This window comes from Enterobacter cloacae complex sp. SHL021 (assembly GCF_049237765.1).
Classification (GTDB): domain Bacteria; phylum Pseudomonadota; class Gammaproteobacteria; order Enterobacterales; family Enterobacteriaceae; genus Enterobacter; species Enterobacter cloacae.
This window is the reverse complement of record NZ_JBMKJG010000025.1, coordinates 1-56929: the sequence shown is the minus strand read 5'-3', so window position 1 is coordinate 56929 and position 56929 is coordinate 1. Positions and strand designations below refer to the sequence as shown.

The 56929-nt window shown below is 55.2% G+C and carries 55 protein-coding genes and 4 tRNA genes (1 of these 59 cut by a window edge); 27 read left to right on the top strand and 32 right to left on the bottom strand.

Translation table 11 applies throughout. The features are described from left to right. Together ulaG and ulaR are read left to right on the top strand one after the other, a co-directional pair. Positions 1–975: the 3' portion of an L-ascorbate 6-phosphate lactonase gene (ulaG, locus tag ACOTZF_RS21115; RefSeq protein WP_129252832.1), read on the top strand. 90 nt of this gene lie to the left of the window's left edge; 975 of the gene's 1065 nt are visible here — the last part of the coding sequence; its start codon lies off the left edge, out of view; its stop codon occupies positions 973–975. A gap of 110 nt (positions 976–1085) precedes the next feature. Further along, the gene (gene ulaR, locus ACOTZF_RS21110) at positions 1086–1841 is read left to right on the top strand and encodes an HTH-type transcriptional regulator UlaR (RefSeq protein ID WP_129252830.1); all 756 of its coding nucleotides are present in this window, start codon (positions 1086–1088) and stop codon (positions 1839–1841) included. Here ulaR and yjfP read toward each other — a convergent pair. Continuing rightward, positions 1838–2560 (bottom strand): esterase, encoded by a 723-nt coding sequence (gene yjfP, locus ACOTZF_RS21105; RefSeq protein ID WP_129252828.1) that lies wholly within the window; start codon positions 2558–2560, stop codon positions 1838–1840. The two genes, ulaR and yjfP, sit on opposite strands and share 4 nt — an antisense overlap. Positions 2561–2697: 137 nt before the next feature. On the opposite strand from yjfP, the gene bsmA reads away from it, so the two are divergent. From bsmA to ACOTZF_RS21090, 3 genes are all read left to right on the top strand, one after another. After that, positions 2698–3027 carry a biofilm peroxide resistance protein BsmA gene (bsmA, locus tag ACOTZF_RS21100; protein WP_071830088.1) on the top strand — a complete coding sequence of 110 codons (330 nt, stop codon included), beginning with the start codon at positions 2698–2700 and terminating at the stop codon, positions 3025–3027. 136 nt (positions 3028–3163) lie between these two features. Then, positions 3164–3451, top strand: coding sequence for a DUF1471 family protease activator YjfN (gene yjfN, locus ACOTZF_RS21095; protein ID WP_013095298.1), 288 nt, complete (start codon positions 3164–3166; stop codon positions 3449–3451). Positions 3452–3621: 170 nt separating this feature from the next. Continuing rightward, positions 3622–5553: a methyl-accepting chemotaxis protein gene (locus ACOTZF_RS21090; RefSeq protein ID WP_029882398.1), complete on the top strand. Its 1932-nt coding sequence runs from the start codon at positions 3622–3624 to the stop codon at positions 5551–5553. Here the strand turns inward: ACOTZF_RS21090 and ACOTZF_RS21085 are convergent. Beyond that, positions 5550–7172 (bottom strand): isovaleryl-CoA dehydrogenase, encoded by a 1623-nt coding sequence (locus ACOTZF_RS21085; protein ID WP_013095296.1) that lies wholly within the window; start codon positions 7170–7172, stop codon positions 5550–5552. The two genes, ACOTZF_RS21090 and ACOTZF_RS21085, sit on opposite strands and share 4 nt — an antisense overlap. 193 nt (positions 7173–7365) lie before the next feature. On the opposite strand from ACOTZF_RS21085, the gene ACOTZF_RS21080 reads away from it, so the two are divergent. Further along, entirely contained in the window at positions 7366–8640 is a 1275-nt protein-coding gene (locus ACOTZF_RS21080; protein WP_038984063.1) for an MFS transporter, read from the top strand. Positions 8641–8718: 78 nt separating this feature from the next. Here ACOTZF_RS21080 and rlmB read toward each other — a convergent pair whose 3' ends face one another. The 14 genes from rlmB to nnr all read right to left on the bottom strand — a co-directional run bounded on the left by rlmB (position 8719) and on the right by nnr (position 24495). Continuing rightward, on the bottom strand, positions 8719–9453 hold the full coding sequence (rlmB, locus tag ACOTZF_RS21075; RefSeq protein ID WP_129318068.1) for a 23S rRNA (guanosine(2251)-2'-O)-methyltransferase RlmB: 735 nt from the start codon (positions 9451–9453) through the stop codon (positions 8719–8721). 67 nt (positions 9454–9520) lie between these two features. Continuing rightward, positions 9521–11962 (bottom strand): ribonuclease R, encoded by a 2442-nt coding sequence (gene rnr / locus ACOTZF_RS21070; protein ID WP_129252826.1) that lies wholly within the window; start codon positions 11960–11962, stop codon positions 9521–9523. 38 nt (positions 11963–12000) lie between these two features. Continuing rightward, complete coding sequence (gene nsrR, locus ACOTZF_RS21065) at positions 12001–12426, bottom strand: nitric oxide-sensing transcriptional repressor NsrR (protein ID WP_014830384.1); 426 nt, start codon at positions 12424–12426, stop codon at positions 12001–12003. Between the two features lie 193 nt (positions 12427–12619). Next, entirely contained in the window at positions 12620–13918 is a 1299-nt protein-coding gene (locus tag ACOTZF_RS21060) for an adenylosuccinate synthase (RefSeq protein WP_006178975.1), read from the bottom strand. Positions 13919–14022: 104 nt separating this feature from the next. After that, positions 14023–14220 (bottom strand): DUF2065 domain-containing protein, encoded by a 198-nt coding sequence (locus tag ACOTZF_RS21055; RefSeq protein WP_013095291.1) that lies wholly within the window; start codon positions 14218–14220, stop codon positions 14023–14025. Between the two features lie 71 nt (positions 14221–14291). Next, complete coding sequence (gene hflC, locus ACOTZF_RS21050; protein WP_013095290.1) at positions 14292–15296, bottom strand: protease modulator HflC; 1005 nt, start codon at positions 15294–15296, stop codon at positions 14292–14294. Between the two features lie 2 nt (positions 15297–15298). Then, the gene (gene hflK, locus ACOTZF_RS21045; RefSeq protein ID WP_013095289.1) at positions 15299–16558 is read right to left on the bottom strand and encodes an FtsH protease activity modulator HflK; all 1260 of its coding nucleotides are present in this window, start codon (positions 16556–16558) and stop codon (positions 15299–15301) included. A 56-nt stretch (positions 16559–16614) separates the two neighbouring features. Continuing rightward, complete coding sequence (gene hflX / locus ACOTZF_RS21040) at positions 16615–17895, bottom strand: ribosome rescue GTPase HflX (protein WP_013095288.1); 1281 nt, start codon at positions 17893–17895, stop codon at positions 16615–16617. A 74-nt stretch (positions 17896–17969) separates the two neighbouring features. After that, positions 17970–18281, bottom strand: coding sequence for an RNA chaperone Hfq (gene hfq, locus ACOTZF_RS21035; protein WP_013095287.1), 312 nt, complete (start codon positions 18279–18281; stop codon positions 17970–17972). An 85-nt stretch (positions 18282–18366) separates the two neighbouring features. Beyond that, entirely contained in the window at positions 18367–19317 is a 951-nt protein-coding gene (gene miaA, locus ACOTZF_RS21030; RefSeq protein WP_020688973.1) for a tRNA (adenosine(37)-N6)-dimethylallyltransferase MiaA, read from the bottom strand. Continuing rightward, on the bottom strand, positions 19310–21154 hold the full coding sequence (gene mutL, locus ACOTZF_RS21025; RefSeq protein WP_013095285.1) for a DNA mismatch repair endonuclease MutL: 1845 nt from the start codon (positions 21152–21154) through the stop codon (positions 19310–19312). The genes miaA and mutL overlap by 8 nt, the downstream gene beginning before the upstream one ends. 9 nt (positions 21155–21163) lie before the next feature. Beyond that, on the bottom strand, positions 21164–22501 hold the full coding sequence (gene amiB / locus ACOTZF_RS21020; RefSeq protein ID WP_038984057.1) for an N-acetylmuramoyl-L-alanine amidase AmiB: 1338 nt from the start codon (positions 22499–22501) through the stop codon (positions 21164–21166). Between the two features lie 16 nt (positions 22502–22517). Beyond that, on the bottom strand, positions 22518–22979 hold the full coding sequence (tsaE, locus tag ACOTZF_RS21015) for a tRNA (adenosine(37)-N6)-threonylcarbamoyltransferase complex ATPase subunit type 1 TsaE (protein ID WP_013095283.1): 462 nt from the start codon (positions 22977–22979) through the stop codon (positions 22518–22520). After that, positions 22972–24495, bottom strand: coding sequence for a bifunctional ADP-dependent NAD(P)H-hydrate dehydratase/NAD(P)H-hydrate epimerase (gene nnr / locus ACOTZF_RS21010; protein WP_038984055.1), 1524 nt, complete (start codon positions 24493–24495; stop codon positions 22972–22974). The genes tsaE and nnr overlap by 8 nt, the downstream gene beginning before the upstream one ends. Here nnr and queG point away from each other — a divergent pair. Then, a complete protein-coding gene (queG, locus tag ACOTZF_RS21005) occupies positions 24494–25633 on the top strand; it encodes a tRNA epoxyqueuosine(34) reductase QueG (RefSeq protein WP_013095281.1) in 1140 nt (379 codons plus the stop codon). The genes nnr and queG overlap by 2 nt on opposite strands. Positions 25634–25903: 270 nt before the next feature. Here queG and ACOTZF_RS21000 read toward each other — a convergent pair. The 4 genes from ACOTZF_RS21000 to orn all read right to left on the bottom strand — a co-directional run bounded on the left by ACOTZF_RS21000 (position 25904) and on the right by orn (position 26963). Next, positions 25904–25979, bottom strand: a tRNA-Gly gene (locus ACOTZF_RS21000). A 45-nt stretch (positions 25980–26024) separates the two neighbouring features. After that, positions 26025–26100: transfer RNA gene (locus tag ACOTZF_RS20995), tRNA-Gly, on the bottom strand. A 45-nt stretch (positions 26101–26145) separates the two neighbouring features. Continuing rightward, positions 26146–26221: transfer RNA gene (locus ACOTZF_RS20990), tRNA-Gly, on the bottom strand. Positions 26222–26417: 196 nt separating this feature from the next. Beyond that, the gene (gene orn, locus ACOTZF_RS20985) at positions 26418–26963 is read right to left on the bottom strand and encodes an oligoribonuclease (RefSeq protein ID WP_013095280.1); all 546 of its coding nucleotides are present in this window, start codon (positions 26961–26963) and stop codon (positions 26418–26420) included. 107 nt (positions 26964–27070) lie between these two features. On the opposite strand from orn, the gene rsgA reads away from it, so the two are divergent. The 3 genes from rsgA (at position 27071) to mscM (ending at position 32531) form a co-directional block, all read left to right on the top strand. Further along, on the top strand, positions 27071–28123 hold the full coding sequence (rsgA, locus tag ACOTZF_RS20980) for a small ribosomal subunit biogenesis GTPase RsgA (protein ID WP_348563246.1): 1053 nt from the start codon (positions 27071–27073) through the stop codon (positions 28121–28123). 96 nt (positions 28124–28219) lie between these two features. Then, positions 28220–29188, top strand: coding sequence for an archaetidylserine decarboxylase (asd, locus tag ACOTZF_RS20975; RefSeq protein WP_013095278.1), 969 nt, complete (start codon positions 28220–28222; stop codon positions 29186–29188). Between the two features lie 19 nt (positions 29189–29207). Then, the gene (gene mscM, locus ACOTZF_RS20970; RefSeq protein ID WP_029883866.1) at positions 29208–32531 is read left to right on the top strand and encodes a miniconductance mechanosensitive channel MscM; all 3324 of its coding nucleotides are present in this window, start codon (positions 29208–29210) and stop codon (positions 32529–32531) included. 43 nt (positions 32532–32574) lie between these two features. On the opposite strand, the gene epmA is transcribed toward mscM, so the two are convergent. Next, positions 32575–33552, bottom strand: coding sequence for an elongation factor P--(R)-beta-lysine ligase (gene epmA, locus ACOTZF_RS20965; protein WP_014830371.1), 978 nt, complete (start codon positions 33550–33552; stop codon positions 32575–32577). 309 nt (positions 33553–33861) lie between these two features. Here epmA and frdA point away from each other — a divergent pair, with 309 nt between their 5' ends. Genes frdA through frdD form a run of 4 tightly spaced genes read left to right on the top strand, consistent with a single transcriptional unit; the run spans position 33862 to position 37155 of the window. Further along, positions 33862–35652, top strand: a complete 1791-nt coding sequence (gene frdA, locus ACOTZF_RS20960; protein ID WP_013095275.1) for a fumarate reductase (quinol) flavoprotein subunit — start codon at positions 33862–33864, stop codon at positions 35650–35652. After that, positions 35645–36379, top strand: coding sequence for a fumarate reductase iron-sulfur protein (gene frdB / locus ACOTZF_RS20955; protein WP_013095274.1), 735 nt, complete (start codon positions 35645–35647; stop codon positions 36377–36379). The genes frdA and frdB overlap by 8 nt, the downstream gene beginning before the upstream one ends. 10 nt (positions 36380–36389) lie before the next feature. Continuing rightward, on the top strand, positions 36390–36785 hold the full coding sequence (frdC, locus tag ACOTZF_RS20950) for a fumarate reductase subunit FrdC (protein WP_013095273.1): 396 nt from the start codon (positions 36390–36392) through the stop codon (positions 36783–36785). A gap of 10 nt (positions 36786–36795) precedes the next feature. After that, positions 36796–37155 (top strand): fumarate reductase subunit FrdD, encoded by a 360-nt coding sequence (frdD, locus tag ACOTZF_RS20945; protein ID WP_013095272.1) that lies wholly within the window; start codon positions 36796–36798, stop codon positions 37153–37155. Between the two features lie 29 nt (positions 37156–37184). Here the strand turns inward: frdD and ampR are convergent, their stop codons facing one another. Further along, positions 37185–38060, bottom strand: a complete 876-nt coding sequence (gene ampR, locus ACOTZF_RS20940; RefSeq protein WP_038984048.1) for a LysR family transcriptional regulator AmpR — start codon at positions 38058–38060, stop codon at positions 37185–37187. Positions 38061–38192: 132 nt separating this feature from the next. On the opposite strand from ampR, the gene ACOTZF_RS20935 reads away from it, so the two are divergent. Together ACOTZF_RS20935 and ACOTZF_RS20930 are read left to right on the top strand one after the other, a co-directional pair. Beyond that, complete coding sequence (locus ACOTZF_RS20935) at positions 38193–39338, top strand: class C beta-lactamase CMH-3 (RefSeq protein WP_045295573.1); 1146 nt, start codon at positions 38193–38195, stop codon at positions 39336–39338. 107 nt (positions 39339–39445) lie between these two features. Further along, a complete protein-coding gene (locus ACOTZF_RS20930) occupies positions 39446–39976 on the top strand; it encodes a lipocalin family protein (RefSeq protein ID WP_013095269.1) in 531 nt (176 codons plus the stop codon). On the opposite strand, the gene sugE is transcribed toward ACOTZF_RS20930, so the two are convergent. Continuing rightward, positions 39973–40290, bottom strand: coding sequence for a quaternary ammonium compound efflux SMR transporter SugE (sugE, locus tag ACOTZF_RS20925; RefSeq protein WP_013095268.1), 318 nt, complete (start codon positions 40288–40290; stop codon positions 39973–39975). The genes ACOTZF_RS20930 and sugE overlap by 4 nt on opposite strands. A 262-nt stretch (positions 40291–40552) precedes the next feature. Between sugE and ACOTZF_RS20920 the strand changes: the two genes are divergently transcribed. Continuing rightward, on the top strand, positions 40553–41152 hold the full coding sequence (locus ACOTZF_RS20920) for a response regulator transcription factor (RefSeq protein ID WP_045295574.1): 600 nt from the start codon (positions 40553–40555) through the stop codon (positions 41150–41152). A gap of 37 nt (positions 41153–41189) precedes the next feature. On the opposite strand, the gene ecnB is transcribed toward ACOTZF_RS20920, so the two are convergent. From ecnB to efp, 3 genes are all read right to left on the bottom strand, one after another. Beyond that, positions 41190–41336, bottom strand: a complete 147-nt coding sequence (gene ecnB, locus ACOTZF_RS20915) for a lipoprotein toxin entericidin B (RefSeq protein WP_003025482.1) — start codon at positions 41334–41336, stop codon at positions 41190–41192. 108 nt (positions 41337–41444) lie between these two features. Beyond that, on the bottom strand, positions 41445–41576 hold the full coding sequence (locus ACOTZF_RS20910; RefSeq protein ID WP_013095266.1) for an entericidin A/B family lipoprotein: 132 nt from the start codon (positions 41574–41576) through the stop codon (positions 41445–41447). 47 nt (positions 41577–41623) lie between these two features. Beyond that, the gene (gene efp, locus ACOTZF_RS20905; protein WP_014830362.1) at positions 41624–42190 is read right to left on the bottom strand and encodes an elongation factor P; all 567 of its coding nucleotides are present in this window, start codon (positions 42188–42190) and stop codon (positions 41624–41626) included. Positions 42191–42230: 40 nt separating this feature from the next. Here efp and epmB point away from each other — a divergent pair, with 40 nt between their 5' ends. Beyond that, a complete protein-coding gene (gene epmB / locus ACOTZF_RS20900) occupies positions 42231–43259 on the top strand; it encodes an EF-P beta-lysylation protein EpmB (RefSeq protein ID WP_020688987.1) in 1029 nt (342 codons plus the stop codon). Between the two features lie 47 nt (positions 43260–43306). Here the strand turns inward: epmB and ACOTZF_RS20895 are convergent, their stop codons facing one another. Continuing rightward, the gene (locus ACOTZF_RS20895; protein WP_013095263.1) at positions 43307–43660 is read right to left on the bottom strand and encodes a DUF4156 domain-containing protein; all 354 of its coding nucleotides are present in this window, start codon (positions 43658–43660) and stop codon (positions 43307–43309) included. Between the two features lie 254 nt (positions 43661–43914). Here ACOTZF_RS20895 and ACOTZF_RS20890 point away from each other — a divergent pair, with 254 nt between their 5' ends. After that, positions 43915–44592, top strand: coding sequence for a nucleoside recognition domain-containing protein (locus ACOTZF_RS20890; protein WP_013095262.1), 678 nt, complete (start codon positions 43915–43917; stop codon positions 44590–44592). Then, a complete protein-coding gene (locus ACOTZF_RS20885) occupies positions 44573–45034 on the top strand; it encodes a YjiG family protein (protein WP_129252819.1) in 462 nt (153 codons plus the stop codon). The genes ACOTZF_RS20890 and ACOTZF_RS20885 overlap by 20 nt, the downstream gene beginning before the upstream one ends. 86 nt (positions 45035–45120) lie before the next feature. On the opposite strand, the gene groL is transcribed toward ACOTZF_RS20885, so the two are convergent. Further along, positions 45121–46767: a chaperonin GroEL gene (groL, locus tag ACOTZF_RS20880; protein WP_013095260.1), complete on the bottom strand. Its 1647-nt coding sequence runs from the start codon at positions 46765–46767 to the stop codon at positions 45121–45123. Between the two features lie 39 nt (positions 46768–46806). Continuing rightward, a complete protein-coding gene (locus ACOTZF_RS20875; protein WP_003855929.1) occupies positions 46807–47100 on the bottom strand; it encodes a co-chaperone GroES in 294 nt (97 codons plus the stop codon). A gap of 178 nt (positions 47101–47278) precedes the next feature. Between ACOTZF_RS20875 and yjeH the strand changes: the two genes are divergently transcribed. Then, a complete protein-coding gene (yjeH, locus tag ACOTZF_RS20870; RefSeq protein WP_129252817.1) occupies positions 47279–48499 on the top strand; it encodes an L-methionine/branched-chain amino acid transporter in 1221 nt (406 codons plus the stop codon). Positions 48500–48536: 37 nt separating this feature from the next. Here the strand turns inward: yjeH and ACOTZF_RS20865 are convergent, their stop codons facing one another. Next, on the bottom strand, positions 48537–49001 hold the full coding sequence (locus ACOTZF_RS20865; protein ID WP_164987677.1) for an FxsA family protein: 465 nt from the start codon (positions 48999–49001) through the stop codon (positions 48537–48539). A gap of 335 nt (positions 49002–49336) precedes the next feature. Here ACOTZF_RS20865 and aspA point away from each other — a divergent pair, with 335 nt between their 5' ends. The 5 genes from aspA to ACOTZF_RS20840 all read left to right on the top strand — a co-directional run bounded on the left by aspA (position 49337) and on the right by ACOTZF_RS20840 (position 54928). Next, a complete protein-coding gene (gene aspA / locus ACOTZF_RS20860; protein ID WP_003855923.1) occupies positions 49337–50773 on the top strand; it encodes an aspartate ammonia-lyase in 1437 nt (478 codons plus the stop codon). A gap of 116 nt (positions 50774–50889) precedes the next feature. Beyond that, a complete protein-coding gene (locus ACOTZF_RS20855; RefSeq protein ID WP_057071264.1) occupies positions 50890–52191 on the top strand; it encodes an anaerobic C4-dicarboxylate transporter in 1302 nt (433 codons plus the stop codon). A 113-nt stretch (positions 52192–52304) separates the two neighbouring features. Continuing rightward, complete coding sequence (cutA, locus tag ACOTZF_RS20850; protein ID WP_013095256.1) at positions 52305–52628, top strand: divalent cation tolerance protein CutA; 324 nt, start codon at positions 52305–52307, stop codon at positions 52626–52628. Continuing rightward, on the top strand, positions 52604–54304 hold the full coding sequence (locus tag ACOTZF_RS20845) for a protein-disulfide reductase DsbD (protein WP_047352264.1): 1701 nt from the start codon (positions 52604–52606) through the stop codon (positions 54302–54304). The genes cutA and ACOTZF_RS20845 overlap by 25 nt, the downstream gene beginning before the upstream one ends. Before the next feature lie 48 nt (positions 54305–54352). Beyond that, a complete protein-coding gene (locus ACOTZF_RS20840; protein WP_013095254.1) occupies positions 54353–54928 on the top strand; it encodes a transcriptional regulator in 576 nt (191 codons plus the stop codon). On the opposite strand, the gene ACOTZF_RS20835 is transcribed toward ACOTZF_RS20840, so the two are convergent. Both ACOTZF_RS20835 and ACOTZF_RS20830 read right to left on the bottom strand, forming a co-directional pair. After that, a complete protein-coding gene (locus ACOTZF_RS20835) occupies positions 54925–55515 on the bottom strand; it encodes a LysE family translocator (protein ID WP_129252812.1) in 591 nt (196 codons plus the stop codon). The two genes, ACOTZF_RS20840 and ACOTZF_RS20835, sit on opposite strands and share 4 nt — an antisense overlap. A gap of 36 nt (positions 55516–55551) precedes the next feature. Beyond that, a complete protein-coding gene (locus tag ACOTZF_RS20830) occupies positions 55552–56397 on the bottom strand; it encodes an AraC family transcriptional regulator (RefSeq protein ID WP_038985608.1) in 846 nt (281 codons plus the stop codon). Positions 56398–56566: 169 nt separating this feature from the next. On the opposite strand from ACOTZF_RS20830, the gene ACOTZF_RS20825 reads away from it, so the two are divergent. Further along, a tRNA-Phe gene (locus ACOTZF_RS20825) sits at positions 56567–56642 on the top strand. Positions 56643–56929 lie beyond the last annotated feature (287 nt).

The following is a 56929-nucleotide window of genomic DNA, read 5'->3' as shown; positions in this document are numbered from 1 at the left end:
GAACAGGTTGCTCCTGGTACGTTTGCAATGTGGTGGCTGGGTTGCACCGGCATCTGGCTGAAATCCGAGGGTGGCGCCAATATTTGCGTTGATTTCTGGTGCGGTACCGGCAAACAGAGCCACGGCAATCCACTGATGAAAAAAGGTCATCAGATGCAGCGCATGGCAGGTGTAGAAAAATTGCAGCCGAACCTGCGTACCACGCCGTTTGTTCTTGATCCTTTTGCCATTCGCCAGATCGACGCCATCCTTTCCACCCACGATCATAACGATCACATCGATGTAAACGTGGCGGCAGCGGTGATGCAAAACTGCGCGGACGACGTGCCGTTTATCGGGCCGCAGACCTGCGTGGATCTCTGGATTGGCTGGGGCGTGCCGAAAGAGCGCTGCATCGTCATGAAGCCAGGCGACGTGGTGAAAATTAAAGACATTGAAATCCATGCGCTGGACGCCTTTGACCGCACCGCGCTGATCACCCTGCCAGCTGACCAGAAAGCCGCAGGCGTCCTGCCAGACGGCATGGATGAGCGAGCAGTGAACTATCTGTTTAAAACCCCTGGCGGTTCCCTGTATCACAGCGGTGATTCTCACTACTCCAACTACTATGCGAAGCATGGTAACGAGCATCAGATTGACGTGGCGCTGGGCTCCTACGGCGAGAACCCACGCGGCATCACCGACAAAATGACCAGCGCCGATATGCTGCGCATGGCGGAAGCACTGAACACCAAAGTAGTGATTCCTTTCCACCACGATATCTGGTCAAACTTCCAGGCCGATCCGCAGGAAATCCGCGTATTGTGGGAGATGAAAAAAGACCGTCTGAAGTATGGCTTCAAGCCATTTATCTGGCAGGTAGGCGGCAAGTTCACCTGGCCGCTGGACAAAGACAATCTCGAGTATCACTACCCACGCGGTTTCGATGATTGCTTCACCATTGAGCCAGACCTGCCGTTCAAGTCATTCCTCTGATTGTGAACCCCCATCGCCAGACCTTGCGTCTGGCGATTTCATATTTATTTTAGTAATTTCACGCTATTTCAAATATCATCTTTTCAAATCAATTCTTATCGGAATAGCTCATGACGGAAGCGCAACGGCATCAAATATTACTGGAACTCCTGGCGCACACAGGGTTTATCACCGTCGAGAAAGTGATCGAACGTTTAGGGATTTCCCCCGCGACGGCACGACGAGATATCAACAAGCTGGATGAGAGCGGTAAGCTGAAAAAAGTCCGTAACGGCGCGGAAGCCATCAGCCAGCAGCGCCCGCGCTGGACGCCGATGAACATCCATCAGGCGCAAAACCACGATGAAAAAGTGCGCATTGCCAGAGCCGCATCACAGCTGGTCAACCCGGGTGAGAGCGTGGTGATCAACTGCGGCTCCACGGCATTTCTGCTGGGCCGCGAGATGTGCGGTAAACCGGTGCAAATCATCACCAACTATCTGCCGCTGGCTAACTATCTTATCGATCAGGAACATGAAAGCGTGGTGATCATGGGCGGCCAGTATAATAAGAGCCAGTCCATTACCCTCAGTCCCCAGGATAGCGAAAACAGCCTCTATGCCGGGCACTGGATGTTTACCAGCGGCAAAGGCCTGACAGCAGACGGGCTCTACAAAACCGACATGTTAACCGCGATGGCAGAGCAAAATATGCTTAACGTCGTGGGCAAGCTCGTCGTACTGGTCGACAGCAGCAAAGTCGGCGAGCGAGCTGGCATGTTGTTCAGCCGCGCCGAACAGATTGACATGGTGATCACCGGCAAACATGCCAATCCAGAGATCCTGCAGAAGCTGGAAGATCAGGGCGTCAAAATTCTGCGCGTTTAAAGATTCTGGCGGAAAAAGTCCACCGTCGCGTCCAGCGCCGCTGGCGTGATACGGTGGCGAACCCCCGCTTCCCACAGGCAGGTCAGGTTGCCGTCCAACCCTTCGCGCTGTAGTGCCTGCTGGAGACGGAAGGTTTCGCCAGGGGGCACCACATCATCCGCGTCACCATGCCACAACAGCAACGGGCGATCGGCCAGACGCGGTAACGCCCGGGTCACTTCCCATTCGGCCAGCAACGCATCAATCTCCGTCGCGTCTTGCGGTGGAAACAGCGTTTTTGACAATGACGTAAAATAGCCCGAGCCCATCAGGCACGCCACGGAGCTCACCTCAGGGTGGCGGGCCATGATCCCGAGCGCCGTCATTCCCCCCATCGATGCGCCGGCCACCGACAGCCGTTCATCCGCCACCAGCCCCGCCTGGTAAAGCGCATCGCGCAGCCCGGCAAATTCGCTCAGGCTACCGTGCAAAATCTGCCAGAACTGCCCCAGTCGCACCTGTGCATCACCGGTAAAACGTGCACCGTGATCGGGCGCATCCGGCATCACTACCCGAAAACCGGCCTGCGCCAGCGCCACCGCAAAGTAGCTGTACACCAGCTTCGATGAAGTAAAGCCATGATAAAAAACCACAACAGGCAGCGGGTGTGCACTTTTTCCCGCAGGGATAGCGTGTAATATTTCATGATTGCCGAGGCGGCGAGTTTCAATTTCAATCATTGTCGACCCTGTGCTGATGAATGATTCATAATGTTGAGAACTGGATTACGCTTTCACGATATTTTCATTCGAAATATACGTACCAGATAACACTTCGGGAACATTCCCCCAAAACTAAATTCGCAGACAACTACACTATGGCTATCAGGAAACGAGATATGGTTATGCGCAGGTTTGCTACTTTATTGTTGCTGGTTCTGCTCAGTGGCTGTAGTGCACTACAGGGGACACCGCAACCCGCTCCCCCGGTCGCCGACCATCCGCAGGAGATTCGTCGTAATCAGACGGAAGGATTACAACGAATGGGTACCGTCTCCGCGCTGGTTCGCGGATCCCCGGATGACGCAGAGGAGTCAATAAAGGCGCAAGCTGCCGCCGCCAAAGCAGATTATTACGTCATCATTATGATCGATGAAACCATCATTACGGGACAGTGGTATTCACAGGCTATTTTGTACCGTAAATAACGATCTTCATTTGAACGACATTTACACTGCTTTGCGTCCATAGACATTTTCCTGTCCACAATAAACTCCATGCCCGCGACAATGGAAGTGAGTTTATTTGCGAAGGAGTGCCCGGCGGATACCGGAGAAATGTGAAATGGAGCTGACAATGAAACGAACTCTTGCTTTGACCTCTCTGTTGCTCTCAGTAGGCCTTGTGAGCACGACTGCACAGTCAGCAGAATTCGCCAGTGCTGATTGCGTCACTGGCCTTAATGAAATTGGCCAGATCTCCGTCAATAACATTTCGGGGAGCCCGCAAGATGTTGAACGTGTCGTGGCACTAAAAGCCGATGAACAGGGCGCTTCCTGGTATCGAATTATTCAGATGCAGGAAGATAACCGCAGCGATCATTGGCGCGTACAGGCTATTCTCTACGTCTAATCACCTCCGATAAAAGCCACTTATTTTTAGTGGCTTTTCGTTTTTGCAAATTTTTTATCTTCTTTCAACCCCATTAAAAACAATTTGATAACATTTGGTTACATTATTTAAGTAAATGTTAGCTCTGTCCTGCCGTTGAAAAGCCATACCTTTTCAATAATGAGCAATTTATGATCACTTTTTTTCGCCGTGCGGGTCTGGGCGCAAAGCTATCGCTTCTTACCGGCGTGAGTGTCGCCACGCTGTTTCTGCTTTTCACTTTTCTGCTCAGCCATAAAGCCAGCCAGCAGCTTGAAGCCCTTGCGGTAGAAGACCTGCATAACCAGTCCACCGGTATGGTTGATATGGTACAGATGTTTAACACCAGTCTGAGCGAAGAGGTCGAGAGCTATACCCGGCTGTTCACCACCTTTTTACCGCAACCTTTGAGCGTCGACAGCAGTCAACTCCAGACCATTAACGGGCTTAGCGTTCCCCTTCTGAAAGGGGGTGAAACAGGCCTGCATGAAAACAATGCACTTTCTGACGACTTCCTGACGCGTACAGGGGCAATCTCGACCCTGTTTGTGCGTAGCGGTAATGACTTTGTCCGTGTCGCCACCTCCCTGCGCAAAGAGAACGGCGATCGGGCAATGGGTACCGTTCTGGACACAGCCAGCCCGGCCTATGCGGCCGTCACTAAAGGCGAGGTCTATCGAGGTCTGGCGTTGCTGTTCGGCAAGCGCTATATCACACAGTATCAGCCGTTCAAAAACGCAGAAGGCCAGGTCATTGGGATCATTTTTGTTGGTGTGGATATCACCCACTCCTGGAACGTGATGCGCGAAAAAATCCTCAATCGTCGTTTAGGTGACAGCGGACACTTCTTCGTGCTGGATCGCAGCAACGGTAAAACGCGCGGACAGTTCCTTTTCCACTCGAACCGGGAAGGCCAGCTTCCTGAGTGGGACAGCGCCACCCAGCAGCAGTTGCTGAGCAATACCCCGGGCACGCTGGAACGCACAAGTGAGGATGGTCGCATACTGAAAATGGCCTACACGCCGCTGCCAGGCTGGAACTGGACCATAGTGGGGGAAGTGGATAAATCGGTGCTGCTCTCAAGCGTCACCACGATGCGGGATCGCTTCCTGCTGGCAGGCGTGGCGCTGTCAGTCCTGTTTGCCGCGCTGTTTGTCATCATCATTCGTCGCATGCTGACGCGTCCGCTGCGTAACGTCATTCACCTTGCCCGACAATATGCGGCAGGCGATCTGCGTGCCACCCTGTCCGTTACCCGCCAGGATGAGGTTGGCCAGCTTATCGACGCCATCAACGGGATCGGCGGCGGTCTGCAAAAGATTGTCCTGCAGGTACGCGAGGCCGCAGGCGAGATCCATCTGGGCACTAACGCCCTGGCCTCTGATACCGGTGAGATCTCAGAGCAGATCAACAAACAGGCCAGTAGCGTTGAAGAGACCTCCGCGAGTATGGAACAACTCGCCGCAACCGTGCAGCAAAACGCGGCCAATATGGAACAGACGCAGCAGCTGGTGGGGGAAACCTCACGCGCGGTGCATCAGGGGGGCGAGACGGTGACGAACGCAGTCTCCACCATGGACGATATTCGCGACGCCTCAAAGCGCATCGAGGACATCACGCGCGTGATTGAGTCGATTGCTTTCCAGACTAACATTCTGGCGCTTAATGCAGCGGTTGAAGCAGCACGCGCCGGCGAACACGGAAAAGGGTTTGCTGTGGTCGCGCAGGAAGTGCGCGCCCTGGCGGCACGCAGCGCTAATGCGGTGAAAGAGATTGAGCAGTTGATTGGCGACACGCTGAACAAGGTGAGTGAAGGCCATGCGCTCTCAGAGCAGACGCGTCTGGCGATGGATGCCATCATCGCGCACATCGATAACATCAACCAACTGGTGACCGAGATTAACCATGCATCCCGCGAACAGTCGGCGGGGATCCGTCAGGTGAATCTGGCCATGACCCATATTGGTGAAGCCTCCCACATCAACGCCGATCGCGTCTCGCGCAGCGAGCAAACCGCACAATCGCTGCGCGAGAAAGGGTCGCACCTCACTCAACTGGTGAGCCTGTTCCAGCTTAAAAACTAGCCCACCCTGCCCGTGGCGCGCAGCAGAAGATCGCTTTGAACCTGCTCTGTCATCAGCGTGCCGCCACGGGTATCCAGCATCATGCGGCACCACGCCTGCGCGACGGGCGGAGAGGCGTGCCGCAGCATCTGGCTTCCGGCGCCCAGCAGGAATAGCTGATGCGCAATCTCCCGCCCCTGCGCCTCCTGCGGTTTACGCAGTTTTTGCTGCAGCTGCCGCCAGCTGCGATCGAAGTGTCTGTCCTGACCTTTCACCTGCGCAAAATCCTCTGCCAGCAGATCGAACATACCCGGCTGTTTCGCCAGAACGCGCAGAACATCCAGACACATGATGTTCCCTGAGCCTTCCCAGATGCTGTTCACCGGCATCTCGCGATACAGACGGGGGAGTTCACTCTCCTCGCAGTACCCGATGCCGCCCAACACCTCCATCGCCTCTGCCACGAACGGGATACCCGCTTTGCAGACGCTGAATTTCGCGGCTGGTGTGAAAAGCCGCGCCCAGGCCGCCTCCTGCGGATCGGCGCGTTTATCCCACGCCCGGGCAAGACGAAACAGCAGCGCCGTTTGCCCCTCCAGCACCAGCGCCATGCGGCTCAGGACGTCGCGCATCAGCGGCTGATCGATGAGGTTTTTCCCGAACGTCTGCCGCTGATGGGCGTGGTACAGCGCCACGGATAATGCCCGACGCATCAACCCATGGCTGCCCAGAGCGCAGTCAAAACGCGTTAACCCGCCCATGCGGAGGATCTGTCGTACCCCTTCCCCCTCTTCCCCTAACAGCCAGCCGGACGCATCCAGAAACTCCGCTTCACTGCTGGCGTTAGAGCGGTTGCCGAGCTTGTCTTTCAGCCGCTCCAGGCGCACGGCGTTGCGCTGCCCGTCAGGCAAAAAGCGAGGAACAAAAAAGCAGGACAACCCGCCTTTCGCCTGCGCCAGCACCAGATGCGCATCGCTTTGTGGCACGGAGAAAAACCACTTGTGTCCCACCAACCGGTAGCTGCCGTCGCTGCACTTTTCCGCTTTAGTGGTGTTGCTGAGCACGTCCGAGCCGCCCTGTTTTTCCGTCATCCCCATGCCGATCAGCAGGCCGCGCTTTTGGGCTCCAGGGGCAAGGTGAGGATCATAACGATCGCTCAGTAGCGGCGTGAGCCAGTTCTGGAAAGGCTCAGGGAGCGCCTGTTGCAGCAGCGGCGTGGCGGCAAACGTCATGGTCACGGGGCACAGCGTTCCGGCCTCAACCTGAGCATGCAACACGAAGCGCGCGGCGCGAGCGACAAAGGAGCCTTTACGCGCCTCCTCTTCCCACGCCAGGTTATGCACCCGGTTAGCGCACAGCCCCTGCATCAGAAGATGCCAGGCGGGGTGAAAACGAACATCATCCAGCCGCTCACCGGTGGGGTCATAGCGAAGTAACTCCGGCGGATTGACGTTCGCCAGCCTGCCAAGCTCCAGCGACTCCGCCGTACCTAACTGCTGGCCGATACTGGCCAGCAGCTCGCTATCCCACTCCGCGCCTTCGCGGGCCACCGCGTCACGCAGGGCACAATCAGAGAGAAAAAGGTTGCTGTTCGAAAGCGGTGCGGGTTGGTTAAAAACGGTATGTGTTTGCCAGTGCATGCTGTCTCCCTCCTTCAGTGGCAATGAAGATAAGTATGGACAGACCCTGTGCACGCTGCATGGGAGTAAGGTCACACGGTAGTGATCCCGCTGATATCATTCGTGAAATAGCTCACAGAACATAAGAATAAACTATTTCATCACTTCACTTTTATTGAATAATTTATTCTTACCCCTTTCAGTGAGGAAAGTTATGCAACCGAATGCGCATAAGCGTGCGTTAATTGCAGGCTCCATTGGTAATTTCATCGAGTGGTATGAGTTTGCGGTCTACGGCTTTCTGGCCACCGTGATTGCGAAAAACTTCTTCCAGCTTGAAGGCGAGTCAGGGCTGACCAGCCTGATCCTCACCTATGCCTCATTTGCCATCGCTTTCTTCTTCCGTCCGCTGGGGGCGGTGGTGTTTGGCCGCATCGGCGACCGGATTGGCCGAAAACCGACGCTGATTATTGTGCTGGTGCTGATGACGCTCGCCACCGCCGCCATCGGTGTTGTGCCAGTCTATGCCAGCATCGGTATCGCTGCGCCGCTGATCGTTACGTTGCTGCGCATCCTGCAGGGATTGTTCGCGGGGGGTGAGTACGGTGGTGCGGTTTCCTTGATGACGGAATTTGCACCACGCGGTAAACGTGGTCTGTATGGCGCATGGCAATCGTTCACGGTGGCGCTGGGGCTATTAGCGGGCGCGGGTATTGTCGCCTTGCTTTCTGCCTTACTGACACCGGAAGCCCTGCATGACTGGGGCTGGCGTATCCCATTTTTCCTGGCCCTGCCTATGGGGGTGGTGGCGCTCTGGTTGCGGGTGAGTATGGAAGAGACGCCGAGCTTCGTGCAGCAGCAGGAAAAACCGCTGATCGCGCAGGCCAGTACCGTCGCCACAATTAAAGCGATCGTGATGGGAATTGGCCGGGTGATGGTCTGGTCGGCGGCGGGATATACCTATCTGGTGATTATGCCGACCTATCTGCAATCGGCACTGCACACCGGATTTAACCAGGCACTGTTGATAGCCGTGATTTCGAATGTCGGCTTTGCGCTCACCATTATTCCGTCGGGGATCCTGAGCGACAGGATTGGCCGCCGCACGGTGATGATTATCGCCACCACGTTACTGCTGATCCTCGCCCTGCCGCTGCTGAAAATTCTGCAGGCGGAGTCCAGTACCCTCGCGGTAAAAGCGATCGTGGTATTGATAGCTGGCGGTCTGGTGGGCATGCTGGCAGGTCCAGGGCCGGCAATGCTCTCAGAGATGTTCCCGACGCGTGTACGCTATACCGGGCTTGGTCTGGCGTATTCCTTGTCGAATGCCATTTTCTCGGGGTGTGCGGGGCTTATTATTACCGGGTTGATTAAGGAGACGGGAAACCTCGACATTCCGGCATATTACGTCATGGCGACGGCGGTGGTGAGTATTGTGGCGCTGATGACGCTCAGGAAGGATGACCATTTGCGGGCGTTGGAGAAGTAAGGTTGTCACCGTCTGGTGCCCTCACCCACCGGAAGAGAGATAAAACACAAAAGGCCGTCCACAGGACGGCCTTGCTGTTTATTCGCCGCGCTGACGTACCGCTTCAAACAGGCAAATACCCGTTGCAACAGAAACGTTCAGAGACGACACGCTGCCCGCCATCGGGATGCTTATCAGCTCGTCGCAGTGCTCACGCGTCAGGCGACGCATGCCTTCACCTTCCGCACCCATCACCAGCGCCAGACGGCCGGTCATTTTGCTCTGATACAGAGTATGATCCGCTTCACCGGCGGTACCGACGATCCAGATATTCTCTTCCTGCAGCATACGCATGGTGCGCGCCAGGTTGGTGACGCGGATCAGCGGAACGTTTTCCGCTGCACCGCAGGCCACTTTCTTCGCCGTTGCGTTCAGTTGTGCAGAACGATCTTTCGGTACGATCACCGCGTGCACGCCCGCCGCATCGGCGCTGCGCAGGCACGCGCCGAGGTTGTGCGGATCGGTCACGCCATCAAGGATCAGGAAGAACGGGTTATCCAGTGCAGCGATCAAATCCGGCAGATCGTTTTCCTGATACTGACGGCCTGGCTTCACGCGGGCAATAATCCCCTGGTGAACCGCGCCTTCACTTTTCTCATCCAGGAACTGGCGGTTGGCCAGCTGGATCACCACGCCCTGCGCTTCCAGTGCGTGGATCTGCGGCATCAGACGTTTGTCTTCACGCCCTTTCAGAATGAACACTTCCTGAAAACGCTCCGGTGCGCGCTCCAGCAGGGCCTGCACCGCGTGGATGCCGTAAATCATTTCACTCATTGATGATTCTCATAAAAGGTATTTCCCCCTCTCCCCAGTGGGGAGAGGGTCAGGGTGAGGGGAGAATTTACTCCGCCTGCTGTTTCTTCGCTGCGCGCTTCGCTTTGGTCGCAGCAGCAATTTTCTGTGTTTTCGCGGACGGCTTTTTCGCCTTGCGAGCCTCTTTCTTCGCCGCTTTTGGCTTCTGCTTTTTCTCACCGCGGAAGGCGCTGTCTGGCTCGAAGTTCACTTTCTTACCCGCCTGACGACGTTTGCCGCTCGCGTTGCCGTTACCGCCTTTTTTCGCCTTCTCACGCGCGGTTTTACCTACGTTGCGCGGCGCGCGCTCGCTGGAGATCAGACTGAAGTCAATCTTACGCTCGTCCATGTTGACGGCTTCGACTTTGACTTCCACCCGGTCGCCAAGGCGATAGGTCTGTCCACCCGATTCACCAATCAGGCGCTGTCCAACCTGGTCGAAACGATAATAGTCGTTATCGAGGCTGGAGACATGCACCAGACCGTCGATAAACAGCTCGTCAAGGCGAACAAAGAAACCAAACCCGGTCACGCTGGCGATAACACCTTTGAAAATGTTACCGACCTGATCCAGCATAAAGTCGCATTTCAGCCAGTCAGAGACTTCGCGCGTCGCTTCATCGGCACGGCGTTCGGTCATGGAACAGTGCTGGCCAAGCTGCAGCATCTCTTCCATTGAATAGTGGTACCCGCCGGTTTCAGTCGTGTTCCCTTTATGGCCCTGCTCCTGCGCCAGCAGATACTTGATCGCACGGTGCAAAGACAGGTCCGGATAACGGCGGATCGGCGATGTAAAGTGCGCGTAAGACTGCAGCGCCAGACCGAAGTGACCACGGTTTTCCGGGTCGTAAATCGCCTGCTTCATGGAGCGCAGCAGCATAGTCTGCAGCATTTCTGCATCCGGACGATCGCCAATGGATTCCAGCAGCTCAGCATAATCGCGCGGCTCTGGCTTGTTACCGCCAGGCAGCTCCAGACCGAGTTCAGCCAGTACGGAGCGGAACGCGGTAATGGCTTCCGTCGACGGTTTATCGTGGATACGGAACAGCGCCGGCTCTTTAGCTTTCTCGACAAAACGGGCCGCCGAGATGTTCGCCAGGATCATACACTCTTCGATCAGCTTATGCGCATCGTTACGCTGGGTCTGTTCAATACGCTCAATGCGGCGTTCAGCGTTGAAAATGAACTTCGCCTCTTCGCTCTCAAACGAGATCCCGCCACGCTCTTCGCGCGCCTGATCCAGCGTTTTGTAGAGGTTATGCAACTCTTCGATGTGCTTCACCAGCGGCGCATACTGTTCACGCAGGTCCTGATCGCCCTGCAGCATATGCCAGACCTTGGTGTAGGTCAGACGCGCATGGGAGCTCATTACCGCTTCGTAGAATTTATAACCGGTTAAGCGACCTTTACTGGAGATGGTCATCTCGCAAACCATACACAGGCGATCAACCTGCGGGTTCAGGGAACAGAGGCCGTTGGAAAGCACTTCCGGCAGCATCGGTATCACCTGAGACGGGAAGTAAACCGACGTACCACGGCTGCGCGCTTCGCTATCGAGCGGCGTATGGGGACGAACGTAATAGCTCACGTCGGCGATAGCAACCCACAGACGCCAGCCGCCGCCACGTTTTTTCTCGCAGTATACGGCGTCATCGAAGTCGCGGGCATCTTCACCATCAATGGTGACCAGCGGCAAACTGCGGAGATCCACGCGTCCCGCTTTGGACTCTTCCGGCACCTCTTCCTTCAGACCCACAATCTGCTCTTCAACCGCTTTTGGCCAGATGTAAGGGATCTCATGCGTACGCAGGGCCATATCAACAGCCATGCCGGTACCCATGTTATCGCCCAGCACCTCGACGATTTTACCTACCGCTTTGGTGCGACGCGTTGGACGCTGAATAAGCTCCACTACTACCACAAAGCCCATGCGCGCGCCCATCACCTCTTCAGGCGGGATCAGGATATCGAAGCTCAGACGGCTGTCATCCGGTACCACAAAGCCTACACCGGCATCGGTAAAGTAGCGGCCAACGATCTGGCTGGTTTTTGGCACCAGCACGCGAACCACGCGTGCTTCGCGACGGCCTTTACGATCGGCACCCAGCGGCTGCGCCAGGATCTGGTCGCCGTGAATACACATCTTCATCTGTTCGGATGAGAGGTAGAGGTCGTCTTTGCGGCCCTCTACGCGCAAAAAACCGTAACCGTCGCGGTGACCAATGACGGTCCCTTTCAACAGGTCGAGGCGTTCTGGCAGCGCATAGCACTGGCGGCGGGTAAAGACCAGTTGCCCGTCGCGCTCCATGGCGCGCAGGCGGCGGCGAAGGGCTTCAGTTTGCTCTTCACCTTCAATGTTTAATTCAACAGCAAGTTCTTCACGATTGGCGGGTTTTTCGCGTTTTGTTAAGTGTTCAATGATGAACTCGCGGCTGGGGATAGGATTCGCGTATTTTTCAGCTTCGCGTTCCTGGAAAGGATCATGTGACATATCGGTTCCTCCGTTGTCAGCTCCGGTGGAAATTTTCTTCATTCCACCAGCAATAATTTATAAAGCGGTTGATTCTCTTCAACCAAATCGGCCAGCGTGTAGTTATCCAGTTCCTTAAGAAAACTTTGCACGGCCAGAGAAAGCGCCTGTTTCAGGCGACAAGCGGGTGTAATGTGGCAGAACTCACTGCTGCAGTTCACCAGAGACAAAGGCTCCAGTTCACGCACCACATCCCCAATACGAATACTTTGCGCCGGTTTACCGAGACGGATCCCACCATTTTTCCCGCGGACGGCAGCAACGTATCCGGCACGACTAAGTTGATTGATTATTTTGACCATATGATTACGGGACACGCCGTAGACCTCTGTCACTTCAGAGATACTGGTCATTTTCCCATCGGGTAACGACGCCATGTAGATTAGCGCGCGTAAGCCGTAATCGGTGAAACTTGTTAACTGCACATCAACCTCAGGAAAAAAGGGAAAACGCGGTAAAACCGCAGAGATATTCATTAATGATGATAAACCAGCCAGATAGTTAGGGGCTAATTTATTTGACAGACGGGGCGAAAAAGCGGATATCCAGGAGCGGTCGCCGGATGGCGCTACGCTTATCCGGCCTACGGGTTTCCCCGCAGGCCAGCAGTCACGAAGATTATGCGTCGAACGGGTCGCGCAGGATCATCGTTTCAGTACGATCCGGGCCGGTAGAGATAATGTCGATCGGCACTTCGGTCAGTTCTTCAATGCGCTTGATGTAATCCAGCGCTGCCTGTGGCAGGCCGCTACGCTCTTTCACACCGAAAGTGGTCTCAGACCAGCCTGGCATGGTTTCGTAGATTGGCTCGATACCTTCCCAGTCGTCAGCAGCCAGCGGAGTGGTGGTCACTTCACGGCCATCTGGCATGCGGTAGCCGACGCAGATTTTCACCTCTTTCAGGCCGTCCAGGACGTCCAGTTTGGTCAGGCAGAAGCCAGACAGGGAGTTGATCTGCACTGCACGACGCACAGCCACTGCATCCAGCCAGCCGGTACGACGACGACGACCGGTGGTCGCGCCAAACTCGTTACCTTGCTTGCACAGGAACTCGCCGGTTTCATCAAACAGCTCGGTCGGGAATGGACCCGCACCTACGCGAGTGGAGTACGCTTTGATGATGCCCAGAACGTAATCCACATAACGTGGACCCAGGCCAGAGCCGGTCGCCACGCCACCTGCGGTGGTGTTAGAGGAGGTTACGTACGGATAGGTACCGTGGTCGATATCCAGCAGCGTACCCTGCGCACCTTCGAACATGACGAAATCGCCACGCTTGCGCGCCTGGTCCAGCAGATCGGACACATCAACTACCATGCCGGTCAGAATGTCAGCAATCGCCATGACGTCATCCAGCACTTTCTGGTAGTCAACAGCGTCTGCTTTGTAGAAGTTCACCAGCTGGAAGTTGTGATATTCCATCACTTCTTTCAGTTTTTCAGCGAAGGTGGCTTTATCGAACAGGTCGCCCACGCGCAGACCGCGACGAGCCACTTTGTCTTCATAAGCCGGGCCGATACCACGACCGGTGGTGCCGATCGCTTTCGCGCCACGCGCTTTTTCACGCGCAACGTCCAGCGCCACGTGATAATCAAGGATCAGCGGGCAGGCTTCGGAGAGCAGCAGACGCTCGCGAACCGGGATACCACGGTCTTCCAGACCTTTCATCTCTTTCATCAGCGCAGCCGGAGACAGCACTACGCCGTTACCGATGATGCTGGTGACGTTTTCGCGGAGAATGCCTGATGGAATAAGATGGAGGACGGTTTTTTCACCGTTGATTACGAGAGTATGGCCTGCGTTGTGACCGCCCTGGTAGCGTACAACATATTTAGCCCGTTCAGTCAGAAGATCAACAATCTTCCCTTTACCTTCGTCACCCCATTGGGTGCCCAGTACGACGACGTTGTTACCCATTTTTTTCAAAATCACCGTTTGCTTAAAAATGGATTCTACCATCGCTTTTTCAGATATACAGCACTTTTTGACCCCAAAATATGCCAAAACCGATCACTTTTTGATCAGCCAATCGTTTTCCTCAACATGTAGTAGATAACAATGCCAGCAACCACAAGACCGCCGCCGAATCGGCGCAAAATATTATCCGGCAACTGGCTCAGGGTGGCGATCATGCGACGCCAGGCGCGCGGATAGAGCATCGGGCCCAGGCCTTCCAGGACTAAAACCAGCGCCAGTGCCAGCCAGATCGTTGAATTCATTTTTAATCCTTATAAAAGAAAACCACCGCTCCGTTAAGAGCGGTGGTTTGAATACTCAAACGAGACTAAGTTTATCGCGTTGCGTTAGTCGGCGTCTTCATATAACGGAAGAAATCGCTGTCCGGGCTGAGCACCATCACATCCTGGTTGCTCTGGAAGCTATTCTCGTAAGCACGCAGGCTACGGATAAAGGCGTAGAAGTCTGGATCCTGGCTAAACGCATCGGCGAACAGTTTCGCGGCTTCCGCATCACCTTCACCACGCAGGATACGGCCCTGACGCTCAGATTCCGCCAGCGTCTTGGTCACTTCGTAGTCCGCGGCTGCACGCAGTTTTTCCGCTTCTTCCTGACCCTGTGAACGGTGACGACGGGCTACCGCTTCACGCTCGGCGCGCATACGGTTGTAAATCGCCTCAGACACTTCCGCCGGCAGGTTGATCTGCTTAATACGCACATCCACCACTTCGATACCCAGCGCAGCCATACTGTTCGGGTTGATTACAGGCACTTTACCATTGGTTTCAGCCTGAACACGTTCCGCCGCTTTAGCAATTGCATCGTCCGCTGCTGGCGTTTCAACTTCGTCTTCCGTACCGGCGGTGCCGGAGTTCAGCGCATCGCGCACTTCCAGCGTCAGACGACCACGAGAGTCGGTCACGATGTCTTTCACATCCAGACGACCAATTTCAGAACGCAGACGGTCAGAGAATTTACGTTTCAACAGCACTTCCGCCTGAGAAACATCACCGCCGCCCGTTGCCAGGAAGTAACGGCTGAAATCACTGATACGCCACTTGATATAGGAGTCAACGATCAGGTCTTTCTTCTCTTTGGTCACGAAACGGTCGGCCTGGTTATCCATGGTCTGGATACGCGCATCAAGCGTCTTCACTGACTGGATAAAAGGAACCTTGAAGTGCAGACCCGGCTCATAAATCACCGGACGCTTGTCACTGTCACGGACGACGCTGCTGAACTGGAACTTAATCCCGCGCTCGCCCTCTTTCACCACAAAGATAGAGGTATAAAGTACGACCAGTACGATGACGATGATCGCAATAACTGACTTACGCATCCTTATTCCCCCTGACGCTGGTAGTCGTTACGCTGCGCGTTAGCACGGCGTTGGTCCATAATGTCACCATCGTTCGAAGAAGGCGTGGTTGTTGCGCTGGAGCTACCGGACGATGCAGGTGGCAGACGCAGCAGGTTATTCGCACCGCTGTTGTCTTTTGCTGCCGGTGCAGAACCGCCTTTCAGCATCTGATCCAGCGGCAGTACCATCAGGTTTCCACCTTTGCTGTCGTTAACCAGCACTTTACGTGTATGGCTCAGCACTTTTTCCATGGTTTCGATATAGAGACGCTCGCGGGTAATTTCCGGAGCCGCTTTATATTCCGGCAGGATTTTCGCGAAACGTGCCACTTCACCCTGCGCTTCCAGGATGGTCTGGGTCTTATACGCGCGTGCTTCTTCAAGAATACGCTGCGCCTGACCGTTAGCACGTGGCTGAACTTCGTTGGCGTACGCTTCCGCTTCACGGATGTACTGCTGTTCGTTCTCACGCGCGGCAATCGCGTCATCAAACGCGGCTTTCACCTCTTCCGGCGGACGAGCAGCCTGGAAGTTGACGTCCAGCAGGGTGATACCCATGTTGTACGGACGAATGGTCTCTTCCAGCTCACGCTGGGTATCGCTACGAATAACGGTACGACCTTCAGTCAGAATGCGGTCCATGGTGTATTTACCGATCACGCCACGCAAGGCGCTGTCGGTCGCCTGACGCAGGCTGTCATCGGCACTGGTCACGCTAAACAGATAACGTTCTGGGTCCGTAACACGATATTGCACGTTCATCTCAACGCGCACTACGTTCTCATCAGAGGTCAGCATCACGCCGGAAGCGGCCAGCTCACGCACCGACTCCACGTTCACAGCAGTGACGTCGTCAATGAAGGTCGGTTTCCAGTTCAGGCCCGGCTCAACCAGATGGCTGAACTTACCAAAACGGGTAACCACGCCGCGCTCGGCTTCTTTAATGGTGTAGAACCCGCTGGCAGCCCAGATGATGACCACGGCAGCGGCCACAATGCCCACGATGCGACCACCCATTTGCGGGCGCGGGCCCTGGGTAGAATTGCCACCCGAGCCAGACCCTTTTCCTCCACCAAGCCCACCAAGCTTCTTGCTTAGCTTGCGGAAGATATCATCCAGATCCGGCGGCCCCTGATCGCGACCACCTTTGTTGCCATTTCCCCCAGAGTTGCCGCCTTGATTATTGCTGCTTCCCCACGGGTCGCGGTCCTGTCCGTTATTACCGGGCTGATTCCACGCCATGTATATGCTCCATATTTGTTATGCAAGGGCGAATTATTCAGGCATCCCCTTTCCGATCAGACGATATAGTCGACCAGCGCAGGTTCTTGTTTACAGAGGCGACGCCAGTCAACGATCGGCATACGCACCTGCATCCCCACGCTGCCGTCATCCTCCATCCACTCTTTTTCTATCGCCTGAAGCTGATAAAACCGGCTGCGCAGCCTGCCTTCCTGTGGTGGCAGTCGCAGCGTGTGCTGGGCTACCTCACCGGAAAGACGTTCTGTCAAAGCCTGGAAAAGCAGTGGCACGCCAATACCGGTCTGGGCGGAAAGCCAGACCCGAATTGGTTTGTTCTCTTCATCACGATCGATACGCGGCTCAAAATCATCCAGCATGTCGATCTTGTTCATCACCAACAGCGTTGGGATCTCGTGGGCCTCGATCTCTTCGAGCACCACATTCACCGCGTCGATGTTTTCCTGCACGCGGACATCTGCAGCATCAATCACGTGCAGCAGCAGGGTCGCCTGACGCGTCTCCTGCAGGGTGGCTTTAAACGCGGCCACCAGATCATGCGGCAGGTGGCGGATAAACCCTACGGTATCCGCCAGCACGGTTTCACCCACATCCGCCACATCGATACGACGCAACGTTGGGTCCAGGGTCGCAAACAGCTGGTCTGCGGCATAGACCTGGGCCTCGGTAATCTGGTTAAACAGGGTGGATTTACCGGCGTTGGTATACCCCACCAGCGACACCGTCGGGATGTCGGCTTTCGTACGCGCCCGACGTCCCTGCTCACGCTGTTTCTCGACTCTTTCCAGACGAGAGAGGATCTGGGTAATACGGCCGCGCAGCAAACGGCGGTCGGTTTCGAGCTGGGTTTCACCCGGACCGCGCAAACCAATCCCGCCTTTTTGTCGTTCAAGGTGGGTCCAGCCACGTACAAGACGCGTGGCCAGATGGCGCAGCTGCGCCAGCTCAACCTGCAGCTTACCCTCGTGGGTACGTGCACGCTGAGCAAAAATATCTAAAATCAACCCCGTGCGATCGATAACACGGCATTCGCAAAGCGCTTCCAGGTTACGCTCCTGAGCCGGAGACAGCGCATGATCAAACAACACGACTGACGCACCGGTTGCTTTTACGGCATCCGCAATTTCTACTGCTTTACCTTCACCAACAAAATACTTTGGGTGCGGCGCTTTACGGCTACCGGTAATCACCTGCATTGCTTCGACACCGGCGGAAGAGACCAGAGATTCAAACTCCTGGAGGTCTTCCATATCTTTGTCTTGCGAAAAATAGATGTGTACCAGCACCGCCTGCTCACCGGCATCATAACGGTCAAACAAGCGTAAAACCCTCTAAAAATATCAGCGGGGAACGCAGGATCCCTGGCTCCCCGTGTGGATAACAGTGCGAAACCTTATTCGGTCTCGTCGCTGTCCTGCGCAGGAGCAGAAGAACCCTGCGCGTTGCTGCCATGATGGTAGTTACTACCAGTGCCGCCGCCAGCGTTATTGCTGTGATGAGATACCGGACGGGACGGAACAACAGTAGAAATAGCGTGCTTGTAGACCATCTGGCTGACCGTGTTTTTCAACAGGATCACGAACTGATCGAAAGACTCAATCTGACCTTGCAGCTTAATACCATTCACCAAATAAATAGAAACTGGAACACGTTCCCGACGCAATGCGTTCAGGAACGGATCTTGTAAAGATTGCCCCTTAGCCATTCTATCTTTTCCTTATATGCTTGTTTTGTACTTAGAACCTTGCGATTCTGAAAAATTGCGCACGATACGTCTCAATTGTACACATTCAGTGAGCGATATCACCAATAACCTCAATCACTTCGTTTAGCGCCTGTTGCGGTTTTTCGCTGTCTAACCAGTGAACCCCTTCCCAACCGCGCAACCAGGTGATCTGGCGCTTCGCTAACTGTCTCGTGGCGCAAACACCTCTATAAACCATTTCATCATATGAAATCTCGCCTTCAAGATATGACCACATCTGGCGGTATCCCACACAACGAACGGAAGGCATGTCCGTATGCAAATCTCCACGGGCAAATAACGCCCGCACTTCTGCTTCAAAATCTGAAGCCAACATCTGATGAAAACGCTGCTCAATTCGTTGATGGAGCAGTTCACGGCTCGCCGGGGCGATAGCGAACTGATGCACCTGATACGGCAGAGCGTCTCCTGACGTTTGCGTCAGTTCCGTTAAAGTTTTACCCGAAATGAAAAAAACTTCCAGTGCCCGGGAAAGCCTTTGCGGATCATTTGGATGGATCCGTGCTGCGGCAACCGGGTCAATCTCTGCCAGTTGCTGATGCAAAACGTCCCATCCCTGCTCTGCCGCCTGCTGTTCAATTTTTGCTCTTATTTCAGGGTCCGCCGATGGCAGAGGAGAGAGCCCCTCCAGCAACGCCTTGAAATAGAGCATGGTGCCGCCAACCAACAGCGGTATACGTCCCGCCGCCGTTATCTCGGCCATCTCGGCTAAGGCATCGCGGCGAAAATCCGCTGCGGAGTAGGCCTGCGCCGGGTCGAGAATGTCCAGCAAACGATGCGGAGCCGCGCGCAGTTCGGCTGCGTCGGGCTTCGCCGTGCCAATGTCCATTCCTCGGTAGATGAGGGCAGAATCGACACTAATCAACTCTACGGGCAAAACTTTACGTAGCTCAATGGCTAACGCCGTTTTGCCGGAGGCCGTAGGGCCCATCAAAAAAATCGCCTTAGGCAGGCTCGCCTTACTGACATCAATCATCTTTAAGGGCAGTCATCGCCGTTTGTAAATCAACAGGTTGTAATAATCCACCCGGCGGTGCTTTCACCAGATGCGGGCAAAGGCGTTCCACCTCTGCCAGCACGCTAATCGCCTGTGCCATACTCCACGGCGTATGTTCGCTGGCCAAATGGCGGGCGATCCACTGCGCGGTGTTGGCGGCATCAAACGTTGTTTGTTGCGCCAGGTAGCCTATCAGTTCAGGAATCAAGTTTTGTAAATTTTGTTGGCGTAAGGGTAAAGGCACTGCGCGAATTGTCACATGCTGTGATTCCAGTACCATTTCAATCCCCATCTGCGCCAGTTGGGCCTCTGCGCGCTGCAGTACCCTTGTTTCTTCAGTGGATATTTTTAGTCGAACCGGGATCAAAAGCGGTTGCGCACAAGCCGCGTTTTCTCCCGGGGTCAGCTGCACCTGTTTTAGCCAGCGTTCAGCAACCGGCAGGGCCAGGAGCATGAGCTTGCCCTCGCGTTCGAGTAACGCCATATCCGGCGCAATAATCGTCAGCACCCGGCCAAAGCTCTGACTATGCCCTTCCAGCGAAGGCGCTTGTACCTCACTGTGCTCTTTACGCGTGACTGCGGGGGTTTCCAGCAGTTTACGGTACAACGCCCCCTGCTGCTTTTGATAGCCGGGCTGAGCGTTGGGATAGTTCGCACCGGTGGGTCGCGGCGCGCTTCCTGCCGACGAGAAACGTGGCGCTTCCGGTTCACGCGCGACAGCGGGCTCGGCAAAATGGTTACGCCCCGCCGCAACACGGTTTTCCGGTATTGGACGCGAAGCGGGCTCTTCTTTTTCCAGCGGCAGCGTGGGTTCAACCTGCTGCTGCAAAACGCTCAGCACGCCCTGATAGATGAAATCGTGCACCAGTCGCGACTGATGGAACCGAACTTCATGCTTGGCAGGATGGACGTTAACATCAACCTGATGCGGGTCGATTTCCAGATAAAGCACAAACGCAGGCTGCTGATCCGCGCCGAGCTTATCTTCACAGGCCTGACGAATGGCGTGGTTGATCAGACGGTCGCGCATCATGCGGCCGTTAACGTAGCAATACTGGATCTCCGCGAAGGCGGCGCTGCTGGCGTTCGGGTCGGCAACCCAACCGCGTAAGGCCAAATCACCGTGCTGCCATTCAATGGCCAGCGCCTGTTCCAGAAACGGCGTACCGCAGATTGCCCCCAGACGACGCTCTTTCTGCCCGCCCTCCGCTACTGCGCGGTACTGGCGCATCACCTTGCCGTTGTGGCTGAGGTTGATGGTGACATCGAAACGCGCCAGCGCGATACGGCGGATAATCTCATCGATATGACCGAATTCGGTCTTCTCGGTGCGCATAAACTTACGGCGGGCGGGAGTGTTGTAGAAGAGATCCAATACTTCGAGCGTCGTGCCAACAGGATGCGCCGCAGGTTTAATCGTGACGTCCATATCGCGCCCTTCGGCATAGGCCTGCCAGGCTTCCTGCTGTTCGGCCGTACGGGAGGTTAGCGTTAAACGGGAAACCGAGCTGATACTGGCCAGCGCCTCGCCGCGAAACCCGAGGCTGATGATCGCTTCCAGGTCGTCCAGAGAGGCGATTTTACTGGTCGCGTGACGCGCCAGCGCCAGCGCCAGCTCCTCTTTTTTGATACCGCACCCGTTGTCCCGAATGCGAATCAGCTTTGCGCCACCACGTTCGATATCAATATCGATGCGGGTAGCTCCCGCATCAAGACTGTTTTCGACCAGCTCCTTCACCACCGACGCAGGGCGCTCCACCACCTCACCGGCGGCGATTTGGTTCGCAAGCTGCGGCGGTAGAACCTGAATCGGCATGAATTCTCCTTAGTTGGTCGCGGTCATCTCACCCGGCAGCACGGCGCTGGCCGTCTGGGCTGCACCGCCCTGCGGCGCAGACTGCAGCGGATGAGCCTCAAAATATTTACGCAGACCGTTATAAATCGCTTCGGCAATTTGCTGCTGATAGCTGTCGCTGCCCAGCAAACGCTCTTCGCTGTTATTACTGATGAAGCCCGTTTCCACGAGGATCGATGGAATGTCCGGCGAACGCAGAACCCCAAGGCTCGCATGCTCCGGACGGCGTTTATGCAATGCCCCGATGCCTTGCAGCTGATTCAGTACGTTGGTGGCGACATCATACCCGACGCGCTGAGAATGACCGAACTGTAAATCGAGCACCGCCTGGCTGAGATACGGGTCAGACTGGCTGTTGGCCAGCACATCGCCCGCACCACCCAACAGTTCGGACTGCTTCTCATGCTCTTCAAGCCAGTTAGCCATTTCACTGTTCGCCCGACGGTTTGACAGCACCCACACCGATGCCCCTGTGGCGTTACGGTTTGGCGCGGCATCCGCATGAATGGAGACCAGGAAGTTAGCATTTTGCTTACGCGCCACGTCTGAGCGTCCCATAACGGAGATAAAGTAATCGCCGTCACGGGTCAATACGCCTTTAAACATCGGGTCATCGTTCAACAGCGTCCGTAGCTTACGGGCAATGGCGATGGTCACGTTTTTCTCGCGCGTACCACCTGGACCAATTGCACCCGGATCCTGCCCGCCATGACCGGCATCAATGGCGATAATCACTTTATCACCGCTGACCACACGACGCGCGCTGGCCGCCGGGCGTGTCACGGTATTACTGCTGGTGACGCCGGTGATGCGATCGTTGTCGGTTTTAAACGGATTACGCGCAGGTTCAGACGGGCGCGGGGTGTAAACCGGCTCTTCCACCCGTTTCGCCACAACCGGCGGCGGTGGCGGTGGCGGAGGCGCATCGGCATTGATGGTAAAGACCACCGTATAATTCGCGCCGTTTTGCTGCTTCACCGCCCGCGTTTTACCCTTTTCGGTCAGATCGACCACCAGGCGCAATGACTGACTGTCTTTTGGCGTACCGGAACGAATACTTTTGACCAGGTTGTTACCGCTGAACTGCAAGGGCAACCCCTGGATCACACCCGTCTGTTTGATATCCAGCGCCACGCTGCGGCTGTCTGGTTGAGAAAAAGCATATTCAGGGTCGCCCATAAAACTGAACGTGATTCGGGCCTGGCTCTCCCCGTTAGACACCTGAATATCCGAGAGGCTTGCCGCACCAGCCTGCGCGCACAGCAGCACTGTGGCAGCCAATAACCAACCTTTAACGTGATTTATCATCCCGTCATCCCTACGCTCAACCGGCTAAACGCGCCAGTAAGGAACTGCCTGATGAGGAAACAGCACTGATGCGCGCCTCACGCCCTTGTGCCTGGTAATCTAAGTGAATTTCGACATCCGGGTCAGGCAACACACCCGCACCTTGTTGCGGCCACTCCACCAGGCAGATGGCATCATTGGCAAAATAATCACGGATCCCCATAAATTCCAGCTCCTCAGGATCCGCAAGTCGGTATAAATCGAAGTGATACACCATGAGATTTTCAAGAGTGTACGGTTCTACCAGCGTGTAGGTTGGGCTTTTCACATTCCCGTTATGGCCTAACGCCTGCAAAAAACCCCGGCTGAAGGTGGTTTTACCCGCACCTAAATCACCATAAAGATAAATGACAGTCGCCCCCTGACAGGCCTGCGCCACGCGCTTGCCGAGTTCTAAAGTGGCTTGTTCATCAGGTAAAGGAATCGCTCGATTAGTCATTTTCTACGTCAATCACATCCGGGTTAACAACACGCCGCAGCGTGCAAAAAAGATCGGTGGCCAGCATACCGCGTGTGCCATACCGTACAGCCAGGCTGTCAGCCGCCGCACCGTGAGCCACGCAGCCGGCACAGGCTGCATCATAAAGGGGAAGTTTCTGCCCGAGCAATGCGCCGATGATGCCTGAAAGCACATCGCCCATTCCGCCACTCGCCATGCCCGCATTTCCGGCATCAATAATGCCCAGTGCCTCATCGCTTGCGATGACGGTTCCCGCCCCTTTGAGAACGGCAACACCTCCGTAACGTTTTACCAGACGGCGAGCAGAAAGTAAGCGATCGCTTTCAATTTCTGCCACGCTGCAGTTAAGCAGCCGCGCGGCTTCGCCGGGGTGTGGCGTCAGGATGCGATTGTGACGCTTATCCGGGTTGATTGCCAGAAGGTTCAGCGCGTCGGCATCCCAGAGCATCGGTTTACGAAAATTCTCGACCTTTTGCAGCGCCTGCTTACCCCAGGGCTGTTGCCCGAGTCCCGGGCCAATCACCACCACATCCGCCCACTCAAGACTCTCTTCAAGGGTCTGCGGCGTAAGCTCATGCACCATCAGTTCCGGTCGGGCCGTAATAATGGTCGGGATATTTTCACTGCGCGTCAGCACCCGGACCAGCCCAGCACCGCTACGCAACGCAGCTTCCCCCGTCATCCGGATAGCGCCGGCCGTGCCGTGATCGCCGCCAATGATGACCAGCCTGCCGTGGTCGCCCTTGTGCGATGTTGGCCGACGCGGCGGCAGCCAGTGGCTAAGTTGAGTAGCATCAAAGCGGGAAAGGTGTGTCTCCTGCCCGGCAAGCCAGCTCTCCAGCCCCAGGGCGTTATGGTGCAACGAGCCCACCACATCCCTCGCTTTCCCGGTGAGTAACCCGGGCTTCAGGGCAATAAACGTGACGGTATGCGCGGCCTGGATCACCGCTCCTGGCGTCGCACCGGTTTCCGCCAACAGACCAGAGGGAATATCCAGTGCTGCCACCGGCGCGGTATGGGCATTGGCGCGCGCAATCAGAGCGGCTACGTTATCACGGGGCGCACTGCGTAACCCGGTGCCCAGCAGACCATCAACAATCAGATCAACATCCTCTGGCCAGACGATATCGGATGCATGAATCACTCCGCCTGCATTCAGCCAGGCTTCCCGCGCGGCGCTGGCTTCTTCCGGCAGCGGCTTATCGCTCTCCAGCGCCAGTAACGTAACGCGGAGACCTGCCGCAACCGCCAGCCGGGCGACAACGTAACCATCGCCGCCGTTATTGCCGTGTCCGCATAAAATGAGCCAGTGGCCGGATTGCGGATACGCACTACGAGCAATGTTGAATGCCGCCTCGCCCGCCCGTTGCATGAGCTCATAAAGGGTAATGCCAAGACTGTCTGCAGCCTCTTTTTCGGCGCGTCTGAGGTCATCCGCATGCCAGATGGAATGTGGTATACTTGCGGGGTTTTTCTTCACAGTATGGTCCGTCATGTCACAGCCCCTCGATCTCAATCAGTTAGCGCAAAAAATAAAACAGTGGGGTGCTGAACTGGGCTTCCAGAAGGTGGGGATCACCGACACCGATCTCTCCGCCAGCGAGCCAAAACTGCAGGCCTGGCTGGATAAACAATACCACGGCGAAATGGAGTGGATGGCGCGTCATGGCATGATGCGGGCCCGTCCACACGAGCTGTTGCCGGGTACGTTACGCGTTATCAGCGTACGCATGAATTATCTTCCCGCCAACGCGGCTTTTGCGCGTACGTTAAAAAATCCCTCTCTCGGTTACGTTAGCCGGTATGCCCTGGGGCGTGATTACCATAAGCTTCTGCGTAACCGACTAAAAAAACTCGGCGAAACTATTCAGCAGCACTGTGTTTCGCTGAATTTTAGACCGTTTGTCGACTCCGCGCCTGTTCTTGAGCGCCCTATCGCTGAAAAAGCCGGGCTTGGCTGGACTGGTAAGCACTCACTTATTCTGAGCCGCGACGCCGGATCGTTCTTTTTCCTTGGTGAACTGCTGATTGATTTACCGCTGCCGGTAGACGGCCCGGTAGAAGAAGGCTGTGGGCGCTGCGTAGCCTGTATGACTATCTGCCCGACGGGCGCTATCGTTGAGCCCTATACGGTGGATGCCCGACGCTGCATCTCTTACCTCACCATCGAACTGGAAGGGGCGATCCCTGAAGAATTCCGACCACTTATTGGCAATCGCATCTACGGCTGCGACGACTGCCAGTTAATTTGCCCGTGGAACCGCTATTCGCAGCTCACGGACGAAGAGGATTTTAGCCCGCGTAAGGCGCTGCATGCGCCACAGCTCATTGAACTGTTCGCCTGGAGTGAAGCCTGGTTCCTGAAAGTGACGGAAGGTTCGGCCATTCGCCGTATTGGCCATCTGCGCTGGCTGCGTAATGTCGCCGTTGCGCTGGGAAATGCCCCGTGGGATGAAGCGAATATCCGGGCGCTTGAGAGCCGTAGAGGTGAGCACCCACTTCTCGACGAACACATAGAATGGGCGATTGCGCAGCAAATCGAGAAGCGAAATGCCTGCGTGGTTGAGGTACAACCACCGCAAAAACAACGCCTGGTGAGAGTGATAGAAAAAGGGCTTCCGCGGGATGCGTGAACTATTCACAGCCTGTGAATAAAATTACAAACTCAAGCAGCATCAGGGCTGGAGATGAGGTCAAGTGATCTCAATAACATTTTGAAATCAAATTTTCTCAAGCATATACAGTAAGTTACAGAGATACTATTCACCCTGCTAACTTTTTACACGGTTTCGGCCACACCCAAAATCTGTGGATAACTCTGTTTACAAGAGTATTTCGGAAGTAATAGAAAACGTCCCCAACGAATCTTATCGCTGTGGATATTTTTGATATCAAGAAGAATTTGGAGCGGGAAACGAGACTCGAACTCGCGACCCCGACCTTGGCAAGGTCGTGCTCTACCAACTGAGCTATTCCCGCTTGGGTGTTCTGAAGCTGTGCGTATCTTGCGATACTTTCAAATTTTGGAGCGGGAAACGAGACTCGAACTCGCGACCCCGACCTTGGCAAGGTCGTGCTCTACCAACTGAGCTATTCCCGCTTGGGTGTTCTGGTGCTGGCGTATCTTGCGATACTTTTCAAATTTTGGAGCGGGAAACGAGACTCGAACTCGCGACCCCGACCTTGGCAAGGTCGTGCTCTACCAACTGAGCTATTCCCGCAAATTTGTACTGCTTTTGTTGCTGTCGTAACGCGTATTTCTCTGTCGTTACGGGAGGCGCATTATACGAGAAATCCTTTTAGCTGCAACCCCCCTCAACGCGATTTTTTCGAAAATCAGTTCAAGTGCTTATTTAATCGGCAAGCTGAACAATTTAACGACAAAAACCCGGCCACGCAAGGCGCCAGGTCTCAAATTCACAGCTTAATAAAGTTTTCGCGATAGTACGCCAGCTCCGCGACGGACTCACGGATATCGTCCATCGCCTGATGCGTACCCTGCTTTTTAAAGCCATCGAGGATTTCGGGTTTCCAGCGGCGCGCCAGCTCTTTAAGGGTGCTCACGTCCAGATAACGGTAGTGGAAGTAAGATTCCAGCTCCGGCATGTACTTAAACAGGAAACGACGATCCTGGCCAATGCTATTACCGCAGATAGGGGATTTGCCCGCCGGGACCCACTGTTTCAGAAACTCAAGCGTCGCCAGCTCCGCCTCGCGGTCGCCCATCGTGCTCGCTTTCACCCGTTCAACCAGCCCGCTGCCGGTGTGGGTACGCACGTTCCACTCATCCATCAACGCCAGCTGATCGTCGGACTGGTGCACCGCAATGGTTGGCCCTTCCGCCAGAATATTCAGGTTTGCATCGGTGACCAGCGTGGCAATCTCAATAATGCGATCGCGCTCGGGATCCAGCCCGGTCATTTCAAGATCGATCCAAATCAGGTTGTTTTCATCCGCGCTCATGTTATTTTCCACCCTTCTCGCATAACCGGCTGTAGCAGGTTAACTAGTATTAATTAGAGTGTATCATAGAGGTTTTGCCCCTTACGGGCGACCAGGAGCCAGCGCGATTGAGTAAAAATAAACTCTCCAAAGGGCAGCAGCGCCGCGTGAATGCCAATCACCAGCGCCGCCTTAAAACCACTTCGGAGAAGGTCGATTACGACGACAACCTGTTTGGTGAACCGACGGAAGGCGTCGTCATCAGCCGTTTCGGTATGCATGCCGACGTGGAATCCGCCGACGGTGAGATCCACCGTTGCAACATTCGACGGACTATTCGTTCGCTGGTTACCGGCGATCGCGTTGTCTGGCGTCCAGGTAAAGAGGCGGCGGAAGGCGTAACGGTCAAAGGTATCGTTGAAGCGGTTCACGAGCGCACGTCGATACTTACCCGTCCCGATTTCTACGACGGGGTAAAACCCATTGCCGCCAATATCAACCAGATCGTCATCGTCTCGGCGATTTTGCCCGAACTGTCGCTCAATATTATCGACCGCTACCTTGTTGCCTGCGAAACGTTACAGGTTGAGCCAATCATTGTTCTGAACAAGATCGATCTGCTGGATGATGAAGATATGGACTTCGTGAATGAGCAGATGGATATCTACCGCAAGATCGGTTATCGCGTACTGATGGTCTCCAGCTACACCAAAGATGGCCTGAAACCCTTAGAAGAAGCGCTGACCGGGCGCATCAGTATCTTTGCGGGTCAGTCCGGCGTGGGGAAATCCAGCCTGCTGAATAATCTTCTCGGTCTCCAGCAAGAAATTCTGACTAACGATGTCTCTGATGTCTCGGGCTTGGGCCAGCACACCACCACCGCTTCTCGTCTCTACCACTTCCCGCATGGCGGCGATGTGATTGACTCTCCGGGCGTGCGCGAATTCGGTTTGTGGCACCTTGAGCCGGAACAAATCTTCAACGGATTTGTCGAATTCCATGATTATTTAGGGGCTTGCAAATACCGGGACTGTAAACATGATAACGATCCGGGCTGTGCCATCCGCGAAGCGGTCGAGAAAGGTGAGATTGCGGAGACCCGCTTTGATAACTACCACCGCATCCTTGAGAGCATGGATCAGGTAAAAACGCGTAAAAACTTTTCTGATTCTGATAACTGACAACTAAGCTAAGCATCGCTAAAATCGTCCCCTTTTTTCAGGTTCCGGCTGATTACAGCCGGATCAGGAACGACAAAAAATGGCCTGGAGGCTACCTTGTTAAACGCATTTAAACTTTCGCTTCAATACATTCTGCCAAAACTGTGGCTCACTCGCCTGGCGGGCTGGGGCGCGAGCAAACGAGCGGGCTGGCTGACCAAACTGGTCATCGACCTTTTCGTAAAATATTACAAGGTCGACATGAAAGAGGCGCAGAAGCCAGATACCGCCAGCTATCGCACCTTCAACGAATTCTTCGTGCGCCCACTGCGCGACGAAGTCCGCCCGGTTGATACCGATCCTAACGTGCTGGTCATGCCTGCGGATGGCGTGATTAGCCAGTTGGGTAACATCGAAGACGACAAAATCCTGCAGGCAAAAGGCCACAACTACAGCCTGGAAGCGCTGCTGGCGGGTAACTACCTGATGGCGGATCTGTTCCGCAACGGTACCTTCGCCACCACCTATCTCTCTCCGCGTGACTATCACCGCGTGCACATGCCGTGCAACGGGATCCTGCGTGAAATGATCTACGTGCCGGGCGATCTGTTCTCCGTGAACCACCTGACCGCGCAAAACGTTCCCAACCTGTTCGCGCGTAACGAACGCGTCATCTGCCTGTTTGATACTGAGTTTGGCCCAATGGCGCAGATTCTGGTGGGTGCAACGATTGTCGGCAGCATCGAAACGGTCTGGGCTGGAACCATCACCCCGCCACGTGAAGGCGTGATCAAACGCTGGACCTGGCCTGCCGGTGAAGAAGAAGGCGCGGTCGCTCTGCTGAAAGGCCAGGAGATGGGTCGCTTCAAGCTGGGTTCCACGGTTATCAACCTCTTTGCCCCTGGCAAAGTGAAGCTGGCTGAACAGCTCCAGAGCCTGTCAGTCACCAAACTCGGCCAGCCGCTGGCGGTCTCGACTGAACCTTTCGTGACGCCGGACGCAGAGCCTGCACCGCTCCCGGAAGAAGAGATCAAGGCCGAACTTGACGCCAGCCCGCTGGTTGACGACAAAAAAGACGAAGGCTAACAACAGAAGGAACGCTGACGTGCGCCCGATTATCGTACTACTGATGGCCTGGTGCCTCAGCATGGGGGCGTACGCAGCGACAGCCCCCGACGCAAAACAGATAACCCAGGAACTGGAGCAGGCGAAAGCGGCAAAACCCGCTCAGCCAGAGACCGTGGAGTCGCTCCAGTCTGCACTGAATGCGCTTGAGGAGCGGAAAGGCTCCCTTGAGCGCGCTCAGCAATATCAGCAGGTTATCGACAACTTCCCCAAACTCTCGCAAACGCTACGCAATCAGTTGAGCAATCTGCGCGATGAACCGCGCGATGTGCCTGCTGGCATGACCTCTGACGCGTTGAATCAGGAGATCCTGCAGGTTAGCAGTCAGCTTCTGGAAAAGAGTCGTCTGGCACAGCAGGAGCAGGAACGCGCACGTGAAATCGCCGACTCGCTGAGCCAGCTTCCGCAACAGCAAACCGATGCCCGCCGTCAGCTCAACGAGGTTGAGCGCCGCATCGGTACCCAAACGGGTAACACGCCGCAAAACCAGGCGCAAAATCTGTCTCTTCAGGCTGAATCAGCCAGACTTAAAGCACTGGTCGATGAACTGGAGCTGGCGCAGCTCTCGGCAAACAACCGCCAGGAGCTGTCGCGGATGCGCTCCGAGCTGGCGCAAAAGCAGAGCGAACAGCTCGATGCTTACCTGCAGGCTTTACGTAATCAACTTAACAGCCAGCGCCAGCGTGAAGCCGAGCGCGCGCTGGAAAGCACCGAGCTGCTGGCAGAAAACAGCGATAACCTGCCAGCGGGCATCGTTGACCAGTTTAAGGTTAACCGTGAACTCTCTGCTGCACTGAATCAGCAGGCGCAGCGTATGGATCTGGTGGCGTCCCAGCAACGTCAGGCCACCAATCAAACCCTTCAGGTTCGCCAGGCGCTCAACACCCTGCGTGAACAGTCTCAGTGGCTGGGCTCGTCCAACCTGCTGGGAGAGGCATTACGCGCCCAGGTTTCACGCCTGCCGGAGATGCCAAAACCGCAGCAGCTGGATACCGAGATGGCGCAACTGCGTGTTCAACGCCTGCACTATGAAGACCTTCTCAATAAACAGCCGCAAATCCGCCAGATCCGTCAGGCCGATGGGCAGCCTCTCACCAGCGAGCAAAACCGTATTCTGGAAGCCCAGTTGCGGACCCAGCGCGAGCTGCTGAACTCCCTGTTACAGGGCGGGGATACGCTGATTCTGGAGCTGACCAAGCTGAAGGTCTCCAACAGTCAGCTGGAAGATGCGCTGAAAGAGGTGAACGAGGCAACGCACCGTTATCTCTTCTGGACCTCTGACGTGCGCCCAATGACCTTCTCATGGCCAATCGAGATCGTTCAGGATCTGCGCCGTTTGATCTCGCTGGATACCTTTAGCCAGCTTGGAAAAGCCAGCGTGATGATGCTCACCAGCAAAGAGACCATTTTTCCTCTTCTGGGCGCGTTGATTCTGGTGGGCTTTAGCATTTACTCACGCAGACACTTCACCCGCTTCCTGGAACGCTCCAGCGCCCGGGTGGGTAAGGTTACGCAGGATCACTTCTGGCTGACGCTGCGTACCGTGTTCTGGTCAATACTTGTCGCCTCGCCGCTGCCGGTCCTGTGGATGACGCTCGGTTATGGCCTGCGGGAGGCCTGGCCCTACCCGCTCGCGGTCGCCATTGGCGATGGCGTGACCGCTACCGTCCCCCTGCTGTGGGTAGTGATGATTTGCGCCACGTTTGCGCGACCGAATGGTCTGTTCATTGCTCACTTTGGCTGGCCGCGTAACCGCGTGGCGCGCGCCATGCGTTACTACCTGATGAGCATCGGGCTGATTGTGCCGCTGATTATGGCGCTGATCATGTTTGATAATCTCAATGACCGGGAGTTTTCGGGCTCGCTGGGCCGTCTCTGCTTTATGTTGATATGCGGTGCGCTGGCCATCGTCACGCTCAGCCTGAAACGGGCTGGTATACCGCTCTATCTGGATAAAACCGGCAGCGGCGACAACATGTTCAACCGCATGCTCTGGAACCTACTGCTGTGCGCCCCCCTGGTTGCCATGCTGGCAGCGGCGGTGGGTTACCTGGCGACCTCGCAGGCACTGCTGGCGCGACTGGAAACCTCCGTTGCCATCTGGTTCCTGCTGCTGGTGATCTATCACGTCATCCGCCGGGGGATGTTGATCCAGCGACGCCGTCTGGCGTTTGACCGCGCCAAGCACCGTCGGGCAGAGATCCTCGCCCAGCGTGCGCGAGGCGAGGATGAGCCAAACCACGTCAACAGCACCGAAGGCACGATAGATGCGGACGAGGTTGAGCTGGATCTCGACGCAATCAGCACCCAGTCTCTGCGTCTGGTACGATCCATCCTGATGCTGATTGCGCTGCTGTCGGTGATCTTCCTGTGGTCAGAAATCCACTCCGCGTTTGGTTTCCTGGAGAACATCTCGCTGTGGGATGTGACGTCCACGGTGCAGGGTGTGGAGAGCCTGGAGCCCATAACCTTAGGTGCGGTGCTGATTGCCATTCTGGTGTTGATCATCACCACGCAGCTGGTGCGTAATTTCCCGGCACTGCTGGAGCTGGCGCTGTTGCAGCACCTGGATTTAACTCCTGGTACGGGCTATGCCATTACCACCATCACCAAATACCTGATTCTGCTCTTTGGCGGGATGGTTGGATTCTCCATGATTGGTATTGAGTGGTCTAAATTGCAGTGGCTGGTTGCCGCGCTGACGTTTGGTCTGGGCTTTGGCATGCAGGAGATTTTCGCTAACTTTGTGTCCGGCCTGATTATCCTGTTTGAAAAACCGATTCGTATTGGCGATACGGTGACGATCCGCGATCTGACAGGCAGCATCACCAAAATCAACACCCGCGCCACCACGATCAGCGACTGGGATCGCAAAGAGATCATCGTGCCCAACAAGGCGTTTATCACCGAGCAGTTTATCAACTGGTCGCTGTCAGACTCCGTCACGCGTGTGGTGCTGACGGTACCGGCGCCCTCGGATGCCAACAGTGAAGAGGTCACACAGATCCTCTACACCGCCGCCGAACGCTGCACGCTGGTCCTTGATAACCCGGCGCCGGAAGTGTTCCTGGTCGATCTCCAGCAGGGTATCCAGATTTTCGAATTGCGTATTTACGCCGCCGAAATGGGGCACCGTATGCCGCTGCGCCATGAGATCCACCAGCTGATTCTGGCTGGCTTCCGTGAGCACGGTATTGATATGCCGTTCCCACCGTTCCAGATGCGTCTGGAAAGCCTGGACGGACTTAAGACAGGAAAAACATTAACCTCTGCGGCGCGTAAACGCCCGGCGGGGAGTTTGTAAGCCAGCCAGTACCCCCTCTCCCGTGGGAGAGGGGGTACTGCCGTCAGGCTCGATCGACGGTAAAAGCAATCACATCGCCCAGCTGTTCTGCGCCCAGCGCCAGCATCACCAGACGATCCACACCCAACGCCACGCCAGAACAATCCGGCAGACCCGCTTTCAGGGCCTCCAGCAGGTTAGTATCAATAGGCTGCTGCGGCAGACCGCGCGCGGCGCGCTTGCGGTTATCCTGCTCAAAACGCTGCTGCTGTTCGCGGGCGTCGGTCAGTTCGTGGAAACCATTCGCCAGCTCAATGCCCTTGTAATAGACCTCAAAACGCTCCGCCACGCGGTGATCTTCAGTGCTGATCTGCGCCAGAGAAGCCTGGCTTGCCGGGAAGTGGTAGACGAAAGTCGGACGATCTTTGCCAATCTGCGGTTCAACCCCAAAGGTGAAGAGCAGTTGCAGCAGCGTGTCGCGATCTTCTTCAGTATCCGCCACGTTGCTCAGATCCAGTTTTGCCGCGACTTCGCGCAGCTGGGTTTTATCCGCTGACAGTGGATCAATTTCCAGATAACGCTGGAAAGCCTGCTGATAAGAGAGCGTTTCCGCTTCTGAGCAGTCGAGAACCTGCTGCAGCAGATCGTCTACCTCGTTCATCAGGCGGTACATATCGTAATGCGGACGGTACCACTCCAGCATGGTGAATTCCGGATTATGGTGACGCCCCATCTCTTCATTACGGAAGCTGCGGCACAACTGATACACCGGGCCACACCCTGCCGCCAGCAGGCGTTTCATGTGGTATTCCGGGCTGGTCATCAGCCAGAGGTTCATGCCCTGTGAATGGCCGGGGCCAACAAAACGGGTTTCAAACGGCACCAGATGAATATCCGTTACCGTAGCCTGACTCATGCACGGCGTTTCCACCTCAAGGACTCCGCGGTCGGCAAAGAAGCGGCGGATCTCCGCCATAATTGCAGCGCGTTTCAGCAGATTGGGGATGGATGCGCTCGGCTGCCAGGTGGCCGTTTCGCTCATGGGTAATTCTCCGATTTCAGACAAGGGCACGAAGTCTACTCGTTAGCACGGACAGAGACAAATTTTGCGCAATAAAAATCGCATTTCATTTAGGGCAACTATCACGTGACGGAATTCATCATTCACGATGATAAATCACCGCACAGAACAGCAAAAAAATCGAACACGTCAAATTTCCCTGCCGTTCGCGCGGTTATACTTCTTTACCCATAAAGGAGCAGTGGAAACGCTTTCGCAATCGTCCTTGCGGACAGGTGGGCTACCTTTAGTTTATCGCGTTGCGAAATAACAAAAATCTGGAGGAATGTCGTGCAAACTTTTCAAGCCGATCTTGCCGTAATAGGCGCTGGCGGAGCGGGATTACGTGCTGCGATTGCTGCAGCACAGGCTAATCCCAACGCTAAAATCGCACTGATTTCAAAAGTCTATCCGATGCGCAGCCACACGGTTGCCGCAGAAGGAGGATCCGCCGCCGTTGCGCAGGATCATGACAGCTTCGAATACCATTTCCACGACACGGTTGCAGGGGGCGACTGGCTTTGCGAACAGGATGTCGTTGACTACTTTGTACATCACTGTCCAACGGAGATGACCCAGCTTGAACAGTGGGGCTGCCCGTGGAGCCGCCGTCCGGACGGCAGCGTCAACGTTCGTCGCTTCGGCGGAATGAAAATTGAACGCACCTGGTTTGCCGCTGATAAGACCGGCTTCCATATGCTGCACACCCTGTTCCAGACCTCCCTTCAGTTCCCACAAATCCAGCGTTTTGACGAACATTTTGTCCTCGATATTCTGGTCGATGACGGTCACGCGCGCGGTCTGGTGGCGATGAACATGATGGAAGGCACGCTCGTGCAGATCCGAGCTAACGCGGTAGTGATGGCAACGGGCGGCGCGGGCCGGGTTTACCGCTACAACACCAACGGCGGCATCGTCACCGGTGACGGTATGGGCATGGCGCTCAGCCACGGCGTACCGCTGCGCGATATGGAATTTGTCCAGTATCACCCTACCGGCCTGCCGGGTTCCGGCATTCTGATGACGGAAGGTTGCCGCGGCGAAGGCGGTATTCTGGTCAACAAGAATGGGTACCGTTATCTGCAGGATTACGGCATGGGCCCGGAAACGCCGCTCGGTGAGCCGAAAAACAAATACATGGAGCTCGGCCCGCGCGACAAAGTGTCTCAGGCCTTCTGGCATGAGTGGCGCAAAGGCAACACGATCTCCACGCCGCGTGGCGATGTGGTCTACCTCGATCTGCGTCACCTCGGCGAGAAGAAACTGCTGGAACGTCTGCCGTTCATCTGCGAGCTGGCAAAAGCCTACGTGGGTGTCGACCCGGTGAAAGAGCCGATTCCGGTACGCCCAACAGCGCACTACACCATGGGTGGGATTGAAACCGACCAGCAGTGTGAAACGCGCATCAAAGGGTTGTTCGCCGTCGGCGAATGCTCCTCTGTCGGCCTGCACGGTGCCAACCGTCTCGGGTCAAACTCGCTGGCGGAGCTGGTTGTCTTTGGCCGCATGGCGGGCGAACGCGCAATGGAGCGTGCCGCAACGGCGGGCGAAGCCAACGGCGCAGCACTGGACGCGCAGGTCGCTGACGTTGAGAAACGGCTGAAGGATCTGGTCAACCAGGAAGGCAACGAAAACTGGTCGAAAATCCGCGACGAAATGGGCATGTCGATGGAAGAGGGCTGCGGTATCTACCGTACACCAGAGCTGATGCAGAAAACTGTCGATAAGCTGGCGGAACTGCAGGAGCGTTTCAAACGCGTGCGCATCACCGACACCTCCAGCGTGTTCAACACCGACCTGCTTTATACCATCGAGCTCGGTCACGGCCTGAACGTCGCGGAATGTATGGCGCACTCTGCGCTGGCACGCAAAGAGTCACGCGGGGCACATCAGCGTCTTGATGAGGGCTGCACCGAGCGTGACGACGTCAATTTCCTGAAACACACCCTCGCCTGGCGCGACGCGGATGGCACCACTCGTCTGGACTACAGCGACGTGAAGATCACAACGCTGCCACCGGCTAAACGCGTTTACGGCGCAGAAGCAGAAGCCGCCGAGAAGAAGGAGAAGGCGAATGGCTGAGATGCAAACACTGAAAGTTGAAGTGGTGCGCTACAACCCGGAAGTGGACACCGCGCCACACAGCGCTTTCTATGAAGTGCCCTATGACGAGCAAACCTCTCTGCTGGATGCGCTCGGCTATATCAAGGATAACCTGGCACCGGACCTGAGCTACCGCTGGTCCTGCCGCATGGCCATCTGCGGCTCCTGCGGCATGATGGTGAACAAAGTACCGAAACTGGCCTGTAAAACCTTCCTGCGTGATTACACCAAAGGCATCAAGGTTGAAGCGCTGGGCAACTTCCCGATTGAGCGCGATCTGGTGGTCGATATGACCCACTTTATCGAAAGCCTGGAAGCCATTAAGCCGTACATCATTGGCAACCCGCGCACGCCGGATCAGGGACCGAATACCCAGACACCCGCCCAGATGGCGAAATACCATCAGTTCTCCGGGTGCATCAACTGCGGTCTTTGCTACGCCGCGTGTCCACAGTTTGGCCTGAACCCTGAGTTCATCGGCCCGGCGGCGATCACGCTGGCGCACCGCTACAACGAGGATAGCCGCGACCACGGTAAAAAAGAACGTATGCCGCAGCTTAACAGCCAGAACGGCGTCTGGAGCTGTACTTTTGTGGGCTACTGCTCCGAAGTCTGTCCGAAGCACGTCGACCCGGCCGCCGCTATTCAGCAGGGTAAAGTGGAAAGCTCGAAAGACTTTCTTATCGCCACCCTGAAACCACGCTAAGGAGTGCATGATGACGACTAAACGCAAAGCCTACGTGCGGCCGATGCCGTCCACCTGGTGGAAGAAACTGCCGTTTTATCGCTTCTATATGCTGCGTGAAGGCACTGCGGTGCCTGCGGTCTGGTTCAGCCTTGAACTGATGTATGGCGTCTTTGCCCTCAAACATGGTCCTGAAACCTGGGCCAGTTTTGTCGGGTTCCTGCAAAACCCGATCATCGTGATCCTGAACCTGATTGTGCTCGCAGCCGCCCTGCTTCATACCAAAACCTGGTTTGAACTGGCGCCAAAAGCGGCGAATATTATCGTAAAAGGCGAGAAAATGGGGCCAGAGCCGGTCATTAAAGGGCTTTGGGCAGTGACGGCAGTGGTCTCTGTGGTCATTCTGTTTGTCGCACTGTTCTGGTAAGGAGACTATTGTGATCAATCCAAATCCAAAACGTTCAGACGAGCCGGTCTTCTGGGGCCTCTTTGGCGCAGGCGGCATGTGGAGTGCCATCATTGCGCCTGTCATTATCCTGCTGGTCGGCATTATGCTGCCGCTGGGGCTGTTCCCCGGTGATGCGCTGAGCTATGAGCGCGTCCTGGCATTTGCAGGTAGTTTTATTGGCCGGGTATTCATCTTCCTGATGATTGTCCTGCCGCTGTGGTGCGGCCTGCACCGTATCCATCATGCGATGCATGATCTGAAGATCCACGTACCGAGCGGTAAATGGGTATTCTATGGTCTGGCAACCATCCTGACCGTGGTAACACTGATTGCCGTAGTCACTATCTGACACACCTGGCCCGCCCTCCGGCGGGCCTGTTATTTCTGCATCTTCCCCACCAGCCACTGAGCAAATTCACACATTGCCGGGGTTTGGGCGCGTGACTGCAGCCGCGTTAGCCAGTAACTGCCAAGATCAATCTGCGTCGTAAACGGCTGCACAATGCGCTCGCTGTTCAGCAGATGGGTAAACATATCGACAGGGGCGATAGCAATGCCAGTGCCTGCCTGTGCGGCCTCCAGCATAGTGACCGACGAATCAAACACCATCACCCGATGCGTGGGTGAAGGCGGGTTTTCTCCGGCGGCCTGCATCCAGGCTGTCCACTCATCGCGCCGGTAAGAGCGCAGCAGGGTAAACTTCAGGATATCGGCAGGGGTGTGCAGCGCGGCTGCAATGTCCGGCGTGCAAAGTGGTGCCAGCGGCGCTGAACAGAGGAACGTCGCCTCCGTGCCGTGCCACGCTCCCCCACCGTAGCGAATGGTGTAATCAAGCCCCTCAGCTGCCGGATCGACGCGATTGTTGTGCGTGGAAAGCTGAAGATCGATATGCGGATAACTGCGACGGAAATCATCCAGCTGTGAAAATAACACCCCAGTGGCAAAGGTCCCCACCACGCCAATTTTCAGCTTCTCCTGCGCCCGATGGTTAGCAAAGCGATCCAGCATGCCTGCGATACGATCGAAGGAGTCATTCAGCACCGGCAGCAGATTCTCGCCTTCGGTGGTTAACATCAAACCGCGCGAAACGCGGACAAACAGCTGGCAGTTAAGGTGTTGCTCCAGCGCCTTCACGTGCTGGCTAATCGCGGAATGGGTCACATTCAGCTCAATCGCGGCATGAGTAAAACTGAGGTGCCTGGCGGCGGCTTCGAACGCCCGAAGCGAATTAAGAGGGAGATAGCTGCGTGTCATGGTTCCTTCCGTTAGAAAAATTAACAGCTAATGCTAAATTTAACCGTTTGTCAGCCTCAGTCAAATCACCCAGACTACGAACGTCTGACGGGCCCGGACATCCCCTTGATTCGCTATTACGGAAGATAACTGATGATGAAAAAATCCCTAAGCTGCGCCCTGCTGCTCAGCGTTGCCTGCTCTGCTTTTGCCGCACCGATGTCAGAAAAACAGCTGGCTGACGTCGTGGAACGTACCGTTACGCCCTTGATGAAGGCGCAGGCCATACCCGGAATGGCCGTGGCCGTCATTTATCAGGGCCAGCCACACTATTTTACTTTCGGTAAAGCAGACGTCGCGGCGAATAAGCCCGTCACGCCGCAAACCTTATTTGAGCTGGGCTCCGTCAGCAAAACCTTCACCGGCGTGCTGGGTGGCGATGCCATTGCCCGCAAAGAGATTTCGCTGGCCGACCCGGTCACGAAATATTGGCCTGAATTGACGGGCAAGCAGTGGCAAGGCATTCGCCTGCTCGACCTGGCAACCTATACCGCAGGCGGATTGCCGTTGCAGGTACCGGATGATGTCACCGATAACGCCTCTCTGCTGCGTTTCTACCAGTCCTGGCAGCCAAAGTGGGCCCCGGGTACCACGCGTCTGTACGCCAACACCAGCATCGGCCTGTTTGGCTCACTGGCCGTTAAACCGTCCGGCATGCGCTTCGAGCAGGCCATGGCGGAGCGGGTCTTTAAGCCCCTGAAACTCAACCATACGTGGATAAACGTTCCACACGCTGAAGAGCCCAACTACGCATGGGGTTATCGTGAGGGAAAAGCGGTCCACGTTTCGCCTGGTATGCTGGATGCAGAAGCCTATGGTGTGAAATCTAACGTCAAAGATATGGCGAGCTGGGTGATGGCCAATATGGCACCTGAGACACTCCCGCAGTCCACTCTGCAGCAGGGTATTGCGCTGGCGCAGTCTCGCTACTGGCGCGTGGGTGCCATGTATCAAGGGTTAGGCTGGGAGATGCTCAACTGGCCGGTCGACGCCAAAACCGTGGTGGATGGCAGCGATAATAAGGTTGCACTGGCGCCGTTGCCGGTCGCAGAAGTGAATCCTCCGGCTCCGCCAGTAAAAGCCTCCTGGGTGCATAAAACGGGCTCTACGGGTGGGTTTGGCAGCTACGTGGCGTTTATTCCTGAAAAGCAGATCGGTATTGTGATGCTCGCAAATAAAAGTTATCCGAACCCGGTACGGGTGGAAACGGCTTACCGTATTCTCGAGACGCTACAGTAAACCATTGCCGGGTGGCGGCTTCGCTTACCCGGCGAAACACTCCTCACAATCTTCCGCAATTTCCCTGCTGTCATCTACACTTAACAAAAAACAGTAAGGAAACTCCTATGCGCATTCTGCCTGTTATCGCCGCGGTGACAGCCGCGTTTTTAGTGGTTGCCTGCAGTTCCCCTACCCCTCCCTCCGGCGTCACTGTTGTAAGTAATTTCGACGCTCAACGTTTCCTCGGAACCTGGTATGAAATCGCCCGGCTCGACCATCGGTTTGAGCGGGGGTTAGAGAAAGTCACAGCACATTACAGTTCGATGGACGACGGGGGTATTCAGGTAATCAACCGTGGATACAATCCGGATCGGCAGATGTGGCAACAGTCGACGGGAAAAGCGTACTTTACCGGCGACCCGCGCCGGGCCGCGCTAAAAGTCTCGTTCTTTGGCCCGTTCTATGGCGGGTACAATGTCATCGCCCTCGACAGAGAATACCGTCATGCGCTGGTCTGCGGGCCGGATCGCGACTATTTATGGATACTCTCCCGCACGCCGACCATTTCGTCAGAGATGAAACAGCAGATGCTGGACGTTGCGACCCGGCAAGGGTTTGATGTGTCAAAACTCATCTGGGTAGAACAACCGCATTAGTGGGCGCTGAGTTTCAGCCCAATAATACCGCACACAATCAACGCGAGGCTGGCGATACGCGCCAGACTCGCCGACTCTCCCAGCAGCAAAATCCCGGTAATCGCCGCGCCCACTGCACCAATGCCCGTCCAGACAGCATAGGCCGTCCCCACCGGCAAAGAGCGCATCGCCCAGGAGAGCAGCACAATACTCACAATCATGGCGGTAACGGTAATCACGCTGGGTGTCAGGCGGGTAAATCCGTGGGTGTACTTCAGACCAATTGCCCAAACCACTTCGAGCAGACCGGCGATAACAAGAATAATCCAGGACATTTCAGGCTCCTTAACTTAACTGCAAGTTGGGGCCGTCCCCTGTGAACGAAACGCTTACGGGTCGTCCCGTAAGGCATAGATTAGGTCACTTATTTTGGTTAACGAACGATTTTTTTTCAATCCCTTTGTGCTGAACCTGTTAAGGCAAGAAATAGCCTCAGTATGGCGCGTAGTTCAGGCATTTATCACTCATCCGACTTCTCTATCATGATGTGCTTTCTGATGGCAGGAAGCCAAACCACTAGCCGACTGCGAATCTATTATGTTCAAAATTCTTTTGATTGACCGATGTCACTTCACCCGCGCGGGGTTTGAAGCATGGCTCAATCATTCCGGTTTGTTTCCCGGGCACTTCGTCGTGACCGGGCTGAATAATCTCATCCTCGCCAGAGAGCATATTCTGCAGTGGGATCCATCGGTGGTTATCGCCGATCTGCACGGCTTTATGCAGGACATTCACCATTTCCAGCAGCTTTCTTCCCTGCTGAACGCCAGTGAAAAAGTGCCTTTCATTTTGCTGCAGTCGGGGGAGGATAAAGAGATGGCAGGCTTTCTGTCCCAATTTCCGATATGGGCTTCGCTTACCAAAAATGCCGGACTGGAGACGCTGGCGACGGTCATCAACGACGCCCTGACGACTCGCGCAAGCGTTGAGATCCCTGCGGTCGCGGCCCCCCTGCTCACTCGCCAGGAGGAGAAGGTGTTGACGCTGTGGATGGATGGCGCAAGCAATCAGAAGATTGCCACTCACCTGAGTATCAATGGAAAAACGGTCTATACCTATAAGCGAAATATCCGCATGAAATTGCATATGGATACGCGCTTTTCCCCGTTTTTATCTCTGCAGGAATCAGAAAACTGACGGTACGAAACCCGTCCGGGCCCGTACCGTTTTTAAATTACTGCTGAGCTTTTGTTGCCGCGCCGGAGATTGCACTACCGCCTTCAGAAATGTCCTGACCAACGCCGCGCGTGGTATTACAGGCCGTTAACACTGAAGAAAGTACCAGAACTGAAAAGATCGCTGCAATTGTCTTCTTAACCATAATATCTTCCTTTTATAGCCAGAGTTGTTTTGTGTATAGCAACTTAAGAATAGACAAGATCCCGCCAGTTGACGGAAAAGGAAGCATTTTTAGGAAAATTAGACGGGATTAGCTGGCGGCGTGAGAAATGATATGGCCGAGATCCTGGATATCCTCCCCCATTCCACGTGTGGTATTACAGCCGGAAAGCAACGCGCTGGACAGCGCTAACAGAAGCAGAATTTTAACGGTGCGTTTCATCATCCCTGCCTGCAAAAATCAGGCGCAGCAACGCTGCGCCTTAACACTTACTTCACGCGAGATACGTATTCGCCGGAGCGGGTATCCACTTTGATCACTTCGCCAGTCTGTACGAACAGTGGCACTTTAACCACGGCACCGGTAGACAGTTTCGCTGGCTTACCACCTGTACCGGCGGTGTCACCTTTCAGACCTGGGTCAGTTTCAACGATTTCCAGTTCAACGAAGTTCGGTGGGGTAACCGCGATAGGCTGGCCGTTCCACAGGGTCACGATGCACTCAGCCTGATCCAGCAGCCATTTGTCGCTATCGCCAATGGCTTTAGCGTCAGCAGACAGCTGTTCGAACGTTTCGTTGTTCATGAAGTGCCAGAACTCACCGTCGTTGTACAGGTAAGTCAGGTTCATATCGACAACATCAGCGCCTTCAGCGGAGTCAGTAGACTTGAAGGTTTTTTCGACACGGGTACCGGTCAGCAGGCGGCGCAGCTTAACGCGTGCAAATGCCTGGCCTTTACCTGGTTTAACGAATTCGCTGGCTTCAACCGCATACGGTTCGCCGTCCAACATGATTTTAAGACCAGCACGAAAATCGTTGCTATAGTACGTTGCCATAAGGCCCTCTAAATTTGTTAACTGGTAGCTTAGCCACAAAATGGCGCATATTGTAACCCTAAACACCCCGTCCAGAGAAGATTGGTTATCGCAACTTGCCGATGTAATCACCAGTCCTGATGAATTACTGCGTCTTCTTGAGCTCGAACAGCATACCGATTTGCTGGCCGGCCGGGAGGCGAAGCGGCTTTTCGCCCTGCGCGTTCCCCGCGCGTTTGTTGCCCGTATGGAGAAAGGCAATCCTGACGATCCATTATTAAAACAGACGCTTACCGCACAGGAAGAGTTCATTACGGCACCCGGCTATAGCACCGATCCGCTGGAAGAGCAGAACAGCGTGGTACCCGGTTTGCTGCACAAGTATCTGAACCGTGCGCTGCTGCTGGTGAAAGGTGGCTGTGCGGTAAATTGCCGTTATTGCTTCCGTCGACACTTCCCGTATGCCGAAAATCAGGGCAATAAACGCAACTGGCAGGTCGCGCTGGACTATATCGCCGCCCATTCTGAGCTGGATGAGATCATTTTTTCCGGTGGCGATCCGCTGATGGCGAAAGATCATGAGCTGGACTGGCTGCTGACCCAGCTTGAAGCCATTCCGCATATTAAGCGCCTGCGCATACACAGCCGTCTGCCGATTGTTATTCCGGCACGTATCACTGACGGACTGGTCTCACGCCTGGAGCAGTCCCGCCTGCAGGTGCTGCTGGTGAACCATATCAATCACGCCAATGAAATTGATGATGCATTTCGTGCGGCAATGGTGCGTTTACGCAAGGCAGGCGTGACGCTTCTGAACCAGAGCGTGCTGCTGCGCGGCGTAAATGATAATGCCCGCGTGCTGGCGGACCTCAGCAATGCGCTGTTTGATGCGGGAGTGATGCCCTATTACCTGCACGTGCTGGATCGCGTTCAGGGTGCGGCCCATTTCATGGTGACGGATGAAGAAGCCCGGCAGATCGTGCGTGAACTGTTAACGCTGGTGTCAGGCTATATGGTGCCGAAGCTGGCGCGTGAGATTGGCGGTGAACCGAGCAAGACGCCGCTGGATTTGCAGCTAAGACAGAGCTAGTTTCCCCTCAGCCTAACCCTCTCCCGGTGGGAGAGGGAAAAAGGCAATCAGTTCGGGCACTTATAGACCTGGCCATTCATCTGGCTGGCGGTTGGCACGAAGCTGGATAACATTCCCTGCGTCGGGCTGCTTACCCCGTAAATCACGTTGCCACCCATCGCCGCGGCCTGGTTACGCAGGGCATTGGCCGCGCCACGCATAGAGCCGCCCTCTTCGCCGTGCTGACCCGACATCCAGTTGCTTTGCTCACCGGTTGCCGTGCCTAAAAACTGGCACTCGTTACCCGGCTTATCTTCCACAAAGCGAACGCCCTGACCCGCTGCAGTCAGCTCATTGCTGGAGCTACAACCCGCCAGCAGCAATGCTGCTCCTACAATCCCTGCACAGACTTTTACGCGCATGTTATTCCTCGTTTTCAATAAGCTGGACAGTAGTTGTCCGTGTGTAAACCTTATACTAAAAAGATGACCAAAAGAAAAACCTCCGTGCGTTTCTGCGAGATATCAAGCACGAATGGTGCCTTCGCCTCCCCTAAATGAATTCTGATAATCACCCCGCGGATATCGTTTTTTTATGCTTTTTCGTTTTTAGTGACAGGCCACCGGCTTATTTTTTGCGCGTGTAGTGACAGGGAAACATAAAAACAGGAGGCAACATGAGTGAAGTATCCCCGAATCAGGGGAAAGTGACGTGGGTAGGGTATCTCGCTTTCTTTCTAACCATCATTTTCTTTTCTGGCTTTTTCGCCAAAGCCACCGAATGGTGGCGAGTCTTTGATTTCACCGTGCTGAACGGCACATTTGGTCAGGTTAACGGCGAAGGCGCCGCAAGCGTCTCTTTTCGCGGCACAGGCGGTACCGGCGCAAAAGATGGCTTTCTGTTTGCGCTGGAACTTGCACCGTCTGTTATTTTGTCGCTGGGCATCATTTCAGTGACCGAAGGGCTGGGCGGGCTGCGGGCGGCACAGCAATTGATGACGCCCGTTTTGAAACCGTTGCTGGGCATTCCAGGTATTTGTTCTCTGGCGCTTATCGCCAATTTGCAAAACACCGATGCGGCTGCAGGTATGACCAAAGAGCTCGCCGATGAAGGCGTTATCAGCGACAGGGAACGAGCGATTTTCGCCACCTTTCAGACCAGCGGTAGCGCAATTATCACCAATTACTTCTCGTCCGGCGCGGCGCTGTTCACCAGCATCACCGTGCCGGTTATCACCCCGCTGGCAGTGATTCTTGTCTTTAAATTTATAGGTGCCAATTTTCTCAGAGCATGGATTGCGCACATGGAAACCCGTCAGATCAAGGAGAGAGAAGATGACCGCCGAAGTGCGTAAAAACCTGATGGATCTCTTTACCGACGGCGCTCGCCGTGGCTTTACCATCGCCACCACCAGCCTGCTGCCAAACGTCGTAATGGCCTTCGTGATCATCCAGGCGCTGAAGGTAACAGGATTGCTGGATATCGTTGGCCGCGTTTGCGAGCCGATTATGGCGCTGTGGGGGCTGCCCGGAGAAGCCGCCACCGTGTTGCTGGCGTCGGTGATGAGCATGGGCGGCGGCGTGGGCGTCTGCGCAAGTCTGGTGGTGGCAGGGACGCTCAGCGGGCATGACGCCACCGTACTGCTTCCGGCTATCTATCTGATGGGTAATCCGGTGCAAAACACCGGCCGCTGTCTCGGTACGGCAGGGGTAAACCCTAAATACTATCCGCATATTATTGGCGTCTGCGTAATTAACGCTCTGCTCTCTATGTGGGTCATGCAACTGCTGTTCTAAAACAAAAAACCCCGGACAGCGATGCCCGGGGTTTTTTATTAAGAGGTAGCGCCCAACGCCTGATGGCTGCCGGGCGAAGGGGGCAATTACATCATGCCGCCCATACCACCCATGCCGCCCATACCACCAGCAGCACCTAAGTCAGGTGCGTCGCCTTTAGGCAGGTCGGTCACCATGCACTCGGTAGTGATCATCAGGCCAGCTACAGATGCCGCATACTGCAGAGCAGAACGGGTCACTTTAGTTGGATCCAGGATACCGAAGTCGATCATGTTGCCGTATTCTTCTGTTGCCGCGTTGTAACCGTAGTTACCTTCGCCCGCTTTCACGTTGTTGGTAACAACAGATGGCTCTTCACCGGCGTTGGAAACGATCTGACGCAGAGGCGCTTCCATCGCGCGCAGCGCAACTTTGATACCCACGTTCTGGTCTTCGTTCTGACCGGACAGGCCAGCCAGTTTGGCGGCAACACGCACCAGCGCAACACCACCACCAGCAACCACGCCTTCTTCTACCGCAGCACGGGTCGCGTGCAGGGCATCGTCAACGCGTGCTTTTTTCTCTTTCATTTCAACTTCGGTAGCCGCACCGACTTTGATTACCGCAACGCCGCCTGCCAGTTTCGCTACGCGCTCCTGCAGTTTTTCACGGTCGTAATCAGACGTTGCTTCTTCAATTTGCTTACGGATCTGAGCAACACGGCCCTGAATAGCGGACTCTTCACCCACGCCATCGATGATGGTGGTGGTGTCTTTGTTGATCACAACACGTTTCGCCTGGCCCAGGTCTTCCAGGGTCGCTTTTTCCAGCTCCATACCGATCTCTTCAGAGATTACGGTACCACCGGTCAGGGTAGCGATGTCCTGCAGCATAGCTTTACGACGGTCGCCGAAGCCAGGTGCTTTAACCGCAGCCACTTTCACGATGCCACGCATAGTGTTAACCACCAGGGTCGCCAGCGCTTCGCCTTCAACGTCTTCAGCGATGATAACCAGTGGCTTGCCTGCTTTCGCAACGGCTTCCAGCACTGGCAGCATTTCGCGGATGTTGGAAACTTTCTTATCAGCCAGCAGGATGAACGGGCTTTCCAGTTCAACAGCGCCAGTTTCTGGCTTGTTGATGAAGTATGGGGACAGGTAACCGCGGTCAAACTGCATACCTTCAACCACGTCCAGTTCGTCTTCCAGACCGGTACCGTCTTCAACGGTGATCACGCCTTCTTTACCGACTTTGTCCATCGCTTCAGCGATCAGTTTACCTACGGTTTCGTCGGAGTTAGCGGAGATGGTACCTACCTGAGCAATCGCTTTAGAGTCAGAGCATGGTACAGACAGCGCTTTCAGTTCTTCAACAGCAGACGCGACAGCTTTGTCGATACCACGTTTCAGATCCATTGGGTTCATGCCCGCAGCAACGGCTTTCAGACCTTCAGTGATGATTGCCTGCGCCAGTACGGTCGCGGTGGTGGTACCGTCGCCTGCAGCGTCGTTCGCTTTAGAGGCCACTTCTTTCACCATCTGCGCGCCCATGTTTTCGAACTTGTCTTCCAGCTCGATTTCACGTGCAACGGAAACACCATCTTTGGTGATGGTTGGCGCGCCGAAGGATTTATCCAGCACTACGTTACGGCCTTTCGGGCCCAGGGTGACTTTAACTGCGTCTGCCAGTACGTTTACGCCGCGGAGCATTTTTACACGAGCGTCGTTACCGAATTTTACGTCTTTAGCTGCCATGTTCTTATTTCCTCAAATTCGTACAGTTTCGTGCGTTAATTACGCTTCAACAATTGCCAGAATGTCGCTCTCGGACATGATCAACACTTCTTCATTGTCGATCTTCTCGGATTTCACGCCGTAGCCATCGTTGAAAATGACGATGTCACCAACTTTAACGTCCAGTGGCTGCACAGTTCCGTTTTCCAGGATGCGGCCCTTACCGACAGCGATGATTTCGCCACGCGTTGATTTTGCTGCTGCAGAACCCGTCAGAACGATACCGCCAGCAGACTTGGTTTCAACTTCTTTACGTTTGACGATCACACGATCATGTAACGGACGAATACTCATTGATAGCTCTCCTTTGAGAAAGTCATTATCAGTTATGGATGACGCCGGACCGCACACGGTTTTCCGGCTAGTGCCCTGAGAGATGGGGATAGCTTTTTACCCCTTCAAGGGGGAGTCGAAAAAAAATTTGCGAAAGTGTTACCATCGGCTCTCTTTGAATGGTGGCGGGACGATGTCAATGAGTGGACTCAAACAGGAGTTGGGGCTGACGCAGGGGGTCGGCCTGCTCTCAACCTCCTTGTTAGGAACAGGAGTGTTTGCGGTGCCCGCACTGGCGGCGCTGGTTGCCGGAAATAACAGCCTGTGGGCGTGGCCGGTGCTGATTGTGCTTGTGTTCCCGGTCGCGATCGTGTTCGCCATTCTGGGAAGGCATTTTCCCAGCGCGGGTGGCGTGGCGCACTTTGTCGGCATGGCGTTTGGCCCACGACTGGAGCGCGTCACCGGCTGGCTGTTCCTTTCCGTCATTCCGGTTGGTCTGCCTGCGGCGTTGCATATCGCAACCGGCTTTGGGCAAGCGCTCTTCGGCTGGCATGACGAAGCACTGCTGCTGGCTGAACTGGGTACGCTGGCTATCGTCTGGTGGGTGGGCTCACGCGGGGCCAGTTCCAGCGCTAACCTGCAGACGATCGTCGCGGTGCTGATTGTCGCGCTCATCGCCGCTATCTGGTGGGCGGGAGATATTCGCGTCGAGGAGATCCCCTTCCCGACCATCACCGATATCGATCATGCGCAGCTCTTCGCTGCGCTGTCAGTCATGTTCTGGTGTTTTGTCGGTCTGGAAGCGTTCGCCCATCTGGCGTCGGAGTTTAAGCATTCCGAGCGCGATTTTCCGCGAGCCCTGATGATTGGCCTGTTGGTCGCAGGCACGGTTTACTGGGCCTGTACTGTGCTGGTGCTGCACTTCGACGCCTTTGGCGCAGATAAAGCAGCCGCCGCTTCGCTGCCGGGTATCGTGGTGCAGCTGTTTGGCGTAAAAGCGCTATGGGTGGCCTGTGTGATTGGCTATCTGGCCTGTTTTGCCAGCCTCAATATTTACATCCAGAGCTTTGCGCGGCTGGTGTGGTCTCAGGCGCGCAATAAACCGCAGAGCCGTCTTGCGCAGTTGTCTAAGCGTCAGCTGCCGGTGAATGCGCTGAATCTCGTGCTGGGAAGTTGCGTTGTGAGCACGTTGTGTATTTACGCGCTTAAGATCAATCTGGATGCGCTAATCATCTATGCCAACGGCATATTTATTATGATCTACCTGCTGTGCATGCTGGCGGGTTGTCGTCTGTTGAAGGGTCGCTATAAAGCACTGGCCGTTGTCGGGGGAGTGCTTTGCCTGCTGTTGCTGATGATGGTGGGATGGAAGAGTATGTACGCCGTCGTCATGCTGGCAGGGCTGTGGGTGGCGCTTTAGTCGCGCCCGGTAAGCGAAGCGTCACCGGGCAAAAACATTACCGCTCGTCTTTATGATCCAAACGGTCGTGTTGGTCATCCTTACGCTGGTATTCCCCTTCAAACGTATCACCCGGGCCGGTGCTGAATCCGCCGCCCGGCATCCGGCTAAAGCGCAGATGCGGCAGCAGCTTCATGGTCAGGTGTTTTTGCACCGGCGGCAACAGCAGCAGCAGACCGAGGAAGTCGGTGAAGAAGCCCGGCAGGATCAGCAGCAGACCGGCAATAATCAGCGATACGCTTTTGATCATCTCGGCCGCCGGGCTCTCGCCTGCGGCCATCTTCTGCTGCATTAACAGGAAATTTTTGAAACCCTGATTACGCACCAGCGACATGCCGATGACGGAGGTGAAAATCACCAGAATCAGCGTCAGCAGGACGCCCAGCACATGGGCGACCTGGATAAAAATCGAAATCTCAATGTAAACATAGAGAAAGAAAGCAATAAACGGTATCCAGCGCACTGGCGTCTCCTGTGTGGCAGGTGCCTTTTGGCCCCTGTCTGAATGTGTTCGCGACACGCGTCTGTAAGAGATGAGGACGGTTAGCTAAAATTCAATCGGTTTGCACGGATATTTTTTTTGGAAATATTAAAGCGGTGACCCATTTCACAGATTAATAATTATCATGGAATCGGGTCGATAATAAGTGATCCAGCTTACGGCAATTCGCTATCATCAGCATATGATCTCGAGCAATTGGCCGATTGAGGGAATAATCGTCGGTCAGAAAATATTCAAAACCACATAAATACTGTGTGTTTAGTACAATCCATCGGCAGCTTGAAAAGAAGGTTCACATGTTAAACAACATTCGTATCGAAGAAGACTTGTTGGGTACCAGGGAAGTTCCAGCGGATGCCTACTACGGTGTCCACACTCTGAGAGCGATTGAAAACTTCTACATCAGCAACAGCAAAATCAGCGATATTCCTGAGTTTGTCCGTGGCATGGTGATGGTGAAGAAAGCGGCAGCGCTGGCAAACAAAGAGCTGCAAACCATTCCTAAAAGCGCGGCAAATGCGATTATCGCGGCCTGCGATGAAGTGCTGAACAACGGCAAATGCATGGACCAGTTCCCGGTTGACGTCTATCAGGGCGGCGCGGGCACCTCCGTCAACATGAACACCAACGAAGTACTGGCAAATATCGGCCTTGAGCTGATGGGCCACCAGAAAGGTGAATACCAGTACCTGAACCCGAACGATCACGTCAACAAATGTCAGTCCACTAACGACGCCTACCCAACCGGCTTCCGCATCGCGGTTTATGCCTCCGTTGTGAAACTGGTCGACGCCATCAACCAGCTGGGCGACGGTTTCCAGCGCAAAGCGGTTGAGTTCCAGGACATTCTGAAAATGGGTCGTACCCAGTTGCAGGATGCGGTGCCAATGACCCTCGGTCAGGAATTCCACGCGTTTAACGTGCTGCTGAATGAAGAAACTAAAAACCTGCTGCGCACTTCCGAGCTGCTGCTGGAAGTGAACCTGGGCGCCACCGCCATCGGTACACGTCTGAACACGCCGGACGGTTATCAGCAGCTGGCGGTTCAGAAACTGGCTGAAGTCTCTAACCTGCCGGTCGTACCTGCAGAAGATCTGATTGAAGCCACCTCCGACTGCGGCGCCTACGTCATGGTACACAGCGCCCTGAAACGTCTGGCGGTGAAACTGTCCAAAATCTGTAATGACCTGCGCCTGCTCTCTTCCGGCCCACGCGCTGGCCTGAACGAAATCAACCTGCCAGAACTGCAGGCCGGTTCGTCCATCATGCCAGCGAAAGTGAACCCGGTAGTGCCAGAAGTGGTGAACCAGGTTTGCTTCAAGGTTATTGGTAACGATACGACCGTAACCATGGCCTCTGAAGCCGGTCAGCTGCAGCTGAACGTCATGGAGCCCGTGATTGGCCAGGCGATGTTCGAATCTATCCACATCCTGACTAACGCCTGCTATAACCTGCTGGAAAAATGCATCAACGGCATTACCGCGAATAAAGAAGTCTGCGAAGGTTACGTGTACAACTCCATCGGGATCGTCACCTACCTTAACCCGTTCATTGGCCACCATAACGGCGACATCGTCGGTAAGATTTGCGCCGAAACCGGTAAGAGCGTGCGTGAAGTCGTACTGGAGCGCGGACTGTTGACCGAAGCCGAGCTGGACGATATCTTCTCCGCCCAGAACCTGATGCACCCGGCATATAAAGCGAAACGATACACCGATGAAAGCGAACAGTAACCGTTCAGGCTAAGCTTCCGAAAGGCACGTCACTTGTGACGTGCCTTTTTTCTTTTTAGGCGTTACCAAAATACAACAATTCAATATCAACTTGTTAATAAGCAAGGCAGGTCCTTATGTTTGGAGCAGAACTCGTCATCGTCCTGTTGGCGATTTATTTGGGAGCAAGACTCGGGGGTATCGGCATCGGTTTTGCCGGCGGTCTCGGGGTGCTCGTTCTTACCCTTATCTTTCAGATTAAACCCGGCGCAATCCCGTTTGACGTTATCGAAATCATCATGGCAGTTATTGCCGCTATCGCCGCCATGCAGGTGGCTGGCGGTATGGACTACCTGGTGAGTCTGGCGGAGCGTATGCTGCGCCGTCATCCTAAATACATTACCTTCCTTGCCCCGCTGGTGACCTGGTTCATGACCATTCTCGCCGGTACCGGTCACACTGCCTTTTCCACGCTGCCGGTGATTACCGAAGTGGCGAAAGAACAGGGTATCCGTCCCTCTCGCCCGCTCTCTATTGCGGTGGTGGCCTCCCAGATTGCGATTACCGCCTCGCCTATTTCCGCGGCAGTGGTGTTCTTCGCCGGTATCCTGGAACCCATGGGCGTGAGCTATCTGACGCTGCTGGCGATCTGTATTCCGGTAACGTTGATTGCAGTCATGATCACCGCCGTGCTGTGTAACTTCCTCGGCGCTGAACTGAAAGACGATCCGGTTTATCAGGAACGTCTGGCCAAGGGCGAAGTGAGCTTGCGCGGTAGCCAGGTCTTCAAACTGAAGCCGCATGCGAAACGCTCCGTGATGCTGTTCCTGATCGGTATCGTGGCGGTGATGTTCTACGCGACGGCGATCAGTGACACAGTAGGCCTCATCCAGAACCCGGTTCTGCCGCGTAACGAAGCGATTGTGGTATTCATGCTGACCATCGCAACCCTGATCAGCATCACCTGTAAAATCGATACCAGCGAAGTGCTGAATGCCAGCACCTTTAAATCCGGTATGAGCGCCTGCGTGTGCGTGCTGGGTGTGGCATGGCTCGGTGATACCTTCGTAAAAGCGCACATCAGCGATATCCAGACCGTTGCGGGTGACCTGCTGCACAACTACCCATGGCTGCTGGCGGTGGTGCTGTTCTTTGCCGCGACCCTGCTTTATTCTCAGGCTGCCACGACCAAGGCGCTGATGCCTGCGGCTCTGATGCTGGGCGTAACGCCACTGACGGCCATTGCCTCGTTTGCTGCCGTTTCTGCCCTGTTCGTTCTGCCCACTTATCCAACCCTGCTGGCGGCGGTTGAAATGGATGACACTGGTTCAACCCGCATCGGTAAGTATGTGTTTAACCATGCGTTCCTGATCCCGGGTGTGGTCGCGATTACGCTGTGCGTGATCCTCGGCTTTATCATCGGCGGCGTCGTGCTGTAAACCATTTCGGGTTGTAAAAATAGTTAAAATCGGGCCGCTCTGCGGCCCGTTTCATTAATGACCAATCGCCTTGCGTGATATAGTGACCACTTTCGTGATGAGGAGGTCGACTTGTGAACACGCCTGATGCTGTTGTCGTATTGTGTACCGCCCCTGATGAAGCTTCCGCCCAGGATCTCGCCGCCAAAGTATTGGCCGAAAAACTGGCTGCCTGTGTAACCCTCCTCCCCGGAGCGACCTCCCTCTATTACTGGGAAGGCAAACTGGAGCAGGAGTATGAAGTCCAGATGTTGCTCAAAACCAACCCGGCAAACCAGCAGGCGCTTCTTGACTGCCTCAAATCTCATCATCCTTACCAAACTCCGGAACTGCTGGTATTGCCAGTGCTCCACGGTGATAACGATTATCTCTCATGGCTCAACGTTTCCTTACGCTGATCCTGCTGCTGTGCAGCACGTCAGTCTTTGCCGGGTTGTTTGACGCGCCCGGCCGTTCGAACTTTATTCCTGCCGATCAGGCATTTGTTTTCGATTTCCAGCAAAACCAGCATGACCTCAACCTCACCTGGCAGGTGAAAGAGGGCTATTACCTGTATCGTAAGCAGGTCAGTATCACACCCGCTCAGGCAAGCGTGGGCGCGCTGCAACTGCCTGCGGGAGAATGGCACGAGGATGAGTTTTACGGCAAAAGCGAGATTTATCGCCAGCACTTAAGCGTGCCCGTAACGGTGCAACAGGCAGACAAAGGCGCTACGCTCACCGTCACTTACCAGGGCTGTGCCGATGCAGGCTTCTGCTATCCCCCAGAAACCAAGGTCGTTCCGCTTAGTGAAGTTAAAGCGTCTGCCGCCAACGTTGCTCCTCTTCCTGCAGAGGTCAAGCGTGAAGGTGAGCCTGCGTCAGACCTCCCTTTCTCCGCGCTCTGGGCCTTGCTGATTGGTATCGGCATCGCTTTCACGCCATGCGTACTGCCGATGTACCCGTTGATCTCCGGGATAGTGCTGGGCGGAAAACAGCGTCTTAGCACCGCCCGCGCGCTACTGCTTGCCTTTATTTACGTGCAGGGAATGGCGTTAACCTATACGGCACTCGGCCTCGTGGTTGCGGCGGCCGGCTTACAGTTCCAGGCGGCTCTTCAGCACCCTTATGTCCTTATCGGCCTGTCGGTGGTGTTTATCCTGCTGGCATTGTCGATGTTTGGCCTGTTCACCCTGCAACTGCCGTCTTCCCTGCAAACCCGCTTAACGCTGCTCAGCAACCGCCAACAGGGGGGTTCAGCAGGTGGTGTGTTTGCGATGGGAGCTATCGCCGGGCTGATTTGTTCGCCCTGCACCACCGCACCGCTTAGCGCGATTCTGCTCTATATCGCCCAGAGCGGTAATATGTGGCTTGGCGGCGGTACGTTGTACCTTTACGCGCTTGGGATGGGTCTGCCGCTGATCCTGGTCACGGTATTTGGCAACCGCCTGCTGCCGAAGAGCGGGCCGTGGATGGAGACGGTGAAAACCGCGTTTGGCTTTGTCATTCTGGCGCTGCCGGTCTTCCTGCTGGAGCGTATTGTCGGTGACGTCTGGGGGATGCGCCTGTGGGCGATGCTCGGCGTAGCGTTCTTCTCCTGGGCGTTTATCGTCAGTCTGGGGGCAAAAAGCGCGTGGATGCGTCTGGTACAAATCGTCCTGCTCGCCGCTGCGCTGGTGAGCGTGCGTCCACTTCAGGATTGGGCATTTGGCACGCCAGTGGCTCAGAACCAGGCGCATCTGAATTTCATCCAGATTAAGAACGTGGATGATCTTAACCAGGCTCTGGCCCAGGCGCGCGGCAAACCGGTGATGCTCGATCTCTACGCAGACTGGTGCGTTGCCTGCAAAGAGTTTGAAAAGTACACCTTTAGCGACCCGCAGGTGCAAGGGGCGCTAAACGGGACCGTTCTGCTTCAGGCAAACGTGACCGCCAACAATGCGCAGGATAAAGCCCTGCTGAAGCAACTTAACGTGCTCGGGCTGCCGACCATTCTGTTCTTCAATCAACAGGGTGAAGAACAGCCAGGGCAGCGTGTAACCGGGTTTATGGACGCGGCGGCTTTCAGCGCGCATTTGCGCGATCGCCAACCGTAAACAACACTTTAAACGGGACAACCGTTGGGAATAACGGAGGAGAGAACCGTGCAACGCGAAGACGTACTGGGACAAGCCCTGCAATTACTTGAGATTCAAGGGATCGCCAGCACCACGCTTGAGATGGTAGCCGACCGTATCGATTACCCTCTGGATGAGCTTACGCGCTTCTGGCCCGATAAAGAGGCGCTGCTTTATGATGCCCTGCGCTACCTCAGCCAGCAGGTTGATATCTGGCGCAGGCAGCTGATGTTAAATGAAGAGCTGACCGCCGAACAGAAGCTGCTGGCACGCTATACCGCGCTGACGGAATGTGTAAGTAACAACCGCTATCCGGGTTGTCTGTTTATCGCCGCCTGCACGTACTACCCCGATCCAGGCCATCCGATCCACCAGCTGGCGGATCAGCAAAAACGGGCGGCGCACGACTTCACCCACGAGCTGCTGACAACGCTTGAAGTGGATGATCCGGCAATGGTGGCAAAGCAAATGGAGCTGGTGCTGGAAGGCTGCCTGAGCCGTATGCTGGTAAACCGTAGCCAGGCCGATGTGGATACCGCTCACCGCCTGGCAGAGGACATCCTGCGCTTTGCCCAGTGCCGCATGGGCGGCGCGTTGACCTAAGCCAGCACCCCAGCCCAGGCTGAGACAAGCAGGCACAATGCCATCAGCCGCTGAAATCGCACCATCGCCACGGTGGTGCGAAAGAATTGATTTACCGCCTTCCCCAGCCACGCCCAGCACATCAGACACACCACCGAGATGGCCAGGAACCACAGCGCCATCAGCGCTATATCCCGCAGCACGTGCTCGCTTGCAGGGGCAAACAGGCTGACAACCGCCAGCGCCATCATCCAGGTTTTCGGGTTTACGATCTGCAACAGGGCTGCAGCTTGCGCGGTAAAACGGGTATGCGTCTTCGCAGAGAGGTTTGCTGCAGGCGCGTTAAATAACTGCCAGCTCATCCAGCTTAGCCATAACACCCCTGCCCAGCTCATCATCTGACGAATCAGGGGGTACTGGCGAAGCACTTCCCCTGCACCGGCACCTGAAACCAGCACAATCATGCTCGCAGCCATGCATCCTCCAAGAATGGCCGGAACGGTTTTTTTGATGCCGAAGTGCTGGCTGTTGGTGAGAATGAGGATATTGGTCGGCCCTGGCGTTATCGAAGCGACAAAGGCAAACAGCAGAAAAGGTATTGTACTCACAGGTGGCTCCTTATTATCAGAGCCATCAATGTGCCGCTATTTTCTGGAAACGTCTGGAAGGTTTGTGCACAGCCGACGGTAATAGGCTGGCGATATACGGTATGCTCGCTGGAACCAGCGTCCAAGGTGGCTTTGGTCGGCAAAGCCTACCTCCGATGCCACATCCACGGGCAGCTCACCATGAGCCAGCAACTGGCGAGCTTTTGCAAGGCGTAGCTGAATAAGCCACGCATGCGGTGCCAGGTGAAACTCGCGTTTAAAACAGCGCGTCAGCGTGAAGCGGTCGGTTCCCGTCTCACGTGCCAGATCCGACAACCCGACGTTTTCGTCCATATGCGCGTAGAGGTAATCGCGTGCACGATGCGCGACGGCAGCGCTTTGCCGTTGAGACGGGAGCCGCTTACGCCAGTGGCAGTGGGCGGTGATCTGAGAGAGCAGATTATCCATCGCGCTCTGCTGAACGATTTTCATCTCCGCGTTATGCAGTGTGGCAAAGGTCTCACCGATGCTACGTACCAGCCGTGGCTCGCGCGTCAGCGTTTGAGAAAAGTGCAGTGAATAGCTGTCAGGCGTAGCGTCATATAATCCGCGCAGCGTATGTGTTAGCCACTGCTCATCCAGATAAAAGGTAAGATAGGTAAAGCCGCCTTCTACAGGTGCGTCACCATCATGGATCTCACCCGGTTCCAGTAAAAACGCATCCCCCGGTTGACTATGATGACGCACGCGGCGGCAGTGAAACTGTTGAGTACCCGAAAGGGTGATCCCTACCAGATAGCTGTCGTGCCAGTGCGGATCGTAGGCATGCCCTTCGAAGTGCGCTTTAATCGTCTCAATGCCCGTCTCTGCATGCTGACGTAGCTCAAGCCAGTCGTTCGCCATACTGCCCTCCTCTTACTATCAGCATTGCTGCAGTGAACGGGTTCTGTCTGGAAGATTTGTGCACTTTCGTCGCATAAACCGACAGATTGCCGCAAACTTAAGCAGTTGAACAGCTTTTCCCTAAATAATGTTGACGCTCGGGCAGGATTGCGGTTTAATGCGCTCCGTTGCCCGGATAGCTCAGTCGGTAGAGCAGGGGATTGAAAATCCCCGTGTCCTTGGTTCGATTCCGAGTCCGGGCACCACTATTTAAAGAACCCAGCCTATGGCTGGGTTTTTGCTTTTCTGCATCTATAAATCCCTTCTTCAGTATTCTTGTTTCTCTTTACCGTGGGATCGTGCGATCTGCCATGCCCGGTGGCGCTGCGCTTACCGGGCCTACAGGTTTTGTAGGCCGGATAAGGCGAAGCCGCCATCCGGCATATTTTCTGGCGTGCAAAGCAAAAAACCCCGCACCTTACGGTACGGGGTTCTTCTTATTTGATGCCTGGCAGTTCCCTACTCTCACATGGGGAGACCCCACACTACCATC

Excerpts from the sequence above, each read along its gene's own strand:
- tsaE (WP_013095283.1), bottom strand. The coding sequence starts at position 22,979 with ATGACTAATCGAGCGATTCCTTTACCTGATGAACAAGCCACTTTAGAA.
- frdB (WP_013095274.1), top strand. The coding sequence starts at position 35,645 with ATGGCTGAGATGCAAACACTGAAAGTTGAAGTGGTGCGCTACAACCCG.
- frdC (WP_013095273.1), top strand. The coding sequence starts at position 36,390 with ATGACGACTAAACGCAAAGCCTACGTGCGGCCGATGCCGTCCACCTGG.
- ACOTZF_RS20885 (WP_129252819.1), top strand. The coding sequence starts at position 44,573 with ATGACCGCCGAAGTGCGTAAAAACCTGATGGATCTCTTTACCGACGGC.
- yjeH (WP_129252817.1), top strand. The coding sequence starts at position 47,279 with ATGAGTGGACTCAAACAGGAGTTGGGGCTGACGCAGGGGGTCGGCCTG.
- epmA (WP_014830371.1), bottom strand. The coding sequence starts at position 33,552 with ATGAGCGAAACGGCCACCTGGCAGCCGAGCGCATCCATCCCCAATCTG.
- ACOTZF_RS21055 (WP_013095291.1), bottom strand. The coding sequence starts at position 14,220 with ATGAATTCAACGATCTGGCTGGCACTGGCGCTGGTTTTAGTCCTGGAA.
- groL (WP_013095260.1), bottom strand. The coding sequence starts at position 46,767 with ATGGCAGCTAAAGACGTAAAATTCGGTAACGACGCTCGTGTAAAAATG.
- yjfN (WP_013095298.1), top strand. The coding sequence starts at position 3,164 with ATGGAGCTGACAATGAAACGAACTCTTGCTTTGACCTCTCTGTTGCTC.
- rlmB (WP_129318068.1), bottom strand. The coding sequence starts at position 9,453 with ATGAGTGAAATGATTTACGGCATCCACGCGGTGCAGGCCCTGCTGGAG.
- ACOTZF_RS20895 (WP_013095263.1), bottom strand. The coding sequence starts at position 43,660 with ATGCGCGTAAAAGTCTGTGCAGGGATTGTAGGAGCAGCATTGCTGCTG.
- ACOTZF_RS21090 (WP_029882398.1), top strand. The coding sequence starts at position 3,622 with ATGATCACTTTTTTTCGCCGTGCGGGTCTGGGCGCAAAGCTATCGCTT.
- ACOTZF_RS20855 (WP_057071264.1), top strand. The coding sequence starts at position 50,890 with ATGTTTGGAGCAGAACTCGTCATCGTCCTGTTGGCGATTTATTTGGGA.
- hflC (WP_013095290.1), bottom strand. The coding sequence starts at position 15,296 with ATGCGTAAGTCAGTTATTGCGATCATCGTCATCGTACTGGTCGTACTT.
- miaA (WP_020688973.1), bottom strand. The coding sequence starts at position 19,317 with ATGATTGATGTCAGTAAGGCGAGCCTGCCTAAGGCGATTTTTTTGATG.
- ACOTZF_RS20920 (WP_045295574.1), top strand. The coding sequence starts at position 40,553 with ATGTTCAAAATTCTTTTGATTGACCGATGTCACTTCACCCGCGCGGGG.
- ACOTZF_RS20930 (WP_013095269.1), top strand. The coding sequence starts at position 39,446 with ATGCGCATTCTGCCTGTTATCGCCGCGGTGACAGCCGCGTTTTTAGTG.
- ecnB (WP_003025482.1), bottom strand. The coding sequence starts at position 41,336 with ATGGTTAAGAAGACAATTGCAGCGATCTTTTCAGTTCTGGTACTTTCT.
- efp (WP_014830362.1), bottom strand. The coding sequence starts at position 42,190 with ATGGCAACGTACTATAGCAACGATTTTCGTGCTGGTCTTAAAATCATG.
- ACOTZF_RS21085 (WP_013095296.1), bottom strand. The coding sequence starts at position 7,172 with ATGCACTGGCAAACACATACCGTTTTTAACCAACCCGCACCGCTTTCG.
- hflK (WP_013095289.1), bottom strand. The coding sequence starts at position 16,558 with ATGGCGTGGAATCAGCCCGGTAATAACGGACAGGACCGCGACCCGTGG.
- ACOTZF_RS20890 (WP_013095262.1), top strand. The coding sequence starts at position 43,915 with ATGAGTGAAGTATCCCCGAATCAGGGGAAAGTGACGTGGGTAGGGTAT.
- hfq (WP_013095287.1), bottom strand. The coding sequence starts at position 18,281 with ATGGCTAAGGGGCAATCTTTACAAGATCCGTTCCTGAACGCATTGCGT.
- amiB (WP_038984057.1), bottom strand. The coding sequence starts at position 22,501 with ATGATAAATCACGTTAAAGGTTGGTTATTGGCTGCCACAGTGCTGCTG.
- aspA (WP_003855923.1), top strand. The coding sequence starts at position 49,337 with ATGTTAAACAACATTCGTATCGAAGAAGACTTGTTGGGTACCAGGGAA.
- sugE (WP_013095268.1), bottom strand. The coding sequence starts at position 40,290 with ATGTCCTGGATTATTCTTGTTATCGCCGGTCTGCTCGAAGTGGTTTGG.
- ACOTZF_RS20935 (WP_045295573.1), top strand. The coding sequence starts at position 38,193 with ATGATGAAAAAATCCCTAAGCTGCGCCCTGCTGCTCAGCGTTGCCTGC.
- yjfP (WP_129252828.1), bottom strand. The coding sequence starts at position 2,560 with ATGATTGAAATTGAAACTCGCCGCCTCGGCAATCATGAAATATTACAC.
- mutL (WP_013095285.1), bottom strand. The coding sequence starts at position 21,154 with ATGCCGATTCAGGTTCTACCGCCGCAGCTTGCGAACCAAATCGCCGCC.
- ampR (WP_038984048.1), bottom strand. The coding sequence starts at position 38,060 with ATGACACGCAGCTATCTCCCTCTTAATTCGCTTCGGGCGTTCGAAGCC.
- rnr (WP_129252826.1), bottom strand. The coding sequence starts at position 11,962 with ATGTCACATGATCCTTTCCAGGAACGCGAAGCTGAAAAATACGCGAAT.
- ACOTZF_RS20875 (WP_003855929.1), bottom strand. The coding sequence starts at position 47,100 with ATGAGTATTCGTCCGTTACATGATCGTGTGATCGTCAAACGTAAAGAA.
- queG (WP_013095281.1), top strand. The coding sequence starts at position 24,494 with ATGTCACAGCCCCTCGATCTCAATCAGTTAGCGCAAAAAATAAAACAG.
- ACOTZF_RS21060 (WP_006178975.1), bottom strand. The coding sequence starts at position 13,918 with ATGGGTAACAACGTCGTCGTACTGGGCACCCAATGGGGTGACGAAGGT.
- ACOTZF_RS21080 (WP_038984063.1), top strand. The coding sequence starts at position 7,366 with ATGCAACCGAATGCGCATAAGCGTGCGTTAATTGCAGGCTCCATTGGT.
- nnr (WP_038984055.1), bottom strand. The coding sequence starts at position 24,495 with ATGACGGACCATACTGTGAAGAAAAACCCCGCAAGTATACCACATTCC.
- ACOTZF_RS20830 (WP_038985608.1), bottom strand. The coding sequence starts at position 56,397 with ATGGCGAACGACTGGCTTGAGCTACGTCAGCATGCAGAGACGGGCATT.
- ulaR (WP_129252830.1), top strand. The coding sequence starts at position 1,086 with ATGACGGAAGCGCAACGGCATCAAATATTACTGGAACTCCTGGCGCAC.
- ACOTZF_RS20845 (WP_047352264.1), top strand. The coding sequence starts at position 52,604 with ATGGCTCAACGTTTCCTTACGCTGATCCTGCTGCTGTGCAGCACGTCA.
- ACOTZF_RS20910 (WP_013095266.1), bottom strand. The coding sequence starts at position 41,576 with ATGAAACGCACCGTTAAAATTCTGCTTCTGTTAGCGCTGTCCAGCGCG.
- epmB (WP_020688987.1), top strand. The coding sequence starts at position 42,231 with ATGGCGCATATTGTAACCCTAAACACCCCGTCCAGAGAAGATTGGTTA.
- bsmA (WP_071830088.1), top strand. The coding sequence starts at position 2,698 with ATGGCTATCAGGAAACGAGATATGGTTATGCGCAGGTTTGCTACTTTA.
- orn (WP_013095280.1), bottom strand. The coding sequence starts at position 26,963 with ATGAGCGCGGATGAAAACAACCTGATTTGGATCGATCTTGAAATGACC.